The following is a 57,671-nucleotide window of genomic DNA, read 5'->3' as shown; positions in this document are numbered from 1 at the left end:
CATCGAAGTGCGTTTCGACGAGCCGGTCTCCGCCGTCACCCCCGGCCAGTCGGCGGTGTTCTATCAGGGCGAAATCTGCCTCGGCGGCGGCATTATCGAACAGCGCCTGGCATAATTCGTCTGTCGCAATAAATATCCTCCGGCATAGCCGGAGGTTTTTCATATGCGCCTATAAGGCTCTCTTGCCAGCTGCGCCCTAACAGGCGCATCGCGATCTGACATTTGCTTCTATCGGTTACTTCCGACCCGTAAACGGGCTACCTGGATAGGGGATCGACAACTGCTCACCCATCTTATCCTCTTCCAGTTGGTGCTTTATGTATTCTTGTATCTTGGCTGTATTTTTACCCACCGTATCAACGTAATACCCTCGACACCAAAACTCCCTGTTACGGTATTTGAACTTCAAATCCCCAAACTGCTCATAAAGCATCAGGCTGCTCTTGCCCTTCAGATACCCCATAAACCCCGATACACTCATCTTGGGGGGAATTTCCAGAAGCATATGGATGTGATCCACACAACATTCCGCCTCCAGAATATTCACGCTTTTCCATTCACAAAGCTTTCTTAAGATACTGCCAATTGCTCTGCGCTTTTCCCCGTAGAACACCTGTCTTCGGTACTTCGGCGCAAATACTATGTGATATTTACAGTTCCAGCGCGTGTGCGCTAAGCTCTTTTCGTCCCTCATAGGGACCCCCTTTTGATTTCTTGTTGAACGTTCGCAGTTGCCAGACCGCAAACTGTTTTAACAAATCAAAAGGGGTCTTTATAACTGGCTCAAAGCTGAAAGCTTTACGGAACCCCCAGCCTAGCTGGGGGTTTTTGCATACAAGAAAAACGCTGCGTTTACCGCAGCGTTTTTTTTTATTCAAAATTCCACCTGTGCCCCCAGTTCAATCACCCGATTCGGCGGGATTTCGAACAGATCCGGCGCCCTCAGCGCGTTGCGCTGCAACAGCTGAAATACCTTGCCACGCACGCGCAGATACCAGGGGCGCTTGCCCAATACCAGCGTATCGCGCGACATGAAGAACGAGGTCTCGTTCATGGTGAAGCTCATCCCCTCCAGCCCGCAGCGATAAAGGATGTCCGTCACGTTGGGCGTCTCGCGCCAGCCGTAGCTTGCCACCACCCGCCAAAAGCTCGCCGACAGCTGTTCAATCGCCACCCGCTGCACGTTGTGCACGTACGGCATGTCGGTGGTGACGATGGTCAGCAGCACCACACGCTCATGCAACACCTTGTTGTGCTTCAGGTTGTGCAACAATACCAGCGGCACCGCATGCGGTGTGCGCTCCATAAACACCGCGGTGCCCGGCACCCGCTTCGGCGGCGCTTTCTCCAGCGACTCGATCAGCGCGCTCAGCCCTTCCTGATTGTCGCGCAACCGGCGGATCAGGCGCGAACGCTCGGTCTTCCAGGTCAGCATGATCAGCAGAATCGTCAGCCCAAGCGCCACCGGCAGCCAACCGCCGGTCGCCAGCTTGATCAGGTTGGCACCGAACAGCGGTACGTCGATGCACAGCATGACCAGCAGCATCAGCCCGCCCAACGCGCGCGGCCAGCCCCAGTTTTTCACCGCCACAATGCTCAGCAAAATCGACGACAGCAGCATGGTGCCGGTCACCACGATGCCGTAAGCCGACGCCAGGTTGCTGGAGTGTTTGAAACTGATAATCACGATCAGCACCGCTGCGAACAGCAGCCAGTTCACCACCGGAATGTAAATCTGCCCGGATTCCTGATCGGAGGTATAGATGATACGCATCGGCGGCAGGTAGCCCAGCCGCACCGCCTGGCGCGTCAGCGAGAACACGCCGGAGATCACCGCCTGCGAGGCGATCACCGTCGCCAGCGTGGCAATCACCAGCAGCGGGAGCAGCGCCCAGGTCGGCGCCAGCAGGAAAAACGGGTTGTTGATCGCCGCCGGATTGGCCAGCAACAGCGCTCCCTGGCCGAAGTAGTTCAACACCAGCGCCGGCGCCACCAGCGTAAACCACGCCAGACGAATCGGCTTTTTACCGAAGTGGCCCATATCGGCGTACAGCGCTTCGGCACCGGTGACCGACAGCACCACCATGCCCAGCGCAAAGAATGACACCGCCTTGTATTCGAGGAAGAAATTCACCGCCCAGTAAGGGTTCAGCGCCCGCAGCACGCCGGGGTGATGCAGAATGCCGCCGATGCCCAGCAGCGCGAGTGTCAGGAACCAGATAACCATCGCCGGGGCGAACAATTTGCCGACGCTGCCGGTACCGCGCTTTTGGATCGCGAACAACGCGGTTAGCACCAGCAGCGACAGCGGCACGATAAAGCTGTCCAGCTCGGGGGCGATAATCTGCAGCCCCTCGATGGCCGAGAGCACCGAAATGGCCGGAGTGATCACCCCGTCGCCGTAAAAGAAGCTGCCGCCCACCAGCCCGATCAGCACCGCCGCCGGTACCCAGCGTGCATCCAGCTTGCGGATCGCCAGCGACATCAGTGTCAGAATGCCTCCCTCGCCGTCGTTGTCGGCACGCATCACAAAACAAATGTACTTAATTGACACCACCAGCGTCAGCAGCCAGAAAATCAGCGACAAAAAGCCGTAAATCGAGGCCGGCGTCAGGGTGATGCCCTCCTCCGCCGTCAGGCATTCGCGCAAGGTATACAGCGGGCTGGTACCGATATCGCCGTACACCACGCCGATGGCCGCCAGCGTTACCGCCGGCAGTGGCTGCTTGTTTTTTACGTGCATATAGAGGTCTTTATTTAAGGGTTCACGTTGGCAGTATAGATGCAGCCACCGCACTTTATTTGTCGCCGCAACAATAAGTTCGCACCGCCGCGCCGGCGATTTTCGCCGCCTATTTGCGCAGTTCTGCGCCGCACGGCGCATCCGCCTTGCCGCAGGCGTATTAGACGCTGGGTTTACCCTCGATTTTGTGGCATGATCCGCGGCATTCGTTGTCATCGTTGTTACAGCCACGCCCGATCGTTCCCGTTCGCGGCCGCCGCCGTTACCCTGGCGATACACACAACCTTATGCAGTAAGCCATGTACCGTTCACAGCGTTTACAGGAGTATTCGTGGCGAAGAATTATTATGACATCACGCTGGCCATGGCGGGCATCAGCCAGGCGGCGCGTTTGGTTCAGCAGCTGGCCCACGAAGGGCAATGCAATCGCGAAGCCTTTCAGACCTCGCTGAAAAGCCTGCTGCAGATGGACCCGCCCTCCACGCTGGCGGTGTTCGGCGGCGAGGAGCGCAATTTGATGGTCGGCCTCGAAACCCTGATGGGCGTGCTTAACGCCAACAACAAAGGGCCGGGCGCGGAACTGACCCGCTACACCATCAGCCTGATGGTGCTGGAGCGCAAGCTCAACGCCAACAAACAGGCGATGAACACGCTCGGTGAACGCCTCGGCCAACTCGAACGCCAGCTGGCGCACTTCGATCTTGAGTCAGACACCATCATCAGCGCGCTGGCCGGCATTTACGTCGACGTGGTCAGCCCGCTCGGGCCGCGTATCCAGGTAACCGGCTCGCCGGCTATCTTGCAGAACCCGCAGGTGCAGGCCAAGGTTCGCGCCACGCTGCTGGCCGGCATTCGCGCCGCCGTGCTGTGGCAACAGGTTGGCGGCAGCCGCCTGCAGTTAATGTTTTCCCGTAATCGTCTGTTCAAGCAGGCGCAAAATATCGTTGCTCATTGTTAATCGATCCCAGGAGTTGCTACCGATGGAATTATCCTCACTGACCGCCGTTTCCCCCGTTGATGGACGCTACGGTGATAAAGTCAGCGCACTGCGCCCCATTTTCAGCGAATACGGTCTGCTGAAATTCCGCGTACAGGTTGAAGTACGTTGGCTGCAAAAACTGGCCGCCTGCGCAGAAATCAAGGAAGTTCCCGCTTTTGACGCCGACGCAAACGCTTTCCTCGACAAAATCGTCGCTGAATTCAACGAAGAAGACGCTCAGCGTATCAAAACCATCGAGCGCACCACCAACCACGACGTGAAAGCGGTCGAGTATTTCCTGAAGGAAAAAGTGGCGGCGGTGCCTGCGCTGCACGCGGTGTCCGAGTTCATCCACTTCGCCTGCACCTCCGAAGACATCAACAACCTGTCGCACGCGCTGATGCTGCAAAGCGCTCGTCAGGACGTGGTGCTGCCTTACTGGCGTAAAATCATCGATGCGCTGAAAGGGCTGGCGCTGGAATACCGCGATATCCCGCTGCTGTCGCGCACCCATGGCCAGCCGGCGACCCCGTCGACCGTCGGCAAAGAGTTCGCCAACGTGGCTTACCGCATGGAGCGCCAATACCGCCAGCTGGAGCGCGTGGAGATCATGGGTAAAATCAACGGCGCTGTCGGCAACTACAACGCCCACATCGTCGCTTACCCGGAAGTGGACTGGCATCAGTTCAGCGAAGCGTTCGTGACCTCGCTCGGCATCACCTGGAACCCGTACACCACCCAGATCGAGCCGCATGACTACATCGCCGAGCTGTTCGACTGCGTAGCGCGTTTCAACACCATTCTGATCGACTTCGACCGCGACATCTGGGGCTACATCGCCCTGAACCACTTCAAGCAGAAGACCATCGCCGGCGAAATCGGTTCTTCCACCATGCCGCACAAGGTCAACCCGATCGACTTCGAAAACTCCGAAGGCAACCTGGGCCTGGCCAACGCCGTGCTGGGCCACCTGGCGGGCAAACTGCCGGTCTCCCGTTGGCAGCGCGACCTGACCGATTCCACCGTGCTGCGTAACCTGGGCGTGGGCCTGGGCTATGCGCTGATCGCCTACCAGGCCACCCTGAAAGGCATCAGCAAGCTGGAAGTGAACCAGGCACACCTGCTGGACGAACTGGATCACAACTGGGAAGTGCTGGCCGAGCCGATCCAGACCGTGATGCGCCGCTACGGCATCGAGAAGCCTTACGAGAAGTTGAAAGAGCTGACCCGCGGCAAGCGCGTGGACGCTGCCGGCATGCAGGCGTTCATCGATGGCCTGGCGCTGCCGGAAGAAGAGAAAACCCGTCTGAAGGCGATGACCCCTGCCAACTACATCGGCCGCGCCACTACCCTAGTCGACGAGCTGAAGTAAGCGCTTTAGCCCGATAAAAAGGCGGCCCGTGGGCCGCCTTTTTGCTTATTATTCGCCGCGCAACACCTGCAGCCGAGCTATCTGCCGCCCCTGCGCATCGAAGTTGTCCGCGCTCAGCCAGCGCGCCAGCGCCTGTCGTACCGTCGGCCACCGGTCGGCGGTGATGGCGAACCAGTCGGTATCCCGGCTGCGCCCCTTGACGATCACCGCATAGCGGAAGTTACCCTCGTAGCGAAAGCCAAAGCGCAGCGCAGCCTGGCGGGAGGGCGCGTTATGGCTGTCGCACTTCCACTCGCAGCGGCGGTAGCCCAGCGTGTCGAAGGCATAGCGCAGCAGCAGCGCGATAGCCTCGGTGGCGCTGGAGCGCTGTTTCATCAACGGCGACCAGCTGACGTGGCCGATCTCCAGCACGCCATTGGCCTCGTCGATGCGCATCAGCGCCACCGTGCCCACCGGCGCGTCGCTGGCGGCGTCGAACACCGTCAGATTAACCAGCGTCGGGTTGGCCTGCAGCGTTTCCAGATGCTGCAGCATCGCCGCCGGCGTATCGGGCCGCTCGATAGACAGATAGGTCCAGTCGCGGCCGTCCGGCGCCAGTTGAAACGCCTCGAACAGCGCGGCGTAATCCCGCTGCGGCTCGAGCGGCGCCAGCGAGCAGAAACGCCCGCCGAGCGTCGCGCCGCCCGGACGGCGAGCCGGCTGCCAATCCGGCATCGGTTCGCCAATCGGCTGACCATAACGATTCATTGCCATACACGCCTCCTGCGGTTAACGGGTATAAACGATAAACGAGCTTCTTCTGCCGATTTTGTCGTACAGCGAGCGCGCCGGCGCGTTGTACTCCTGGGTCATCCAGTAGACCCGATCGCTGCCGCGCGTCTCTGCCAATCGGTACGCCTGTTCGAACAGCTTTTCCGACACCTTATGGCCGCGCGCCTGCGGCGACACATAGAGATCTTCGATATAACAATAGCCGACTGCGCTCCAGGTGGACGGGTGGAACACCAGGTTCATCAGCCCCAGTAGCTGGCCGTCGGCATCCTCCGCCACCAGCCCGTACACCTGTTCATCCTGCCCCAACCGTTCGAAGGTGCGATCGGTCACCTGCGGCGCCACGTCGGCGCGGTAGAAGTCGAGATAGCCCTGCCAGAGCGCCAGCCATTGCGCTCTGTCGTCGCCATTGATTCTGCGGATAGTCACTTCACGATTTGATGGGTTCATAGCGCCTCACGGTGTAAGATATTATTTCCATTAGGGAAATAATCGGATAGCGGCAGAATACACCGCATGGCGGCAGTACAATACGGACCAATCTGAAACACAGAGCAGACCAATTTTAGCCATCGCTTTCCACCGGCAGCGCGTTGAACACCTGCGCCAGCGTGGCGATAAAGCGCACGATCTCATCCGGCGTATAGGCCGAGAAGCCGAGCACCAACGCCCCGCGCTGCGGTGTGCCGGTGTAGAAGTCCGCCAGGCCGTACAGCCGTATCCCCCTTTCGGCGGCCGCCGCCACCAGCCGCCGCTCCGTCGCCGCATCCGCCAACGGGCAAACCAGCTGCAGCCCGCCCTGCGGCAGCGCCGGACGCGTCCAGGCAGCAAGGTGACGATGCACCGCGTCGTACAGCACGTCCAGCCGCGCTTTGTACAGCGTGCGCATATTGCGCAGATGCTCAGCGTAGCCGCCCTCGTGCAGGAAGTGGAACAGCGTCATCTGCGCCAGCGCCGACGTGTAGCCGTCCTGAAACTGCCTGGCGGCGACCAATGGCCGCACCAACTGAGGCGGCGCGATCATGAAACCGATGCGCAGCCCCGGAAACAGCGTCTTGCTGAAGGTGCCGATGTACAGCGTACGCCCGCCGCTGTCCAGTCCCTGCAGCGCCGCCTTGGTTTGCCGGTCGTAGTTGAACTCGGCGTCGTAGTCGTCTTCGATGATCCAGGCCCGGCAGCGCTGCGCCCACTGCAACAGCGCCAGCCGCCGCTCGAGGCTCAGCGAATACCCCAGCGGGTAATGATGGGACGGCGTGATGTAAACGCCCCGCCCGCCGCCCGAAGCCTGCATCAACTGCCCGACGTCCAGCCCTTGTTCATCGATGCCGATCGGCCGCGCCTGCAGCCCCGCCGACTGCACCAGTTTTTTTGCCCCCTGGTAACCCGGCTCTTCGACGAATACCGCATCGCCGGGATCGAACAGCACCTGCGTACACAACGCCAACGCCTGCTGAGAGCTGGTGACCACGATCACCTGTTCCGCCGTCGCCTTGACGCCCCGCTCCCGCTGCAGATAGTGCGCGATCTCCGCGCGCAGCTCCGGCAGCCCTTGCGGATCGGCATACCCCAATAATCGCTCGCCGTGCCGCCGCAGCGCCTGCTTTTCCTGCTGCAGCCATTGCTCGATGGGGAACGCCCGCAGGTCCGCCAGCGAAGGCGTCAGCGAAGCCTGGCGGCAGGTGTGCGGCGTATGGCTGACCGCCAGCAGCGCCCGGCCGCGATCGCTCAGCTCGCGCTCCGCCAGCCGCGCCTCTTGCCCCGTCGCCGTCGTCAGCAGTTCACGGCCGAGCAGCGTGTCACTACGATAACGCACAAAGCTGCCGCGCCCCACCGTTCGGCTGATGAACCCCTCAGCCTCCAGCCGCGCGTAGGTCTGTTCCACCGTGTCGCGCGCCACCGTCAGCCGGGCCGCCAACGCACGGCTCGGCGGCAGCTTCGCCCGCCAGGGCAGTTCTCCGGCGGCAATCAGTTGCAACAGAGCCTGATGCAGCGCCGAGCGCCGGGTCAGGCCTTGTTGCCGCTGCTGCGCGAAGGCGGCCAGGATTGCCGCGTCATCCGCGTAGGGTGGGTGATCACTCATGGGCAGTCTGTTTCTCCGAGCTTAAGGCGATTGCACACTACTCTACCCCATTTCCCCTCTTGGCGGCGGCAGTTGCGCTGCCCGGCGAAATCCCCTTAAATAAGCCATCGCAATGCGGCTACAGGATTTCCGTCGGCTATGAGCAAGGAGACCAACCAGCGTCTGCTGGACAAACTGCAGCAGGATCTGGCCAGCGCGGGCGCGATGCCGCTGTATTTGCGCTTCAACGCCTCGGTGCGCCAGGCTATCGATCAAGGATTGCTGAATGCGGGGGATTTTTTGCCCAGCGAGCGCCTGTTCACCGAACGGCTCGGCATCTCGCGCATCACGGTACGCAAAGCGTTGGCCTGCCTCGAGCAGGACGGCCTCATCGGCCGTTCACGCGGTTACGGCACCTTTATCCAACTGCAACGGCCCGAACCGAAGCTGTTCTATTCTTTGGCAGACGTCAAAGGATTCTCGAGCGAGGTGTTACAGCAGGGGCGCCGGCCAGATACGCAATGGATCAGCCGCGAGCGGGTACCCGCCAGCGCTGAACTGGCTGAAAAGCTGCAGCTGGCGGCCGGAACGCCGATCTACACACTCAAACGCATTCACTTGATCGATCGGCGGCCGATGTCGGTGGCGGTGTCCTACGTGGTGGTGGCGGCGATTGCCAACGTCGACGAGATCGGCATCTCGCTGTACGACTACTTCCGGCGCAATAACGTCGAAATGGGATCGCTGCGCAGCCAGGTCAGCGCGGCGATGGCCGACGACGACATCCGCCGGGCGCTGCAATTATCAGAACCGATGCCGCTGCTGATCGTGCGTCAAACGCTGTTCGACCACAGCAAGAAGCCGATCGAATACAGCGAAAGCTTCTGCCGCAGCGACATGTACGAGTTTACCAGCGAAAGCTGATCCGTTATGCCTCGCCCTGCCGGCGGCGGCGAAAGCGCACGAACGCCTGAACGTAAGCCTCGATATCCAGCGGATTCATCCGTTTTAACTCCGCCAGCAACCCGGCTTCGATCGCTTCTGCGCCATGCAGCGCGCCGCAAATCGCAGTGGCCATCGCGCCGATGGTGTCGGTATCGCCGCCCAGGTTGGCGCACAGCACGGCGCACCGGGTAGGGTCGGTTTGCGCCAGCTGCACCATCGCCAGCGCCGCCGGCACCGACTCGATGGTGCTGACCCCGGCGCCGATCAGTTGATACACCCGCTCGGAGGCCTGCTCGGGATCGCTGGCTTCATCCACCACCTGAAACGCCAGCGCGATACGCGCCGCCAACGAGGGGCTGAACGTCGTCTCCTGACGGCGCTGGGCATACTCCGCCACGCCCGGCAGCGCCAGGCGAATCGAGGCCCAGTCCGCGCCCTCCACCGCCCGCGCAACCGCCCAAGCGATCGCGACGGCCCCGGCGACGGCGATGTCAGATTTGTGCGTCGGGCTGGAGGCCAGCCACACCTGCTGACAGAACTCCTCCAGCGGCGCAGACGGCAGCACGCAGCCTAAAGGCGAAATGCGCATCGCCGCACCGTTGGTGATGCCGTTGTTTTCCAACTCGGCGATTGGCGTTCCCGCTTTCTGCTCGCTCAGCGCCAGTTTGGAACTGGGGCCGAGAATGTTCTTGTTGAAGGCGTCAAAACTGTCCACCCAGCGGATCACGTTGCGGGCGATCAACTCTGGCACCACCTCGCCTTTCGCTTCCCGCAGCGCATCGGCCAGCGCTAACGCCATCGCGGTATCGTCGGTATATTGCCCGGCCTTGAAGTAGCAGGCGGCCGAGTTCTCCGCCGGCCCATCAAGGAAACCGTCTATCCAACCGAAATGGCGCTTAACCCGCTCGCGCGGCCACAGCTCGGAAGGCATGCCGAGCGCGTCGCCCAGCATCTGTCCGTAAAGTGCGCCCGCTATGCGTTCTGCCTGGGTTAACTGCTTCATCCGTCGCTCCTGAGAAAATATGCCGATACCTCGATAATACCTTATTAGTACCTTTAAAGCTTATCAAGCGCCCCGGTTCACATTTTGCTTTCGCGACAATGCCTGGCGCGTTTAAGTTGCGTTTAACGTTGCCCCGTCGCTGTTTATCCGACGTTTATCAGAACTTGTCGATAATGTCGGCGAACAAATTGATAACGCTTATTTTAATACATTGCTTCGGTTCTCTTGCGAGCCGGGCGGGTTATACCTACCATAGCCTCAGCACTTTTTGTCAAAATGGTTCAGGTGGCCGCGTTATCCCCTGACACGCCGCAGAGCGTGTTCCCTTTTATCGCGTGGGTGACAGGACGTTCACCCGCACAGTCACAGGAGTTCGCCATGCGAGTACTGGTTGTTGAAGATAATGGTTTGCTGCGCCACCACCTTTCCGTTCAGATGCGCGAGATGGGCCATCAGGTCGACGCGGCCGAAGACGCCAAGGAAGCCGATTATTTCCTGCAGGAACACGCGCCGGATATTGCCATCGTCGATCTCGGCCTGCCGGGCGAAGACGGCCTGAGCCTGATCCGCCGTTGGCGCGCGCACCAGACCAAACTGCCGATCCTGGTGCTGACCGCCCGCGAAAGCTGGCAGGACAAAGTGGCGGTGCTGGAAGCCGGCGCCGACGACTATGTCACCAAGCCGTTCCACCTGGAAGAAGTGATCGCCCGCATGCAGGCGCTGATGCGCCGCAACAGCGGCCTGGCTTCGCAGGTGATCGTGCTGCCCCCGTTCCAGATCGATCTGTCGCGCCGCGAACTGAGCGTCAACGATCGGCAGATCAAGCTGACCGCTTTTGAATACACCATCATCGAGACCCTGATCCGCAACGCCGGCAAGGTGGTGAGCAAGGATTCGTTGATGCTGCAGCTCTACCCGGACGCCGAGCTGCGCGAAAGCCATACCATCGACGTGCTGATGGGACGTTTGCGTAAAAAGGTGCAGGCGGAATACCCGCATGAAGTGATCACCACGGTACGTGGCCAGGGTTATCGTTTTGACGCGAAGTGAACATGATGTTCAACAAGAATAAAAAACCGTTTTCGCTGCGCGCCCGCTTCCTGATGGCGACCGCCGGGGTGATCCTGGCGCTGTCGCTCTCTTACGGTTTGGTGGCGGTCGTCGGCTACATCGTCAGCTTCGACAAGACCGCCTTCCGCCTGCTGCGCGGCGAGAGCAACCTGTTCTTCAGCCTGGCGCAGTGGAAAGACAACAAGCTCACCATCGCCATCCCCCCCGATATCGATCTCAACTTCCCGACGCTGGTCTTTATCTACGACGATAAGGGCAACCTGCTCTGGAGCCAGCGCAAAGTGCCGGAGCTGGAGAAGCTGATCAACAAGGAATGGCTGGAAGAGTCCGGCTTCTACGAAATTGACACCGATACCCGCATCAGTAGCGAAGTGCTGGGGGATAACCCCAAAGCGCAGGATCAGCTGAAGAATTATGACGATACCGATCAGAACGCGCTGACGCACTCGGTGGCGGTCAACACCTATGCCGCCACGGCGCGGCTGCCGGCGTTGACCATCGTGGTGGTCGACAGCATTCCGCAGGAGCTGCAGCGCTCAGACGTGGTGTGGGAGTGGTTCAGCTACGTGCTGCTGGCCAACCTGCTGCTGGTGGTGCCACTGCTGTGGCTGGCGGCCTACTGGAGCCTACGGCCGATCAAGGCGCTGGTCAATCAGGTGGGCGAACTGGAGAACGGCGAGCGCGATCAGCTGGATGAGAATCCGCCCAGCGAGCTGCGCGGGCTGGTGCGCAATCTGAACATTCTGGTGCGCAACGAGCGCCAGCGCTACACCAAATATCGCACCACCCTGTCGGATCTGACCCACAGCCTGAAAACGCCGCTGGCGGTGCTGCAAAGCACCCTGCGCTCGCTGCGCAGCGGCAAGCAGACCACCATCGAAGAAGCCGAGCCGATCATGCTGGATCAGATCGGGCGCATCTCTCAGCAAATCGGTTACTACCTGCACCGGGCCAGCATCAACTCCGGCCAGACGGTGCTGACGCGCGAGATCCACTCGGTGCCGGCGCTGCTCGACAGCCTGGTGGTGGCGCTGAACAAGGTTTACCAGCGCAAAGGGGTGGTGATCACGCTGGATATCTCGCCGGAAGTGACCTTTATGGGCGAGAAGAACGACTTTATGGAAGTGATGGGCAACGTGTTGGAAAACGCCTGCAAATACTGCCTGGAGTTCGTGGAAATCACCTCGCTGCACTCAGAGAAAAATCTCACCATCGTCATCGACGACGACGGCCCGGGCATCCCGGAAAGCAAGCGCCAGCTGATCTTCCAGCGCGGCCAGCGGGTGGATACCCTGCGCCCCGGCCAGGGCCTTGGCCTGTCGGTGGCGGCGGAGATCATCGAACAATACGACGGCGAAATCGTCATCAGCGACAGTCCGCTCGGCGGCGCGCGCATGCAGGTCACCTTCGCCCGCCAGCACGACACCCACCACAACGAGTAAATTATGCCGCTGCGGCCCCGATCCACGGGGCCAAACTTCCGTTATAATCGCACTCAGGCTCACTCCTCTATCCTGGAATAGAACATGGATTATCAATTAGATCTGGACTGGAACGATTTTTTGCAACGCTATTGGCAAAAGCGTCCGGTGATTCTGAAGCGCGGCTTCAAAAACTTTATCGATCCGATCTCCCCGGATGAGCTGGCCGGGCTGGCGATGGAAAACGAAGTGGACAGCCGCCTGGTCAGCCACCAGGACGGCCGTTGGCAGGTTGCGCACGGCCCCTTCGAGAGCTTCGATCACCTGAGCGAAAACAACTGGTCGCTGCTGGTGCAGGCGGTGGACCACTGGCATGAGCCTTCCGCCGCGCTGATGCGCCCGTTCCGCCAGCTGCCGGACTGGCGGATGGATGACCTGATGATCTCCTTCTCGGTGCCGGGTGGCGGCGTCGGCCCGCACCTCGATCAGTACGACGTGTTCATCATTCAGGGCACTGGCCGCCGCCGCTGGCGCGTCGGGGAAAAAACGCCGCTGAAACAGCACTGCCCGCACCCGGATCTGCTGCAGGTCGAACCGTTCGACGCCATCATCGACGAAGAGATGGAGCCGGGCGACATTCTCTACATTCCGCCGGGCTTCCCGCATGAAGGCTACGCGCTGGAAAACGCGCTCAATTACTCGGTGGGCTTCCGCGCGCCGAACGGCCGCGAGCTAGTGAGCGGCTTCGCCGATTACGTGCTGGCACGCGAGCTGGGCAGCAAACGCTACGGCGATCCGGACGTTAAACTGCGCGAACACCCGGCGGAGATCCTGCCGCAGGAAGTGGACGCCTTACGGCAGATGATGCTGGATCTGGTGCAACAGCCGGAACACTTCCAGCACTGGTTCGGCGAGTTTATCTCCCAATCGCGCCACGAGCTGGATCTGGCGCCGCCGGAGCCACCGTATCAGGCCGGGGAAATCTACGAACTGCTGCAACAGGGTGAAGCGCTGCAGCGCCTGGGCGGGTTGCGCGTGCTGCGGGTCGGCGATCGCTGCTTCGTCAACGGCGAACTGATCGACACCGACCAGCTGCAGGCCGCAGATGCCCTGTGCCAGCACTTCAGCGTCGACGCCGCCCTGCTCGGCGACGCGGTGGACGACCCGTCATTCCTGGCGCTGCTGACCGCGCTGGTCAACAGCGGCTATTGGTACTTTAACGACTGATTGCGAGTACGCGAACAAGCCACCCTATCGGGTGGCTTTTTTTATGCCTGCCGCGCCTGCGCGCGAAAGCCGGCCAGCGCTTCATTCGCCATGCCCGCCTGCTCCGCCGCCGCGCAAATCTGCCGCCAGGTATTGGCGTCTATCGGTATGCCCTGCTCCAGCCGCGTCGCGCGGTTGGCCTCTTCCCATTCTCCCGGCACCGCGATCGGCTGTTCGCCGCTCGGCGGCGACGCCTTCACCCAGCCGATAAACGCTTCGGCCTCGGCCTGCATTTGCGGGGCGTCGAAGGCCTGAGGATCGAGGATCAGGGTCGTCATGCAGTTGAAGATGGCGTCGCTGTCGGCTTTCAGCGTAGCGTCGTGGGTGGTGCGGCCGCCGGAGAGCGCGCCGCCGAGGATCTCGCACATCGCCGCCAGCGCATAGCCTTTGTGCAAGCCGAACGGCAACAGTGACCCGAACGGCGCTTCGTGCATCACCTTCGGTTCGGTGGTGGGTTGCCCGTGTTCGTCGATCAGATAGCCCGGCGCCACCGACAAGCCTTTGTTATAGGCCACCCGAGTCTTGCCGAAGGCGATGCCGCTGGTGGCGAAATCCAACAGCAGCGGCGTGCGGCCCGGCCGCGGGAAAATGGCGCAGAACGGGTTGGTGCCGAAGCGGCGATCGCTGCCGCCGAACGGCGCCACCATCGGATCGCCCACCACGTTGACGAAGTGAATCGAGATAAAACCGGCGCGGGCACACTGTTCCGCCCAATGGCCGATGCGGCCGATATGGTGCGCATTGTGCAGCGCCACCGCCGCCAGGCCCAGCTTGCCGGCGCGTTCAATGCCCAGCGCCATCGCTTCGCTGGCCACCACCTGACCGAAGCCGCGCGCGCCGTCGAGCGTCAGCACCGCGCCAGCGTCGCGCACCACTTCGGCGTGCTGATTGAGCTGTAATTGCCCCTGCGCCAACGACGCCATGTAGCTGGGGATCATGCCGACGCCGTGCGAATCGTGCCCGGCCAGATTGGCCTGCACCAGATGATCGGCCACCAGCTCGGCTTCGCGCGCCGTACTGCCGGCCTGGCGCCAAATCGCCTGAACGAACTGCGCCAAATGCGGGCTGGCGATACGGTATTCGGTGCTCATCATGCGGTCCTTATGCGTGGGGAATGTACCTCCACACTATGAGCAACGCCTTGTTGCGGCAAGCGATTATGCCGATCGCAAGCGTCCCGTTTACCGCGCCCGCTCGGCGGCCAGCGCCGCGATGCGCATGATCACCGCCACCGCTTGCTCCATACCTTCCAGCGTCACGAACTCGTGCTTGCCGTGGTAGTTGTAGCCACCGGTGAACAGGTTCGGGCACGGCAGGCCGCGAAACGACAGCTGCGCGCCGTCGGTGCCGCCGCGGATCGGTTTCATCACCGGTTCGATGTCGCAGTCGCGCATCGCCTGCTGCGCCAGCGCAATCACGTGCGGGTGCTCCGCCACCTGTTCGCGCATGTTGTAATAGCTGTCTTCGATGCTCACTTCGATATAGCAATCGCGGGGCAGGCCTTTGCCGACCTCGCGAGCGATGTCCACCATCTTGCGCTTACGCGCCTCAAACCCCTCACGCTCGAAGTCGCGCAAGATATAGTGCATTTCGGCGCGCTCCACGCTGCCCTTGATGCTGCTGAGGTGATAAAAGCCCTGGTAGCCTTCGGTGGTCTCCGGCGCTTCGTCCGCCGGCAGTGCCTGATGAATGCGGGTCGCCAGCGACAGCGCGTTGACCATCACGCCCTTGGCGCTGCCGGGGTGCACGCTGTTACCGAGGATTTTGATCGTCACCGAGGCGGCGTTGAAGTTCTCGCACTCCAACTCGCCGACGCCGCCGCCGTCCACGGTGTAAGCCCATTCGGCATTGAAGGCCGCCACGTCGAACAGCTGCGCCCCTTTGCCCACCTCCTCGTCCGGGGTGAAGGCCACACGGATGTCGCCGTGCGGGATTTTGCGCGCGCGCAGGCGCACCATGGCGGTGAGGATCTCGGCGATGCCGGCCTTGTCGTCGGCGCCCAGCAGCGTTTTGCCATCGGTGGTGATCAGCGTCTGCCCCAGCATCTGGTGCAGGATCGGGAACATCACCGGCGACAGCACTTCATCACCGATGCCGAGCGCAATGTCGCCGCCGCGATAGTTCTCGACGATCTGCGGATTGACGTGTTTGCCGCTGAAATCCGGCGAAGTATCCAGATGGGCGATAAAACCGACCGCCGGCACCGGCCAGGCGACGTTACCCGGCCAGGTGCCCATCACGCAGCCGTGTTCGCTGAGCGACACCCGCTCGAAGCCGAGCGCGATCATTTCCTGCTGCAACGCACGCGCCAGCTTCAACTGCCCGTCGGTGCTCGGCACATGCTTTACGTTCGCTTTGGACTGGGTGTCGAAAGAGACGTAGTTGAAAAAGCGGTCAAGTAATTTGTCCATGGTAGCGGCCCCTCAGAATATCGCGTTTCATTATGCGGAACCGATCAGGATCAAATATTGCGTCAGGTCATTTTTAACCAGAATTCGCCAATATCATTAATCTTTGTGATGATTTCTGAGAGGAATAATGCTGTCATCACAGGGTCATTTGTCGCTATCATGATGAAAAACGCGGCATCTGGGCCGGATCGGCTTTCAATTCCGGCATTCAGCGTCTATCATGCGCGCTCGAAAAATTTCCATTGGCGTAACTGGTTTGAGCTTCATTTGATCAGCGGGCATCCCGCAAGCTCCGGCAGTCTTTTCCAGTTGCGGTTCTATCTGCATTAGCCCACGGGATAGAGTAATACGATAAATGACTGAGACATCCTCTCCGACTCCCCTTGTTGAACTGCATGCCCTGAGCAAAGCGTTCGATGGCAAAACCATCATTGCCGATCTGGATCTGACGATTAATCACGGCGAATTCCTCACCATTCTTGGCCCCTCCGGCTGTGGCAAAACCACGGTGCTGCGCCTGATCGCCGGTCTGGAAGACGCCGATCGGGGCCGCATCGCGCTCGACGGCCAGGACATCACCGCCATTCCGGCCGAACATCGCCACGTCAACACCGTGTTTCAGAGCTATGCCCTGTTTCCGCACATGTCGGTGTTCGACAACGTCGCCTTCGGCCTGCGCATGCAAAAGGTGCCGGCGGCCGAACTGACGCCGCGCGTCGAAGAGGCGCTGCGCATGGTGCAGCTGGATACGTTCGCCAAGCGGCGGCCGGGCCAGCTCTCCGGCGGCCAACAGCAGCGCGTGGCCATCGCCCGCGCGGTGGTCAACAAGCCGAAGGTACTGCTGCTGGACGAATCGCTGTCGGCGCTGGACTACAAGCTGCGCAAGCAGATGCAGAACGAGCTGAAGGCGCTGCAGCGCAAGCTGGGCATCACCTTCGTGTTCGTCACCCACGATCAGGAAGAAGCGCTGACCATGTCGGACCGCATCGTGGTGATGCGCGAAGGCCGCATCGAGCAGGACGGCACGCCGCGTGAGATCTACGAAGAGCCGAAGAATCTGTTCGTCGCCAGCTTCATCGGCGAGATTAACATCTTCGACGCGGTGGTTTTGGAGCGCCTCGATCCACAGCGGGTGCGCGCCAACGTCGAAGGCCGCGAGTGCGACATCTATGCCGATCTGCCGGTGGAGCCGGGCCAAAAGCTGAAGGTGCTGCTGCGCCCGGAAGATCTGCGGGTGGAAGAAGTGAACGACAGCGCGCAGCACGACGGGCTGATCGGTTACGTGCGTGAGCGCAACTACAAAGGCATGACGCTGGAGTCGGTGGTCGAGCTGGAGAACGGTAAAACGGTGATGGTCAGCGAGTTCTTCAACGAAGACGATCCGGACGTCGATCACTCGCTCAACCAGAAGATGGCGGTGACCTGGGTCGAAAGCTGGGAGGTGGTGCTGGCCGATGAAGAAATCGCGTAAAGTCTTCCAGAATGTGGTGATCGTCGGCGTCGTCGCCTGGCTGCTGTTGTTCGTGTTCATGCCGAACCTGATGATCATCGGCACCAGCTTCCTGACCCGCGACGACGCCAATCTGGTGCAGATGGTGTTCACGCTGGATAACTACCGGCGCTTGTTCGACCCGTTGTACGCCCAGGTGCTGCTGCACTCGCTGAACATGGCGCTGATCGCCACCCTGTGCTGCCTGGTGATCGGCTATCCGTTCGCCTTTATCCTGGCGCGCTTGCCGCAGAAGGTGCGGCCGCTGCTGCTGTTTCTGCTGATCGTGCCCTTCTGGACCAACTCGCTGATCCGCATCTACGGCCTGAAGCTGTTTCTCAGCACCCGCGGCTATCTCAACGACGCGCTGCTGTGGATCGGCGTCATCGACAAGCCGCTGCGCATCATGTACACCTCGGAAGCGGTGATCCTCGGCCTGGTGTATATTCTGCTGCCGTTTATGGTGATGCCGCTCTACTCCAGCATCGAAAAGCTCGATAAATCCTGCCTGGAGGCGGCGCGCGATCTCGGCGCCAGCAAGCTGCAGACCTTTATCCGCATCATCGTGCCGCTGACCATGCCGGGCATTATCGCCGGCTGCCTGCTGGTGGTGCTGCCGGCGATGGGGCTGTTCTTCGTCGCCGATCTGATGGGCGGCGCCAAGAATCTATTGATCGGCAACGTGATTAAAAGCCAGTTCCTCAATATCCGCGACTGGCCGTTCGGCGCGGCCACCAGCATCTGCCTGACGCTGGTGATGGGGCTGTTGCTGCTGGTCTATTACCGGGCCGCCCGCCTGCTGAACAAGAAGGAGGATCTGGCATGATCGGACGTCTGCTACGCGGCGGCTTTATGACGCTGGTATACGCCTATCTGTATATCCCGATCGTCATCCTGATCGTCAACTCCTTCAACGCTTCGCGCTTTGGCATCAACTGGCAAGGATTCACCACCAAGTGGTACGCCACGCTGCTGAATAACGACAGCCTGCTGCAGGCCGCGGGGCACTCGCTGACCATGGCGGTGCTCTCCGCTACCTTCGCCACCCTGATCGGCTCGCTGACCGCGGTGGCGCTGTACCGCTACCGCTTCCGCGGCAAGCCGTTCGTCGGCGGCATGCTGTTCGTGGTGATGATGTCGCCGGACATCGTAATGGCCATCTCGCTGCTGGTGCTGTTCATGCTGCTGGGCATTTCGCTCGGCTTCTGGTCGCTGCTGTTCTCGCACATCACCTTCTGCCTGCCGTTCGTGGTAGTGACCGTCTACGCGCGCCTGAAAGGCTTCGACGTGAAGATGCTGGAAGCCGCGCGCGATCTCGGCGCAAGCGAGTTCACCATCCTGCGCAAAATCATCCTGCCGCTGGCGATGCCGGCGGTGGCGGCCGGTTGGCTGCTGAGCTTTACCCTGTCGATGGACGACGTGGTCGTCTCCTCCTTTGTCACCGGGCCGAGCTACGAGATTTTGCCGCTGAAGATTTACTCGATGGTGAAAGTCGGCGTCTCGCCGGAGGTCAACGCGCTGGCCACCATTTTGCTGCTGCTGTCGCTGACGCTGGTGATCGCCAGCCAGTGGGTGATGCGCGATCGCTCGCCCAAGGCAGAATAATCCTTCCCGCCGGGCGCTGCCGCGCCCGGTTGTGATCCCCTTCACAACCGGCACCGGTTGTCACTCAGTGAGCATCGGTGCCTATTTCCGCCCCGCCGATTGCAGCGGCGAAAACTTCCCCCTATAACTGAATCCAGGCAAGGTGCCTTATTTTTCTCGCTTTCAGGGAGTTTATTCAGCAACGTCGTCATCCATTAAAATATAAAAAGGAACTGCCATGAAAGGTATTATCGATAATATCTTAAACAAGCTGCAGCTTTTCTCCAAAGCCATGATGGGGCCGATATTTTTCCTGCCGGTAATCGGTCTGATTCTGGCGCTCAGTTCTATTCTTACCAATGCCACATTAATCAATGAACATTCCGCCGTCTTCTCTATCGGTAAAATGATCGGCGATACCTTCTGGCCGTTATTCGGCAATCTCGGGCTGATTTTCTGTATCGGTATTACCTACGGCCTGGCCAAAGACAAGAAAAGCGAAGCGGCGCTGGTCGCGGTGATGTGCTTTATCATGTTCCTCGGCGCCAATTCGTCTTATCTGCAATTCAGCGGCCACGTCGCGGCCAAGATCAACGGTGAGTATTACGGCACCGGGCAAACGGAACTGCTGGGATTTACCGTGGTAGATATGGGCATTTTCCTCGGTCTTATCCTCGGCGTCACGATTGCCTGGGTGCATAACCGCCTGTGCAACGTCGAACTCAACGGCGTGTTCTCGGTCTACGGCGGCGCCAAGCTGGTGCTGATTGCCATGACGCCGATCATCATGCTGTACGCCGTCGCCTTCAGCTACCTGTGGCCGGCTATCTCACAGGGCCTGATCGCGCTTACCGGCTTTATGAAAAGCGCCGGCTCGCTCGGGGTATTCGTCTACGGCTTCTTCGAGAAATTTCTGATCCCCACCGGGCTGCACCACTTTATCTGGTCGCCGTTCCAGCTCACCAGTATCGGCGGTTCGATCGTACAAGACGGCCAGACCGTCTCCGGCTCGCAGGCGATTTTCCTGGCCTACATGCGCGACCCAAGCATCTCGCCGCTGATGAACGAGGCGCTGCGTTTCTCGCAGCAAGGGATGGTGACCATCTTCGGCCTGTCGGGCGCGGCATTGGCTTTCTATCACACCGCCAAACCGGAAAAGAAAATGCTGGCCAAGGCGATTCTGATCCCGGCCATCACCACGTCGATCCTGGTCGGCATCACCGAGCCGATAGAGTTCACCTTCCTGTTTATCTCTCCGCTGTTGTGGGTGATCCACGCCGTGTTGACCGCGCTCTCGCAGGTAGCCTGCAACCTGTTCCAAGTGCGCCCCTGGGGCGCCAGCGGGCTGGTCGAGTTCCTGGCCTACAACCTGCCGCTGCCGGTCTCCCTCACCCGCTGGCCGCTGTATGTGGTCATCGGGCTGGTGCAGTTTGCGGTGTATTACCTGGTGTTCAAAACGCTGGTGCTGAAGCTCAATCTGAAGACGCCGGGCCGTGAAGATGATCAGGACGTCAAACTCTATTCCAAACAGGATTACCGGAACCGCAAAAATACCCCGGACGAGCCAAGCGGCATCATTATTCGCGCGTTGGGTGGCAAGGAAAACATTATTTCCGTCGATAACTGCTTTACCCGGCTGCGGGTGGAATTAAAGGATATGGCGCGGGTGGATGAGGCCGCGTTGAAAAGCACCGGCGCCAAAGGCGTGGTGAAGAATCGCCGTGAAGTGCAGGTGATTTACGGCGTCACGGTCGGCAAGGTCAAAAATCAGGTAGAGAAATATTTAGCGGCACTCTAACGCTTTATTAATGGGAGATATCGAATGAAATTAACCGTTCTCGGCGGCGGCGGCGTGCGTTCCCCGTTCCTCGCCAAATCCATCGCCTATAACGCCCATCGCATCGGCATTACCGAAGTGGTGTTTATGGATACCGATGAACGCCATCTGGCGATCTACGGCGCCCTCGCGCAGGGCGTATTCCAGCGCATTCGCGGCGACATTGCTTTCAGCCTCAGCAGCGATCCGCGCCAGGCGCTGCAAGACGCCGATTACATCATCACCACCCTGCGCATCGGCGGCGAGGAAGGCCGCATCCATGACGAGCGCATCGCGCTCAATCACCAGTTACTCGGGCAAGAAACCACCGGCGCCGGCGGCTTCGCCATGGCGATGCGTTCAATTCCGGCGATCCTCGACTATTGCCGCCTGATCGAGCAGGTTTCCTCGCCGGACGCGGTCCTGTTCAACTTCACCAATCCTTCCGGCATGGTGACCGAGGCGATCATCAAATCCGGCTTCCAGCGCCGGGTCTACGGCATCTGCGACGCCCCCAGCGAGTTTATCCGCGAACTGGCCGAGCTGCTGGACTGCCGCGAAGACCAACTGAGCGTCGACTGCTTCGGCCTCAACCATCTTTCCTGGTTCCGCAATGCGCGCGTCAACGGCGAGCCGGTCACGGAACAGTTGCTGGCGGATCCGCGCCTGTATCGCGATACCTGCATGAAATACTTCTCGCCGGAGCTGGTGGCGCTGTCGGACAATTTGATGCTCAACGAGTATCTCTACTATTACTACTACCGTGAGCAGGCGATCGCCGCCATCGTCGCGGGCGGCGAGACCCGCGGCGAACAAATCGCGGCGATCAACCGCCAAATGCTGTCAGAGTTAGGCGAGCTGGACATCCCCCACCAGTTGGAACACGCCTTCTCTGTCTACTTCAGCCATTATCTGCAGCGCGAAAACTCCTACATGCAGCGCGAGTCCAACCAGGGCAAGGTGAAAAAACGTGAGATGCTGACGCTGCAACAGTTTATCGAGCAGCCGGACAGCGGCGGCTATGCCGGGGTGGCGATCGACATTCTGGAGGCGGTCAACAGCGGCCGGCAAAAACGCGTGGTGGTATCGATGCAAAACCGCGACTCGCTCGATTTTCTGCACCCGGAAGACGTGATCGAAATCAGCTGCGAATTGAGCAGCGCCGGCATTCAGCCGGTAAAAATGCGCGATATTCCCGACACCCAGAAAAACCTGATTTCGCAGGTGAAAGAGTACGAACGGCTGGCGGTGGCGGCGATCCTGACCGGCAACCGCCAACTGGCCATCAAGGCGCTGATGGTGCACCCGCTGGTCAACTCCTACTCGCTGGCGAAAACGCTGGTGGAGGAGTACCTGCTGGCCCACCGTCAGTATGCCAGGCACTGGCGCTAAACGGTGCGATGCGGCCGTCAGCGGCCGCGTCGTTCAAACCAGGCGGTGATCACATTCTCGAATCCCAACAGACAGTGGCCGAAAAATGGGTTGGGATAGTAGATATCGTGATCGTATTTTTGCCGATCCTCAAACAGAAAGGTCATATCGGCCTGCTGCGCCAGCGGGCTGTCGCCGTCACCGCAGAAGGCCGCCAGCAGAATGTGATTACGCTTCACCGCCTCGCTCCAGCTCAGCGCCGAGCCGCTGTTGCCCGACTTTGAAATCACGATCACCATGTCGAAGCGAAAGCGCGTCTCGCGGTCAAGAATGTCGAAATCCGGCCACAGCGACAGGTAACTGTCTACGCCCAGCGTCATAAACTTGTTGTACATATACTGCGCCACCAGCTGTGAAAAACCGCTGCCGTGGATCAGGATCTTGCCGCTGTCGAGCAGATCGAGAAACTGCGCCTGCTGGGCCGGCGGTGCCGCCGACGTAGGGCGTTCCACCTGGTAGGCCGGCGCCATCGTCAGGTTGAACTTGATGAAATAGACCAGTTCGAGATAGCCGCGAAAGCCCAGCTTTTTAGCCAGCCGCACCAGCGTCGAGGGGGAACTGTAGCAGCGTGCGGACACCGCGCGGATGCCGTCGTCGATGCAGGCGTCCGGGTTGTCGAGAATGCAGTGCAAAATCGTCAGATCCGTCTTGCTGAGCTCCGCCTGGCTGAAGACCTGTTTGAAATTCATCGCCGCCCTCGTTTATTCGCCAAAATTATTGTTTCGCACGCGCTTCACCGCCTGTCCAGCGCGAGACACACAAATTGTGATGCGCTTTAAGCCGCCGAACCCCTTGATTTGCCAACGGGATAACCGCCTTTACCCACCCCGCCCCGGCCCCTATAATGGCCCCTTTCTGGGGTATGGCGCGGCCGAAAACGGCAGCCCATACGGGTTCGGCTCACTACTGCTGAAGGATACGCTGCATGAAAAAGTGGTCACATCTGCTCGCAGCCGGGATGATGGCGCTGAGTTTCTGCTCTGCAAACGCCTCTGACGGCAAGACACTGTACTTCTATAACTGGACTGAATACGTCCCGCCGGGGCTGCTGGAGCAGTTCACCAAGGAAACCGGCATCAAGGTGATCTATTCCACCTATGAATCCAACGAAAGCATGTACGCCAAGCTGAAAACCTACAAAGACGGCGCGTACGATCTGGTGGTGCCTTCCACTTACTTCATCGCCAAGATGAGCAAAGAAGGCATGCTGCAAAAAATCGACAAGAGCAAGCTCAGCCACTTCAAGGATCTCGATCCCACCCTGCTGAACAAGCCGTTCGATCCCAACAACGACTATTCCATTCCTTACATCTGGGGCGCTACTGCCATCGGCGTTAACAGCGACGCGCAAGATCCCTCTACCGTTACCGCCTGGGCCGATCTGTGGCAACCGCAGTACAAGGGCCGCCTGCTGTTGACTGACGACGCACGCGAAGTGTTCCAAATGGCGCTGCTCAAGCTGGGCTATTCCGGTAACACCACCGATCCGAAGGAGATCGAAGCTGCCTACCACGAACTGCAAAAATTGATGCCAAACGTGCTGGCCTTCAACTCCGACAACCCGGGCAACCCGTTTATGGAAGGGGAAGTCAACGTCGGCATGGTGTGGAACGGTTCGGCCTTTGTGGCGCGCCAGGCCGGCACGCCGCTGGAGATCGTCTGGCCGAAGGAAGGCGGGATCTTCTGGATGGACAGCCTGGCCATTCCGGCCAACGCGCGCAACGTCGAAGGGGCGCTGAAGCTGATCGACTTCCTGCTGCGGCCGGAAATCGCGGTGCAGGTGGCGGAGACCATCGGTTACCCGACGCCGAACCTGGCGGCGAAGAAGCTGCTGTCGCCGGAGATCGCCAACGACCCGTCACTCTATCCGGATAAGGCGGTGATTGAGCACGGCGAGTGGCAAAACGACGTCGGCGACGCCAGCACGCTGTACGAAAGCTACTTCCAAAAGTTGAAAGCCGGGCGCTAATACGCCCCGCCATCCCATCAGGGCGCGCAGTGCGCCCTGATGCCTTTCTCAGGGCCTGTCGGCCCGCGCCACCTTGCCCACCAGAAACTTGTGCACAAAACGCGGCACCACTTCACTGGCCAGACCGTAGTGTTTCTCGTCAAACTGGCTTTCCACCTGACTCGGCTCCAGGTTCAGCTCCATCGCATAGGCGCCGCCCAGCCGCGCCTCATGCACGAACCCGGCCGCCGGATAGACGTGGCCGGAAGTGCCGATGGCGACGAAGAAATCGGCCTTGCTCAGCGCCTGGTAGATGTCGTCCATGCCCAGCGGCATCTCGCCGAACCACACCACGTGCGGCCGCAGCGGCGCCGGGAACTGGCAGCAATGGCAACGATCGTCGACGCTGAGATCGCCGGGCCATTCGAACACCTGCCCCGACTGGGTGCAGCGCACCTTCAGCAATTCGCCGTGCATATGCAACACCCGCTTGCTGCCGGCGCGCTCATGCAGGTTATCGATGTTTTGCGTGACCAGCAGGAAGTTGTCTCCCAGCCACTCTTCCAGATCCGCCAGCGCGCGGTGCGCGGCGTTCGGGACGATCTCCTCCGTCTGCAGCTGACGGCGGCGTTCGTTGTAAAACGCCTGCACCAGCGCCGGATCGCGCTGGAAACCTTCCGGCGTGGCGACGTCCTCCACCCGGTGCTCTTCCCACAGCCCATCCGCGGCGCGGAAGGTGCGAATGCCCGACTCGGCCGAAATGCCGGCCCCGGTCAACACCACCACAAACGGCTTTTTCAGCTCTGCCGCCGCCATGGTGTCACGGTGAAAAATACGTGAACGAAAGCGCTGATGCAGCACATGCTTACTCTTGCGAAACTGACACAGCCGATGGCGAGTGTGCATTAACTCTCTCCTTACTTTTCCCTGTTTACCCTTCTTACTGGACGTTGCGGCGTTGTTGGCTGCATATATTCACGCCTGGCCGCAACGCCCATTACGTTGGGCGAGCCAAATTGAGAAACGCTGCGCCGCGCACGCCGCCGGCGTCGCCATAGCGCGCTTTCTCGATGCGCGGTAGCCGGGCCACCCGCAGCAGGTGAGTCGGCAGCCGCTGCGGCAACGCCTGATAAATGGCGTCGAAGTTCGACAACCCGCCGCCGATCACCACCAAATGCGGATCCAGCACCGTCAGCAGGTTGCCCAGGCAGATCGCCAGCACGTCCATAAAGCGGTCGACGTGGGCCACCGCCTGCGGCTCACCCGCCTGATAATGCGCAATGATCTCGGTGGCAGGCAAGCGCCGGCCATAGAAATGGGCGTACATCCATTCGAAACCGCGGCCCGATATGTAATTTTCGATGCAACCCTGATGGCCGCACCCGCAGGCAACGCGAGGCACATCACGCCCCAGCACCTCGAGCGCGTCCACCGGCAGGCGCAAATGGCCGAATTCGCCGGCGATATAGTTGCGCCCAGGCACCGTCTTGCCGTCGACGATCAGGCCGCCGCCTACGCCGGTGCCGAGGATGATGCCCAGCACCGTCGGGTAGCGGCGGAACTCGTCGTCCCAGGCTTCCGACAGCGCAAAGCAGTTGGCGTCGTTATCGACCCGCACCTCGCGCCCGATCAGCGCCGCCAGATCGCGCGGCAGCGGACGCCCCATCGCCGCCGGCACGTTGGCGGTAAACAGCGTGCCGTCATCGTCGTTGGGCAGGCCCGGAATACCGATGCCGACGCTGCCGCGCCGGCCGCAAAACGCATCCGCCTCCAGGGTCAGATCGCACAGCGTGGCCAGCAGTTGCCGATAATCGTCGCGCGGCGTCGGCACCCGCTTTTGCCAAATGCGCCGCAGGTTGTCGTCGAACACCCCCAGCTCAATCTTGGTGCCGCCCATATCGAAACCGTAGTACATAACCCATCCCCAGGCTAAAAAAACGGGGCGGCATCGCTGCCTCCCCGTGGGTTTTATTGTCCGCTCAGCACCCGCGCCGGATCGATGCGGCTGGCGCGCCTCGCCGGATACCAACTGGCCAGCAGGCTCAGCACGATGGCGGTCGCCAGCACGATCAGCACATCCAGCCAGTGCAGCTCGGAAGGCAGGAAGTCGATGAAGTAGATATCGCCCGACAGGAAGGAATGGCCGACCAGTTTCTCGATGCCCCGGATGATGTTGGTCAGCTGCAGCGAGGCGATCACCCCGATCACCACGCCGCTCAGGCTGCCCAGCAGCCCGGCCAGCAGCCCGTACCAGATGAAGATGGCGCGGATAAAACCGTCTTTGGCGCCCAGGGTGCGCAGCACCGCGATATCGGCGCTTTTGTCTTTCACCGCCATCACCAGCGTGGAGACAATATTGAAGCAGGCTACGCCGATCACCAGCACCATCGCCAGGTACATGATGGCGCGGATCATCTGGATGTCGCGATACATATAGCCGTACTTGCCGATCCAGCTTTTGATGTAGATATAAGAATTGGTCACTTCGCCGGCGTCGCGCACCAATTTGTTGGCGGCGAACACGTCGTTCATCTTGAGCGCGATACCCGTGACGCTGTCACCCATGTCGAGATACTGCTGCGCATCGGCCAGCGGCACCAGCGCCAGGCTGTGATCGAGCTGGCCGCTGAGCTGCAAAATGCCGGTCACATGCAGGCGAATGCGCTTCGGCTGCAGCAGCTTCATTTCCGGGTCGCTGTTGGGGATCATCACCGTGACATAGGCGCCCTGCTTGACGCCCAGCGCGTCGGCCACGCCCTTGCCGAGGATCACCTGCTGCTCGCCGGGCTTGAAGTTGGCCCAGGCGTCGCCCTGCACATACTGCGGCAGCGCGCTCAGCCGGCTCTCCTGCTGCGGATCAACGCCTTTGACTTCCACCGCGCGCAGCTGCGCGCCGTTTTCCATCAGGCCGGTAAAGTTGATGTACGGTGCGGCGGCCACAATGCCCGGCACCTTTTCCACCCGTTGCAGAATCGACGGCCAGCCGCTGAACGGCTGATTGACCGGTTCGAGTTCGCCATGCGGCACCACCGCCAGAATGCGGTTCTTCAGCTCGCGCTCAAAGCCGTTCATCGCGCTCAGGCCGACGATCAGCACCGCCACCCCCAACGCAATGCCGATGGTGGAGATAACCGAGATCAGCGACACCATGCCGCCGCGTTTACGGCCGCGGCTGAAACGCAGGGCCGTCAGGAAGGACAGTGAGGCTCCCGCCATTACTCGGCCCCCATCAGGGTCAGCTGCGCCTGCAGGTGGCCGTCGGCCATTTCCAGCTGGCGGCTCAGACGCTTGGCCAGTTGCAGATCGTGCGTCACCACCAGGAACGCGGTGCCCTGACGCACATTCAGCTCGCCCAGCAGATCGAAGATGCTGTCCGCGGTGCGTTTATCCAGGTTACCGGTCGGTTCGTCCGCCAGCACCAGCGCCGGGTTGTTGACCAGCGCGCGGGCGATCGCTACGCGCTGACGCTCGCCGCCGGAAAGCTCGGACGGACGGTGTTTGCTGCGCTTTTCCAGCCCGACCGCCGCCAGCATCTCCCGCGCTTTCTCCTGCGCCTGCGCCGGTTTGGCGCCGCCGATCAGCAGCGGCATGGCGGCGTTTTCCAGCGCGGTGAAGTCCGGCAACAGGTGGTGGAACTGATAGATGAAGCCCAACTGGCGGTTGCGCAGCTCAGCCTTGGCCGCCGAAGACATGGCGTTCAGCGATTCGCCCTTGAAAATCACCTCGCCGGAGGTCGGTGAGTCCAACCCGCCCAGCAGGTGCAACAGGGTGCTCTTGCCGGAACCCGAGCTGCCGACGATCGCCATCATTTCGCCCTGCTGCATAGCAAAGCTGACGTTGCGCAGCACGTCGGTGTGCAGGTTGCCTTCCTGATAGGTCTTGCACAGGTTGTCACACTGCAACAAAAGATGGTTACTCATAACGTAAAGCCTCAGCGGGTTGTACGGCGGCAGCGCGCCATGAAGGATAAAGCGTGGACAATAGGGAAACCGCCATCGCCACCACGGCGATGATCGTCACCTGCAGCGGATCGACCGCCACCGGCAGCGAAGCGCCGTCGATCAAGGCGCCGAGGATCGGCATCAGGTTATTCAGGTTGGTGGCCAGCAGCACGCCGAGCAGCGTGCCGAGCAGCGAACCGATGATGCCGGCGCTGGCGCCCTGCACCATGAATACCGACATGATCTGGCGGCGGGTCAGCCCCTGGGTCTGCAGAATGGCAACCTCGCCCTGCTTCTCCATCACCAGCAGGCCGAGCGACGTAATGATGTTAAACGCCGCCACCGCCACGATAAGGCTGAGCAGCAGCCCCATCATGTTCTTCTCCATGCGCACCGCCTGGAACAGCTCGCCCTTGCGATCGCGCCAGTCTTTCCAGACGGTGCCCGCCGGCAGCGCCTGTTGGCTGAGGGTATCGACCGTCAGCGGCTGTTGCAGGAACAGGCGCCAGCCGGTGATGTTGCCGGCCGGGTAACGCATCAGGCGCGAGGCATCCTGTTGGTTGACCAACAGCTGATAGCCGTCCACCTCGCTATTGGCATGGAAGGTGCCGATGAGGGTGAACAGGCGCTGGCTGGGGATGCGGCCCATCGGTGTGAACTGGCTGGCGCTCGGCACCATCACGCGCAGCGAATCGCCGCGCTTGACGCCCAGTTGCCCCGCCAGCTGTTCGCCGATGATGATGTTGTATTGGCCCGGCTGCAGCTGTTGCTGCTTGACGTTGACCAGATAGGGGGTTAGCGGATCGGCCTCGTCGGGATTGACGCCAAGCATCACCCCAACCGCCACGCTGCGGGCGCTTTGCAGCACCACGTCACCGGTGGTCAGCGGCGCAACGCGCGTGACGCCCTGCAGCTTCTGCACCTCGGAGGCCGGCAGCTGCTGCGGGTTGACCGATCCCTGTGGACTGGTGACCAACGCCTGCGGCATCAGGCCGAGGATGTTGTTCTCCAGATCCTTTTCGAAACCGTTCATCACCGACAGCACGGTGACCAACGCCATCACCCCCAGCGTAATGCCGATGGTGGAAAGCCAGGAAACAAACCGCCCGAAGCGGTCTGAGGCTCGCCCGCGCATGTAGCGCAGGCCAATGAATAACGCGACAGGTTGATACATGAAATCCGTTTGATAGCCGTGGCTTAAGCAAAGTGATCATGGATAATAAAGGCTCTCCCTCGTTTAGGGAACACCCGACGGCCTTTTATTGCGTGGCGGCTAAGAGGGAGACGGCGGCAGCTTCGCGCGTTATTTATCCTCAGCCGCAAAAAACAGACGGCATTAACCGGTTAAATAACCGGCAGAAAATTGATGAGCAGCGCTTTTTGCTGTGTCAGTTTGCCGGCCGCTGGGCTACTATAAACAGCATAAAGGCGCTGGGTTATCCGTGCCGGGACGCCATCCAACACATTGATTAAAGATACCTGAATGAGCACTTCCGATAGCCGTAACCGTTCTTCATCCCCTCGTTATTCTCTGCCCGATCGCGCGGGCGATCTGCGCCAACTGGGGCAACTGACCGGCGCGGCCTGTGCCGTGGAATGCGCCGAGATCGTAGAACGCCACCCTGGCCCGGTGATGCTGATCGCGCCGGATATGCAAAACGCCCTGCGGCTGCGCGACGAGATCCAGCAGTTCACTGACCAGATGGTGACCACGCTGTCCGACTGGGAAACCCTGCCGTACGACAGCTTCTCGCCGCACCAGGAAATCATCTCAGATCGTTTGTCGAGCCTGTATCACCTACCGACTATGGCGCGCGGCGTGATCATTCTGCCGGTCAACACCCTGATGCAGCGCGTCTGCCCGCACGAATTCCTGCACGGCCACGCGCTGGTGATGAAGAAAGGCCAGCGCCTGTCGCGCGACAAGCTGCGCGCGCAGTTGGAACAGGCCGGCTACCGCAGCGTCGATCAGGTGATGGAGCACGGCGAATTCGCCACCCGCGGCGCGCTGCTCGATCTTTACCCGATGGGCAGCGATGAGCCTTACCGCATCGACTTTTTCGATGACGAAATCGACAGTCTGCGCATCTTCGACGTCGATACCCAGCGCACGCTGAGCGAAGTTGAGGCCATCAATCTGTTACCGGCCCACGAGTTCCCCACCGACAAGAACGCCATCGAGCTGTTCCGCAGCCAGTGGCGCGAGCAGTTTGAGGTGCGCCGCGACGCCGAGCATATCTATCAGCAGGTCAGCAAAAGCGCCTGGCCGGCCGGCATCGAATACTGGCAGCCGCTGTTCTTCAGCCAACCGCTGCCGTCGCTGTTCAGCTACCTGCCGGCCAACACGCTGATCGTCAACACCGGCGATCTGGAGGGCGCCGCCGAGCGCTTCTGGCAGGACGTCAACCAGCGTTACGAAAGCCGCCGCGTCGATCCGATGCGGCCGCTGTTGGCGCCGGATACGCTGTGGCTGCGCGTTGACGCGCTGTTCGGCGAGCTGAAGGCCTGGCCGCGCATCGCGCTGAAAACCGATGAGCTGCCGGCCAAGGCCGGCAATACCAATCTGGACTACCATGCCCTGCCCGATCTGGCGGTGCAGGCGCAGCATAAATCCCCGCTGGATAATCTGCGGCGCTTTATCGAAGGCTTCGACGGCAGCGTGATTTTCTCCGTCGAGAGCGAGGGGCGGCGTGAAACGCTGCAGGATCTGCTCGGCCGCATCAAGCTGGCGCCGGCGCTGATTCAGCGCCTCGATCAGGCGGAAACGGCGGGCCGTTACATGATGGTCGGCGCCGCCGAACACGGCTTCCTCGACGGCCTGCGCCAGCGGGCGCTGATCTGCGAAAGCGATCTGCTCGGCGAGCGCGTCAGCCGCCGCCGGCAGGATAACCGACGCACCATCAATACCGATACTCTGATCCGCAACCTGGCGGAGCTGCATCCCGGCCAGCCGGTGGTGCATCTGGAGCACGGCGTCGGCCGCTACGTCGGCCTGACCACGCTGGAGGCCGGCGGCATCAAGGCCGAGTACCTGATCCTCTCCTACGCCGGTGAGGACAAGCTGTACGTGCCGGTTTCTTCGCTGCATCTGATCAGCCGTTATGCCGGCGGCGCGGACGAAAACGCCCCGCTGCACAAACTGGGCGGCGACGCCTGGACGCGCGCGCGGCAGAAAGCGGCCGAGCGCGTGCGCGACGTGGCGGCGGAGCTGCTGGATATCTACGCCCAGCGTGCCGCCAAGGCCGGTTTCGCCTTCAAACACAACCGCGAACAGTACCAGCTGTTCTGCCAGAGCTTCCCGTTCGAAACCACGCCGGATCAGGAACAGGCGATCAATGCGGTGCTGAGCGATATGTGCCAACCGCTGGCGATGGACCGCCTGGTATGCGGCGACGTCGGCTTCGGCAAAACCGAAGTGGCGATGCGCGCCGCCTTCCTGGCGGTGGAAAACGGCAAGCAGGTGGCGGTGCTGGTGCCGACCACCCTGCTGGCGCAGCAGCACTTCGACAACTTCCGCGATCGCTTCGCCACCTGGCCGATCCGCATCGAGATGATGTCGCGCTTCCGCAGCGCCAAAGAGCAGCAGCAGGTGCTGGACGACGCGGCCGAAGGCAAGGTGGACATCATCATCGGCACCCACAAGCTGTTGCAGAGCGATCTGCGCTGGAAAGACCTGGGGCTGCTGATCGTCGATGAAGAGCACCGCTTTGGCGTGCGCCACAAGGAGCGCATCAAAGCGATGCGCGCCGACGTCGATATCCTGACGCTGACCGCCACACCGATCCCGCGTACGCTGAACATGGCGATGAGCGGCATGCGCGATCTGTCGATCATCGCCACCCCACCGGCGCGCCGGCTGGCGGTGAAGACCTTCGTGCGCGAATACGACAGCCTGGTGGTGCGCGAGGCGATCCTGCGCGAAGTGCTGCGCGGCGGCCAGGTTTACTACCTCTACAACGACGTGGAAAACATCGAGAAAGCGGCGCAGCGCCTGGCGGAACTGGTGCCGGAAGCGCGCATCGCCATCGGCCACGGCCAGATGCGCGAACGCGATCTGGAACGGGTGATGAACGATTTCCATCACCAGCGCTTCAACGTGCTGGTGTGCACTACCATCATCGAAACCGGCATCGATATCCCCAGCGCCAACACCATCATCATTGAGCGCGCCGATCGCTTCGGCCTGGCGCAGCTGCACCAGCTGCGCGGCCGCGTCGGGCGTTCGCACCATCAGGCTTACGCCTATCTGTTGACGCCAAACCCGAAAGCCATGGGCACCGACGCCCATAAACGGCTCGAAGCCATCGCGTCGCTGGAAGATCTCGGCGCCGGTTTCGCCCTGGCGACCCACGATCTGGAGATCCGCGGCGCCGGTGAGCTGCTGGGCGAAGACCAGAGCGGCCAGATGACCACCGTCGGTTTCTCGCTCTACATGGAGCTGCTGGAAAGCGCCGTCGACGCGTTGAAAAACGGCCGCGAACCGTCACTGGAAGATCTCACCAGCAGCCAGACCGAAGTGGAGCTGCGCATGCCGGCGCTGTTGCCGGAAGACTTCATTCCCGACGTCAATACCCGCCTGTCACTGTATAAGCGCATCGCCAGCGCGAAGAACGACGGCGAGCTGGATGAGCTGAAGGTCGAGCTGATCGACCGCTTCGGCCAGCTGCCGGATGCGGCGCGCAACCTGTTGCAGTGCGCGGCGCTGCGCCTGCATGCGCAGAAGCTGGGGATCAAACGCATCGAGAGCAACGAGCGCGGCGGCTTTATCGAGTTCGGCGACAACAACCGCGTCGACCCGGGTTATCTGATCGGCCTGTTGCAGGGCAATCCGCAGGTTTACCGCCTGGACGGCCCGAGCAAGCTGAAGTTCACGCTCGATCTGGCCGATCGCCAGAAACGCCTGACGTTCACCGAAGAGCTGCTGGACGCCTTCCGCGAACACACGCTGGCGGCCTAAGGCAACGCCCCCGTCGCTCCGACGGGGGCGGCTTATCCGCGCGGAAAACCGGCGCCCAGCGGCGCCAGCTGCATCACGCGGCTGGTCACCACCCGGTTTTTGCCGCTACGCTTCGCCTCGTACAACGCTTCGTCGGTCATGGCGATCGCCTTGTCCAACGTCATGCCGGGCAGATACAGCGACACGCCGATGGACATCGTGATGTGCGCTTCGTCGTGTGCATTCAGCAAGAACGTCGAGCTTTCCACCGCGCTGCGAATGCGCTCCGCCACCCCGCCGATGACCTGCGGATCGTAGCTGGCGGTGATCACCATAAACTCCTCGCCACCGTAGCGCCCGACGAAGTCCTCGTTACGCACGCTGTTTTGCAGCAGCCGGCCGACGCTGGCCAGCAGCACGTCACCGGCCGGATGACCGTAGGTATCGTTGATGCTTTTAAAGTTATCCAAATCGAGGATCATCAACCCGCACGGGCGGCGCTCGGCACGCTGCAGCATCAGCTGATAATCGACGCTGGCGCGGTTGTTGATGTGGGTCACACTGTCGGTCGTGGCACGCGCACGCATCGCGAAATAGGCGTAGATGTGGCGCTCTTTGAAATTCAGCGCATGATAGCAAATCGCCAGACAGAGCGCGGAAACCGCCTGGTACAGCAACACATCCGGCCACAGCCCGCTCATGTCCACCAGCAGCCACACCACCGCGATGCGATACAGCGCGATAATGCCGATCGTCAGGTAAAACGTCCGGTGGGATTTTTTCAGCCACACCTGCGACAGCAGCAGCGGCGCGATGATCGAGGCGATGAACAGGTTATCGACGGTGAAACCGCCGGTCAGCGCCATGGCGAACAGAAAACTCACCAGTCCGCTGACGCCGCCGCCGAAGAACGTCACCAGTATCATCGGGATCATCGCAAAGCTGTAATGTACCTTATCGGTCAACACCAGCCGATCCTGACTCAAATACAGCACCGCCACCCCGGCCAGCAGGCCGAACACGACGCGCTTCCACAGTGCGGAACGGTAGGAAAACGGGGCATTCTTGCTGAGAACGAAATAGCTTACCGACAGCGTGGCATAGGTGATGCAAGCGTCGCTGTAAAGGGTGGAAATGGACGCAATGTAAGTCATAAATAGTCAGCGCGCTCCTCGGGATCGCCAGGGGTAATGTAAAGACGTTGAATAACGCATCCCTGTCGTCTCCGCTTCGGCGGCGGCCATTTTACACAGTCTATTAATAGAGTAGCAGTTCTATCTTATCGCCAAGCCGTCTATCTCACGATGCTCGCTTCAGGCTACTCTGTCCTTTGTATATCGGGGGAGAAACGCATGAATATCGACGATGAACTGCAGGCGCTCAGCGAACAGGAAGCGACGCTGGCCTTTACCCATTTTGACGCCACCACCGCCTGGGAGCTGGGCGCGGCGCTGAAAACCGCCGCCGAGCGACGCGGCCTGAGCATCGCCATCGAAATCCAACTGGCCGGGCAGACGCTGTTTTATTACGCCATGCCGGGCGCCACGCCGGACATCGCCGACTGGGTGCGGCGCAAGCGCAATCTGGTGAACCATTTTCACAAAAGTTCTTACGCCATCGGCCTGCGTCTGCAGCAGCGGCAAACGTCGCTAGAGGAGCGTTACGGGCTGAGCGTGCGCGACTATTCGGTGCACGGCGGCGCCTTCCCGCTCACCCTGACCGGCCTCGGCTGCGTCGGCAGCATCAGCATTTCCGGCGCGCCGCAGAAGGAAGATCACCAGCTGTTGGTAAGCACTTTAGCCCACTTTCTCGGCTTATCCCTACCCGCTCTGCACTAACCGCCAAAACCTTGATTATTCCTTTCTTTTTCAGCCGCAGAATCTGCGGCTTACTTACCTCTTAACGGCATTTAGCGCCGGATAAAACGACGACTCTCTGATTTCCTGTGCCAAATTGACGCAGGTCTGGTAATCCGCTGAACAAAAGGCGTATGGTATCTGTCACGTGACAAGACGGACCTCATCGGGCCCGCCATTCCTTTCACTTTTGAAGATTTGGTACGCACCGTAGATGAAAACGCATGAAATAAACAAAATTCGCCCCTTCAGCGCGCTGATAGATGCCTGCTGGCGGGAACCTTATAGCCTGGCGCGGTTGCTGAAAGACGCCATCGCCGGGGTGACGGTCGGTATTATCGCCATTCCGCTGGCGATGGCGCTGGCGATCGCCAGCGGCGTGCCGCCGCAGTACGGCCTGTATACCGCCGCCATCGCCGGCATCGTCATCGCCGTCAGCGGCGGTTCGCGCTACAGCGTCTCCGGCCCCACCGCCGCCTTCGTGGTGATCCTCTATCCGGTCTCGCAGCAGTTTGGCCTGGCCGGCTTGCTGGTCGCCACGCTGATCTCCGGGGTATTTCTGCTGCTGATGGGGCTGGCGCGCTTTGGCCGGCTGATCGAATACATTCCGCTGCCGGTGACGCTGGGCTTTACCTCCGGCATTGCCATCACCATCGCCACCATGCAGATCAAGGACTTTTTCGGCCTGCAGCTGGCGCACACGCCGGAAAATTACGTTGGCAAGCTGTACGCCCTGCTGCAGGCGCTGCCAACGCTGGATCTCGGCGATACCCTGATCGGCGCCGTGACGCTGCTGATCCTGATCTTCTGGCCCAAGCTCGGCCTGCGGGTGCCCGGCCACCTGCCGGCGCTGCTGGCGGGCACCGCGCTGATGGGGCTGCTGACGCTGTTTGACCACCCGGTGGCGACCATCGGTTCCCGCTTCAGCTACCTGCTGGCCGATGGCAGCAGCGGCCAGGGCATTCCGCCGATCCTGCCGCAGCTGCTGCTGCCCTGGGATCTGCCGGGCGGCGGCGGGCAGCCGTTCACCCTGAGCTGGCAAACCGTTTCCGCCCTGTTGCCGGCGGCATTTTCGATGGCAATGCTCGGCGCGATCGAGTCGCTGCTGTGCGCAGTGGTGCTCGACGGCATGACCGGTAAGAAACATAACTCGAACAGCGAATTGATCGGCCAAGGCGCGGGCAACATCATCGCGCCGTTCTTCGGCGGCATCACCGCGACCGCCGCAATTGCCCGTTCAGCGGCCAACGTGCGCGCCGGTGCCACCTCACCGGTATCCGCCATCATCCACGCGCTGCTGGTGCTGTTGGCGCTGCTGGTGCTGGCGCCGTGGCTCTCTTATCTGCCGCTGGCGGCGATGGCGGCGCTGCTGTTGATGGTCGCCTGGAACATGAGTGAGGCCCACAAGGTGGTTTACCTGCTGCGCCGGGCGCCGAAGGACGACATTCTGGTACTGCTGCTGTGCATGTCGCTGACGGTGCTGTTCGACATGGTGATCGCCATTACCGTGGGCATCGTGTTGGCGTCGCTGCTGTTTATGCGCCGCATCGCCCGCATGACGCGGCTAAGCGAACTGAGCGCCGATGACGGCCGCCTGGTGCTGCGAGTGAATGGCCCGCTGTTCTTCGCCGCCGCCGAGCGCATCTTTACCGAACTGCTGACGCGCAGCGAAAGTTATCGCACGATCGTGCTGCAATGGGATGCGGTGCCGGTACTCGACGCCGGCGGTCTGAGCGCCCTGCGACGCTTTATCGACGTGTTGCCGGCGGACAAGAAACTGGTGATCACCGACGTGCCGTTCCAGCCGCTGAAAACCCTGGCGCGTGCGCGGGTGCAGCCGATCGAGGGCCGCTTGCAGTTCTATCCGACCCTGCCGGAAGCGCTGGCGGCCACCGGCGCCTAAACGTAAAAAAGCCCGACGAGTCGGGCTTTTTTTATGGCGACGAGCGCTTAGTTGCTGGTATCCAGCTCCGGGAAGCTCTTCACCAGGTCGTCGATGGCTTTCATCTGCGCCAGGAACGGCTCCAGCTTGTCCAACGGCAGCGCGGAAGGACCGTCGCACTTGGCGTTTTTCGGATCCGGGTGCGCTTCGAGGAACAGGCCGGCCAGGCCAACTGCCATACCGGCGCGCGCCAACTCGGCCACCTGAGCGCGGCGGCCGCCGGACGCGGCGCCGAACGGGTCGCGAGTCTGCAGCGCGTGAGTCACGTCGAAGATCACCGGATGGCCGCCGGTCACGTTCTTCATCACGTTGATGCCCAGCATGTCGACCACCAGGTTGTCATAGCCAAAGTTGCTGCCGCGATCGCACAGGATCACCTGGTCGTTGCCGCCTTCTTTGAACTTGTCGACGATGTTGCCCATCTGCCCCGGGCTGACGAACTGCGGTTTCTTGACGTTGATTACCGCGCCGGTTTTCGCCATCGCTTCCACCAGATCGGTCTGACGCGCCAGGAAGGCCGGCAGTTGGATCACGTCAACCACTTCGGAAACCGGCTGCGCCTGCGCCACTTCATGCACGTCGGTGATGATTTTCACGCCGAAGGTTTTCTTCAGCTCTTCGAAGATCTTCATCCCTTCTTCCAGGCCCGGACCGCGGTACGAGTGGATGGAAGAACGGTTGGCTTTGTCGAAAGAGGCTTTAAATACGTAAGGAATGCCCAGTTTTTGCGTCACGGTGACGTAGTGCTCGCAGATGCTCATCGCCAGATCGCGCGATTCCAGCACGTTCATACCGCCAAACAGCACAAACGGCAGGTCGTTTGCTACGTCGATATCGCCAATGCTAACCACTTTCTGTTTCATGCTTTCGCCTTTGTTAAGGTTGTAACCGTCCCCTTGCAAACTGCACGGAGTCATTGAATTAATGCAGCGTCACCTGTTTCGGCTCAATCGAGTGGATCTGTACTTTGATCACTTCGCTGACCGGGTCTTCAGGACACTGCTCGACAAAATAGTTGAGATCGGAAATCGCGATGTGGTTGCACTCCAGCTGGGCATAAATCAGCCCGCGGTCGCGGATCTCGTAAGGATCTTCCGGATCGAAGCACAGCACCGTTTCGCTGGTGCGCAGCGCCATTTCCAACTGCTTTTCTTCCATCAGGGCGGCCTTCAGCGTATCCAACATCTTGCGCACCACCATGATGTTCTCCGACTCGTCGAGGTCGTCGTCTTCCAGTTCGGCGCCCAGCCCCAGGTTGCCCTTGATCCACACTTCCAGCTGGTGCTCGCTCAGGGTTTCGCCGTTCAGCGGGTTGATCAGCCACAGCTCTTCGTCCAGCCAATCGGCGCGCAGGATCAGCTGAGTGGGGAAAATCACCGGCAACAGAGGCAGATCCAGCGCGTTGGCGATGTGCAGGAAAATGGTGCCTAGCGAGACCGGCGTGCCCTGCCGCCCTTCCAGCACCTTGTCCAGCCAGATGGCGTCCGACAGGCGGTAAACGCCGCTGGCGCCGCCGAATCCCCAGGTTTTGTAGAACAGTTCGATGAGCGCATCCAGTTGCTGCTCCTGAGTGATATCGACCGGCACCGCCGCACGCGCTTCATCCACCAGCTGTTGCAGCTTGCGCTCCACGTCGGCAGCGGGAAAATCGCGCCGCACCGACTGCGACACCAGGATCACCCCTTCGCTCAGCGGCGAGGTGTTAAATTCAAAATCAGCAATGCTACTCATAGGTATCCCATCAGAAACGGTATTTTCGTCGTGGCAAGTTTAATTATCAGATACAGACAGCCCAACGCCAGCACGAACGCCACGGTTCGCAGCCGCTGACTTTTGGTCTTCTTGCCCAATGCGACGTAGCCAAGCAGGATATAGATAATAACGCCAAACAGCTTCTCGGTCAGCCATGAGTCCATACCCAGCAGCGGATAAAACCCGAACGTCACCACCAGCGCGATGCCGCTGACGAACAGCAGCGTGTCGTTCAGGTGCGGCGCTACCTTGACCCAGCGGCGCCCCATGATCGGCGAGCGGCGCCACTGCCAAAAGAAACGCAGCACAAACAAGGTAATACTGATGGCGACCGTCAGCAAATGGAAATGTTTCAACGCAGTGTATGCAGTCATGATGCTCCCTTAAATGGCCCGGGCGTCGTTATTATGAGTGGCGCTTATCCCGGCCATTGGCCGAGCGTCACGCGGTCGTTGTCGCCGTAATCACGGTGGGTGGCGACAGCGGAAAATCCGGCGGCCTGCAGCAGCGCGCGCACGCTCTCGCCCTGCTGCCAACCATGTTCCAACAGCAGCCAGCCCTGCGGCTGCAAATAATGCGGCGCCTGGCGCACGATGGCGGCCAGATCCGCCAGCCCGTGCTCGGCGGCAACCAGCGCGCTACCGGGTTCAAAGCGCACGTCGCCCTGCGACAAATGCGGATCGGCGGCGTCGATATAGGGCGGATTGCTGGCGATCAGCGCGAAGCGTTGCCCCACCACCGGCGCAAACCAGCTGCCCTGTAGAAATCGGACGTTGTCGATCTTCAGCTTGTACGCATTGTGCTGCGCCAGCGCAACCGCCTCCGGCTGCACATCGATGCCGATAGCCGAACAATCCGGGCGCTCACTGGCCAGCGCCAGCGCGATGGCGCCGGTGCCGGTGCCGAGATCGAGGAAATGGCAGGGTTGCGGCGGCAGGCGCGCCAGCGCCAGTTCCACCAGGCATTCGGTATCCGGGCGTGGGATCAGCGTCGCCGGCGAGACCGACAGCGGCAGCGACCAAAACTCGCGCTCGCCCACCAGATAGGCCACCGGCTCACCGCGTTCGCGGCGCGCCAGCAGCGTCTCCAGCTGCTGTTGCTGCGGCGGCGTCAGCAGGGTTTCCCCGAACGCCATCAGGAAGGTTCTGGCCTTGCCGGTCACGAAACCCAACAGGATTTCCGCGTCGCGCCGGGCGCTGTCGCTGTGGGTCAAACGCGCGGCGGCGGCTTTCAGCCAGTATTGATAGTCCATCACTCTTGCTCGGCGGACAGCGCAGCCAGCTGATCGGCCTGATACTCCTGCACGATCGGCTGGATCAGCATGTCCAGTTTGCCTTCCATCACTTCGTCCAGACGGTAGAGCGTCAGGTTGATGCGGTGGTCGGTTACCCGCCCCTGCGGGAAGTTGTAGGTGCGGTTGCGGTCGGAACGATCGCCGCTGCCCAGCAGGTTGCGGCGAGTGGACGCCTCGGCCTGCTGGCGCTTGGCCATCTCGGCGGCGCGAATGCGCGCGCCCAGCACCGACATCGCCTTGGCTTTGTTTTTGTGCTGCGAACGTTCGTCCTGGCACTCCACCACGATGCCGGTCGGCAGGTGGGTGATGCGGATCGCCGAGTCGGTGGTGTTAACGTGCTGGCCGCCGGCGCCGGAGGAGCGGAAGGTGTCGATTTTCAGATCGCCCGGGTTGATGTCCGGCAGCTCGGCTTCCGGCACTTCCGGCATCACCGCCACGGTACAGGCGGAGGTGTGGATGCGCCCCTGGGATTCGGTTTCCGGCACGCGCTGCACGCGGTGCCCGCCGGATTCAAACTTCAGCTGACCGTACACGCCATCGCCGGAAACTTTGGCAATCACTTCTTTGAAACCGCCGTGTTCGCCTTCGTTGGCGCTCATCACCTCGACACGCCAGCGGCGGCTTTCCGCATAGCGGCTGTACATGCGGAACAGATCGCCGGCAAAGATCGCCGCCTCATCGCCGCCGGTGCCGGCGCGCACTTCGAGGAAGCAGCTGCGCTCATCGTCCGGATCTTTCGGCAGCAGCAACACCTGCAGCTGCTGCTCCAGCGCTTCGCTGGTCGCCCGCGCCTGTTTCAGCTCTTCCTGCGCCATCTCGCGCATTTCCGGATCGTCCAGCATCATTTCCGCCGTCTCCAGATCCTCCTGCACCTGACGCCATTCCAGGAAGCAGCGGCTGACGTCGGTCAGCTGCGCGTATTCTCGCGACAGCGCGCGGAACCGGTCTTGCTCGGCGATGACGCCGGCATCGCCGAGCAGCGCCTGCACTTCTTCATGGCGCTCTTGTAACGCTTCCAGTTTGGCAACAATAGAAGGCTTCATGCGTGGTAATAAACCCTGTTAATAGAGAAAACTAATGCTGATCCAGCCCGAGGCTGTCGCGTAATAACTGCAACCGCTCCACGTCGCCGTCGCCGGCGGCCTGCTGGAGGGATTTGGTAGGGGCATGAATAAGACGGTTGGTCAGTTTATGGGCCAGCTCGTGAATAACCTGCTCCACGTTGGCGCCCTGCGCGATGGCGGCCAGCGCTTTGGCCTCCATTTCCGCGCGAATTTGGTCAGCCTGCGAACGGTAGTCGCGGATGGTTTCCACCGCGCCCTGCGAACGCAGCCAGGCCATGAAGTTGATGCTTTCCTGCTGCACGATCGACTCCGCCTGCACCGCCGCCGCTTTGCGCTGCGCCAGGTTGCTTTGAATGATGGCGTGCAGATCGTCCACGCTGTACAGATAAGCGTTGGCCAGTTTGCCGACTTCCGGCTCGATATCGCGCGGTACGGCGATATCCACCAGCAGCATCGGCTGGTTGCGGCGCGCCTTCAGCGCGCGCTCCACCATCCCCTTACCGATGATCGGCAGCGGGCTGGCGGTGGAGCTGATGATGATGTCGGCGTCCGCCAGGCGTTCGTCGATCTCCGGCAGGGTGATCACTTCCGCGCCCACCTCGTCCGCCAGCAGCTGCGCGCGCTCGCGGGTGCGGTTGGCGATGATCATGTGCCGCACTTTGTGTTCGCGCAGGTGGCGCGCCACCAGCTCGATGGTTTCACCGGCGCCCACCAGCAAGACGTTGAGATCGGCCAGCGATTCGAAGATCTGCCGCGCCAGGGTGCAGGCAGCAAACGCTACGGAGACCGCGCTGGCGCCGATTTCGGTTTCGGTGCGCACGCGCTTGGCGACGGAGAAGGATTTCTGGAACAGACGCTCCAGCTCGCCGGACAGCGACTGGCCGCGTTGCGACTCGGCGAAGGCCTTTTTCACCTGGCCGAGGATCTGCGGTTCGCCCAATACCAGTGAGTCCAACCCGCTGGCCACCCGCATCAGATGGCTGACCGCGTCGTTTCCCTGATGCCAGTACAGACTTTTCTTCACCTCTTCCGGGCGCAGGTTGTGGTACGCGCACAGCCAGGCGACCAGCTGCTCGTGCATGTGTTCCTGTTGCTCTACGCTGAGGTACAGCTCGGTGCGGTTGCAGGTGGACAACACGACGCCGCCCTGCACCAACGGTTGTTGGAGCAAGCTGGTTAGCGCCTCATCGATGGACTCTGGCGAGAAGGTCACCCTTTCACGCAGAGAAACCGGAGCGGTTTTGTGATTTATACCTAACGCCAGCAGGGTCATTGCTTCGAGTAATACTTATCTTGGTACGGGTTCTCGTTGAACGGCATTCTACTTGATGCGCGGGATCAATAAAAGTAACAACCGCATCTTCCGTTCAATCGCTGTCATAGATGACATCAATTAATGAATAAGCAATAAATACAGCGGGATAAATAGTCATAGGCTAGGTTGATTGCTTAAATTTTAGCGCAGTTTGCGATAACGCGCACGCTATTCGGCGTACGCAACGGCGGCGTTTGCGCAACTCCGGCACCGCTTATCGGGCGCGCCTCCCCGCCTTTAGGCGATTGTGTTACGCTTAATGGCGACCCCGACGCGCGTACCGGGTTGGCATTGCGCCGGCAAAAGCGGAAAGATTCAACGCGATGCAGCAAAAAATTGACGCGCCGCCGCCGCCCCGTTAGCGTGAGCGCTGAATCCGGGTTTCGTCGCGCATGCCCGCAAGGACAAAAGGACAAGAGAAAGTTATGCCAATACGCAAAGTTAGTTTGCTCCGTCTGATCCCGCTGGCCAGCCTGGTGCTGGCCGCCTGTACCACCACCAAGCCGACCGGCCCGGCCACCAGCCCGACTTCACCGCAGTGGCGCGCCCATGAGCAGGCGGTGCAACAGCTCAGCACCTATCAGACCCGCGGCTCCTTCGCCTACTTGTCTGATCAGAAAAAAGTCTACGCCCGCTTCTTCTGGCAGCAGTTCTCGCCGGAGCGCTACCGCCTGCTGCTGACCAACCCACTGGGCAGCACGGAAATGGATCTCAATGTGCAGAAAAACGTGGTGCAGCTGACCGACAACCAGGGCAAACGCTACGTCAGCGACAACCCGGAAGAGATGATCCGCAAGCTGACCGGCATGGCGATCCCGCTGAACAACCTGCGTCAGTGGATGGTCGGCCTGCCGGGCGAAGCCAGCGATTTTGCGCTGGATGACCAATATCGCCTGAGCAAGCTGACCTACCAGCAAGGCGGCCAGACCTGGAAAGTGGATTACCAGGGCTACAGCAACGAGGTGCAGCCGACGCTGCCGAACCGCCTGGAGCTGCAGCAGGGCGACCAGCGCATCAAGCTGAAGATGGATAACTGGACGCTCAAATGATCCGCCAGTGGCCCTCCCCCGCGAAACTCAACCTGTTTTTGTACATCACCGGCCGTCGTGAAGACGGCTATCACCTGCTGCAGACGCTGTTCCAGTTTCTGGACTACGGCGATACCCTGACCATCGACCCTCGCCAGGACGACCGCATTCATCTGCTGACGCCGGTCGACGGCGTTCCAGACGAGCAGAACCTGATCGTGCGCGCCGCCCGCCTGCTGCAGCGCTATTGCGATGAACGCGGCCTGCAAACCGCGCCGCGCGGCGCCGACATCAGCATCGACAAGCGCCTGCCGATGGGCGGCGGTTTGGGCGGCGGTTCCTCCAACGCCGCCACCGTGCTGGTGGCGCTGAACGAACTGTGGCGCTGCGGTCTTGGCGACGACCAACTGGCAGCGCTGGGGCTCAGCCTCGGCGCCGACGTGCCGGTGTTCGTGCGCGGCCACGCCGCCTTCGCCGAAGGCATCGGCGAGCGCCTGCAGCCGGCCGAGCCGCAGGAAAAATGGTATCTGGTGGCGCATCCTGGCGTCGGCATCCCGACGCCGGTTATCTTCGGCGACCCCGAATTAAAAAGAAACACCCCGGTTCGCTCCTTAAGTGAGCTGTTGCAGGCGCCGTACGCAAATGATTGCGAACCGATCGCAAGAAAACGTTTTCGCGAGGTTGAACAGCTTCTTTCATGGCTGTTAGAATACGCCCCGTCACGCCTGACTGGCACAGGTGCTTGTGTGTTTGCTGAATTCGACACAGAAATCGCCGCCCGTCAGGTGTTAAATCAAGCCCCGGAGTGGTTGTGTGGTTTTGTAGCGCGCGGCGTTAACGTCTCCCCACTACATCGCATTCGTTCCGGGCGGTTTGAGTCGTAGCTCAACGTTTCGCTGCGCAGGGTCATGCACACCTGGCCCTGTTATCCCTGCGCTGCCTGCGGTCTCAATTTTAGTTTTACATACCCGTATGTATATTGCGCCGGCGTCGCCAACTGCCCCTTGGCGATGTCGTATGACAATATCTTCTCTGGACGCAAGCCTGAGGTTCTTCTCGTGCCTGATATGAAGCTTTTTGCTGGTAACGCCACCCCGGAACTAGCACAACGTATTGCCAACCGTTTGTACACCAGCCTTGGTGACGCCGCTGTAGGTCGTTTTAGCGACGGCGAAGTGAGCGTGCAAATCAACGAAAATGTACGCGGCGGTGATATTTTCATCATCCAGTCCACCTGTGCCCCGACCAACGACAACCTGATGGAACTGGTTGTGATGGTCGACGCCCTGCGTCGCGCCTCCGCAGGTCGTATTACCGCCGTTATCCCTTACTTCGGCTATGCCCGCCAGGATCGCCGCGTGCGTTCCGCGCGTGTACCCATCACCGCCAAGGTGGTTGCCGATTTCCTCTCCAGCGTAGGGGTTGACCGCGTTCTGACGGTGGATCTGCATGCTGAGCAGATTCAAGGCTTCTTCGACGTACCGGTAGACAACGTGTTCGGCAGCCCGATCCTGCTGGAAGACATGCTGCAGCAGAACCTGGAAAACCCGATCGTGGTTTCCCCGGACATCGGCGGCGTAGTGCGTGCTCGCGCCATCGCCAAACTGCTGAACGACACCGACATGGCCATCATCGACAAACGCCGCCCGCGCGCGAACGTTTCTCAGGTGATGCACATCATCGGTGACGTGGCAGGCCGCGACTGCGTGCTGGTCGACGACATGATCGACACCGGCGGTACCTTGTGTAAAGCGGCTGAAGCGTTGAAAGAACGCGGTGCCAAGCGCGTATTCGCCTACGCGACGCACCCGATCTTCTCCGGCAACGCCGTGGACAACATCAAGAACTCGGTGATTGATGAAGTGATCGTCTGCGATACCATTCCGCTGTCGCCGGAAATCAAGGCACTGAAAAACGTTCGCACTCTGACCCTGTCCGGCATGCTGGCTGAAGCCATCCGCCGCATCAGCAACGAAGAGTCGATCTCTGCGATGTTCGAGCATTGATTCGTCGTCTTTCCGGTGCGGCGCCCACCGTGCCGGAAAGATAGCGAGCCCGACAGCAGAAAAAGAAAAACCCGTTGGTGCGTGAGCAACAACGGGTTTTCTACTCGTAGTCCAACATGACCTCAGACCTTAATGCACGGCAGATATTCCCTTGCCCTGCTCTTGCTTCCCTTCTGATTTTTTAATCAATGCGACGAACGATGTTGGTCGTTACGGCACCGTTTATCAAAGTGTTTTACCCACCAGTAGCGATCCGCCACCTGCTCGCGGCCGCCTATACGCGCGCCCACCAGCCATAACAGCGCGCCGACGAAGATACTCATGATGGCGCCGTGGGCGAAAAATTGCGGTAAATTGAACTGGGAAACTTCAGCAATAATGGAGTATCCAACGCCGCCGATCATCACGACCAGCCCCAGCCCCATAAAAAAGTTGCCCATTCTGTCCGCGCTTCTACGTTTCATATGCCACCTCCATGATTGCCATGTGCCAACCGGGATAACGCTGCAACTTGTTAACCCACTTTGATAAGTTAAGTATAGTCCTTGTTATGGCAAGGGGATTGCGGAGGCGATCACAAATGGTAAAGAATTATTGACACTTCTTAACACGCCACTGAAAATTAGCAGACAAATTGAATGATTCAGCTAATGAATCATTCGTCTTTCTTACCAACGCCGAAGGCAGAGATCGGATTTTGTCATTCACCGCCCCGACAGGTAGACTAAGGCCCTTTCCATTACCCTGATCATAGTGAATCTCCCAGTGAGCAGTATTAAATTGATAGTCGGCCTGGCCAACCCGGGCGCGGAATACGCCCAGACACGCCACAACGCCGGCGCCTGGTACGTCGATCTGCTGGCACAGCGCCACAATCAGCAGTTGAAAGAAGAGAGCAAGTTCTTCGGCTACACCGCCCGTTTGAATCTGGCGGGCAACGACGTGCGCCTGCTGGTGCCGACCACCTTCATGAACCTGAGCGGCAAAGCGGTGCTGGCGATGGCCAATTTCTACCGCATCGAACCCAACGAGATCCTGGTGGCGCACGACGAGCTGGATCTGCCGCCCGGCGTGGCAAAAATCAAGCTCGGCGGCGGCAACGGCGGCCACAACGGCCTGAAAGACATCCAAAACAAGTTCGGCAATAACCCGAACTTCTACCGCCTGCGCATCGGCATCGGCCATCCGGGCGACAAGAACAAGGTGGTGGGCTTCGTGCTCGGCAAGCCGCCGGCCAGCGAGCAGAAGATGATTGACGAAGCGATCGACGAGTCGCTGCGCTGCACCGAGATGCTGATGAAGGACGGGCTGGAAAAAACCGTTCAGCGCCTGCACAGCTTCAAGGCACAGGCCTGAACCTTACCGCAGCGGGCGCCCTGCCCGCTGCCGGCTTTTAGCCGCGCGGGTTGAAGGTCTCCTCGCCCACGCGGCGATCATCGGCGGCGAACCCCTCTTCCGCCACGTAATACTGCGGATCGTCCAGTTCATGGCTGCAAAACGGCCCGGCGCGCTTGAGCAGGCGCACGCAGTCACCGCTCAGGTGGCGCAGACGAATGCTTTTCCCCGCCGCCAGATAACGCGCCGTCAGCTTATCGATCGCTTCTACGCCGCTGGAATCCATCACCCGGGTGCCGGCAAAGTCCAGCACCACGTTCTGCGGATCGCCTTGCGGCTCGAACAGCTCGGCAAAAGCCGCGGCCGAGCCGAAGAACAGCGGACCATCGAGCCGATACACCGCCACGTCGCCCGTCACCTGCCGCTGGCGCACGCGGATGCGTGCCTGCTGCCAGGCGAACACCAGCGCCGAGATAATCACCCCGCTGATCACCGCCACCGCCAGATCGGTAAAGATGGTGATCAACGTGACGGCGATCATCACCAGCGCGTCTGCCTTCGGCATACGACGCAAACGGCGCAGCGAACTCCACTCGAAAGTGTTGTAACACACCACCAGCATCACCCCTGCCAGCGCCGCCACTGGCAGCAGGCCGATATAGCGCGACAGGCTAACCACAAATAAAATCAGCAGGATAGCGCCCACCGTGCCGGAGATGCGCCCGCGCCCGCCCGAGGTGAAGTTGATGATCGACTGGCCGATCATCGCACAACCGGCGAAGCAGCCGAACAGGCCGCACACCGCGTTACCGGCGCCCTGCGCGATACTCTCGCGGTTGCCGTTCCCCTTCTTGCCACCCATTTCATCCAGCACCGTCATGGTCAGCAGCGATTCAATCAAACCGACCAGGGCAATCACTACCGCATAGGGTAGCACCACCCGCACCATCTCCAGGGTAAACGGCACCGTCGGCAGGCTGAAGTGCGGCAGCGCGCCGGAAATGTCCGCCAGATCGCCCACCCGCAGCGTATGCAGATTGAGGCCGATCGCCAACGCCGAGACCACCAGCAGCGCCGCCAGCGAAGACGGAATGGCTTTGGTCAGGCGCGGGAACAGCACCACCACCGCAATCGCCAGCGCCACCAGGCCGTACATCAGCGGGCCCTGCCCGGCGATCATCTTCAACTGCGCCAGCATGATGACGATCGCCAGACCGTTGACGAAGCCGTGGATCGCCGGCAGCGGCACCAGACGAATGAACTTGCCCAGCCGAAAGGCGCCGATCAGGATTTGAATCCCCCCGGCAAACAGCGTGGCCCACAGTACGTAACCCATGCCGTACTGCGCCGCCAGGCTCATCAGCACCACCACAATGGAACCTGCGGCGCCGGAAACCATGCCCGGCTTGCCGCCGAACAGCGCCGTGACCAGGCCGATAATAAACGCGGTATGCAAACCGACGATCGGCGAAAGACCGGCGACCAGCGAAAAGCCGACCGCCTCGGGGATCATCGAAACCGCCACCACAAAGCCCGCCAGGACTTCATTTTTAACGTCCGCGATCCTGACGTTACTCAGGTTAAACATGCATTATTCACTTATGACAGATGACATCATCTCCCCGCGTAGCGGGTATGGGGTACCGCAAGGGGCGGCAGACTGCTGGCGGGCACAGCTCAGGGTGGCGTAGGCAAGAAATACATCCGGCGCGTTTCCTGTCGGTTAATCGGAACGGCCAGTATGGGTAAATGTGATCCAAATCTCAATCAAAAACCGGTCGCCCGCGCTGCACTCGCCCCAGCCAAGCAAGTCTGATCGAGATAAACGCCCATTACGTGTATAATGGCGGCATTATTTTGCCCTTTATGCAGTTGGTTAAATCTAACCGACTGATAGTTAAGATATTTAAGGTGATTACAACATGGGATTCAAATGCGGTATCGTCGGCCTGCCTAACGTAGGCAAATCCACCCTGTTCAACGCGTTGACCAAAGCGGGCATTGAAGCAGCCAACTTCCCGTTCTGCACCATTGAACCGAACACCGGTGTGGTGCCGATGCCCGATCCGCGTCTGGATAAGCTGGCCGAGATCGTCAAGCCGCAGCGCATTCTGCCGACCACCATGGAATTCGTCGACATCGCCGGCCTGGTGAAAGGCGCGTCCAAGGGTGAAGGCCTGGGCAACCAGTTCCTGACCAACATCCGCGAAACCGAAGCCATCGGCCACGTGGTGCGCTGCTTCGAGAACGACAACATCATCCACGTCAACAACAAGGTCGATCCGGCCGAAGACATCGACGTGATCAACACCGAGCTGGCGCTGTCTGACCTGGACACCTGCGAGCGCGCCATCCACCGCGTGCAGAAGAAAGCCAAAGGCGGCGACAAAGACGCCAAAGCCGAGCTGGCGGCGCTGGAGAAATGTCTGCCGCACCTGGAAAACGCCGGCATGCTGCGCGCACTGGATCTGACCGATGAAGACAAGGCTGCGATCAAATACCTGAGCTTCCTGACGCTGAAGCCGACCATGTACATCGCCAACGTCAACGAAGACGGCTTCGAGAACAACCCGTACCTGGACACCGTGCGTAAAATAGCCGACGCCGAAGGCTCCGTGGTGGTTGCCGTGTGCGCCGCCGTGGAATCCGACATCGCCGAGCTGGAAGACGAAGAGCGCGACGAGTTCATGGCCGAACTGGGCCTGGAAGAGCCGGGTCTGAACCGCGTGATCCGCGCCGGTTATGAACTGCTGAACCTGCAAACCTACTTCACCGCCGGCGTGAAAGAAGTGCGCGCCTGGACCATCCCGGTAGGCGCCACTGCCCCGCAGGCGGCCGGCAAGATCCACACCGACTTCGAGAAAGGCTTTATCCGCGCCCAAACCATCTCCTATGACGACTTCATCACCTACAAGGGTGAGCAAGGCGCCAAAGAAGCCGGCAAAATGCGCTCCGAAGGTAAAGACTACATCGTCAAAGACGGCGACGTAATGAACTTCTTGTTCAACGTCTAGGCCTCTCTCCGCAGCGCTTTTCTCCGCTGCCGGAAACGGAAAAATCCACGCTTCGGCGTGGATTTTTTTGTCTCCAGGACCTGCGTTTTGGCAACCTGGACGCCGTCACACCCTCCCGGTTCTTTCCCACTGAACGATCTTCACCGTACGTTTTATTACGCCCTTCATGACGGCATTATCCGCATCGCTGCGCGAAAAAAGCTCTCGTGTTGATCCCTTGTCCTACAGGAAAAGGCTTGTCATATTCCATTGCACCTTTATAATGAGTGTTTACTCACTTATTAAAGGAACCTCAAAGTGGCCCGTCCTCGCAGTGAAGAAAAGCAGCAGGCGCTATTGCGTGCCGCCACCGACATTTTTGCCGAACAAGGATTAGCGGCGCCCACATCGGCTATCGCCAGGAAAGCTGGCGTCTCGGAGGGCACGCTGTTCCGCTACTTTGAAAATAAGGACGTACTGCTGAGCGCAGTCTGCGACTACCTGCTTGATGAAATGGAGTGCCTGCTGACGCAAAGCTTACAGGGCGTTTTGCCGGGTAAAGATCAAATGCAGGTCGCCTGGAATGCCTACATTGATTGGGCGCTCGCCAATCCCGCCGCGTATGCGACAGGGAACAAATTGATGGTTTCCGGCAAGTTATCCAGTGCACAGATGGAGAGAAGCGTACGGTTCGGTGATATTTCCCAACTGGGTATTCCATTGGTCCAGGGGCTGGATTTACCGCTGTCGAGCGAGTTTCAGGGCATGATCTGCACGGTAATGGCCAATGGCGTTATCGATATGGCCGTTCAAAAACCACACCTGCTGGATATTTACAAACGCGCAGGTTATGAAGCCATGGTGCGAGCCATTGAGCTTCCTGACGTTCATACAGCCATCTAGCTTCTTTTTTTTAATCATATAATGAGTGCGTACTTACGCATTAAAAAGACACAACAATCATGCCACCCGTTTCAAAACTAAAAATGCTGCGAACACGGGCCTATCCAAGGCTCCGCCGACTCATATTCGTTTCTCTGTTTCTCAGCGTGTCTTTGATTCTCTGCGGGTGCGCAACCGCACCTGCATCAGACCGTTTGTCAGGAACCCAGCATGTTCCAACAACATGGCGGGCCTCCCTGCCTGGCTCGGCGCACGTGCCTGTGTGGAATGCATGGCCCCCCGCCCGAAATGAATCCGGCGCCCGGCGCTTACGCGCTCCGGCCGGCAAGCCCAGTCACGCGGAGAATGAGCACGGAGCACAAACGTCGGTTGCGCGCGCCAATTTGGAGTGCGTTCAAGCGTTATGGAATGACGCCCGCAAACTGGTTGCGACGGAAGCTGCGGCCCTCTATTACGCATCACGCACCTGCCGGCGACAACACGCATTCTCTCCCCAAAGCGCGCCATTGCCTGGATCCCTCGCACAGGCGAAACAAACGCCCCCTCATCGGGCGCCCCACCCCGATCAGGGGGACTTCAACGGGCGTGGCGAGAGCGGTGCCGATGGAAACGGGATCAACCGCCACATCACCAGGAATTCCGTTTCCTTGATGTTGGATTTAACGAGCGCGGATACCGATCCCGGTGAAAGTGTGGCGGGTTGGCAGGCTGAACCGCATGAGCATCATAACCGCGTGCGCTCGACTGTGCGGAGGTGGATACGGCGTTTGTTCACTTCGTCAGAACGAGCGATGGCTCAGCGCCAGGCTGAACCGCTGCAGAACAGCGTCGCAGTCGTTTGAAATTCAATACAAAGCAATACATTGCCACGCCGTTGGCGACAGGTTCGACAAATCATTTACCTTATGGGTTCTCCCGATGACACAACTGACAGTTCAAAACACGCGTCCCCGCTTTTGGTCTTTACGGACCCTTCGTACAACCGTGCTGGCGATGCCGATTGCCGCCGCCTTATCGGCCTGCGATACGCCGGCGGACAAGGTTGCCCCACCGTCAGATAAACCGACGCTGACAGTGGCCCTGACAACGCCGGCAATACAGTCCGTTTCCCGCACCGTCACGGCCAATGGTTCAATTGCGGCCTGGCAAGAGGCGATCATCAGCCCCGAAGCCAATGGGCTGCGCGTGCAAAAACTGTTGGTGCAGGAGGGGGATATGGTACGCCAGGGCCAACCTCTGGCGGAATTTACACGCGATTCCGTGATGAATGACTGGCTGCTGGCGAAAGCCGATCTCAACGAAGCGAAAGCAGTCGCGTTGAATGCGCAAGCGGATGGAAAACGAGCGCGGTTGTTGCGCGGCGTCGGCAGCCTGAGCGAACAGGACATCCAAAAGTTGTTAACCCAGGAAAAAACGGCGCAGGCGCGTCTGGAATCGGCGAAAGCGCGTATGGCGGCTCAGCAGTTGCGGCTGGACCAGACGATATTACGCGCTCCCGACGACGGCATCATCTCCGCGCGACCGGCCACGATCGGGTCAGTTCCTATGCAAAGCACCGAAATGTTTCGCCTGATCCGCCAGGGAAAATTTGAATGGCGAGCAGAATTGTCGGCGCAGCAGCTGGAACAAATCCAACCGGGGCAAAAAGCGCAGATCGCTTCACCTGGCGGTAACACCTGGGAAGGCGTCGTACGCCTGGCCGCCCCCACCGTCAATTCAACCTCGCGCCGTGGGATTGCCTATGTGGACATCCTTCCATCGACAGCGAAGAACGCCTCGCCGATTCGGCCCGGCACGTATGCCAGCGGTCTGATTACGGTCGGCGATCGGCAAGGGCTGACCGTGCCGCAATCCGCCGTCGTGGCGCGCGACGGTTTTCACCTGGTGTTCACCGTAGATGACGAGATGCGTGCACATCCGCTTAAAGTCGCGGTAGGCCGTCTGGTGAATGACCAGCAGGAGATCCTGTCCGGTCTTCAAGGCGCGGAACGCATCGTCGCCAGCGGCGGCGTATTCCTCAATGAGGGGGATAAAGTCCAATTGGCCAACACCACCGATGCTTCCCATTCATCGGAACCGCGCTAAGAGGCCCATCATGAATATCTCTACCTGGTCCATTCGCAACCCCATTCCGTCTATCTTGCTCTTTGTCATCTTGAGCGTTGCCGGCTTTTATTCTTTCAAATTGATGAAGATCCAGAGCTTCCCGGACATGGATGTGCCTACGGTGACCGTGTCCGCTTCTCTTCCGGGCGCTGCGCCGCCCCAGCTCGAAACGGAGGTGGCGCGCAAGCTGGAGGACACCGTCTCTTCGGTGCAGGGATTGAAGAACTTGCGTACCACGATCCAGGACGGGCTGGTCGATATCTCAGCGGAGTTTCGTCTGGAAAAACCCGTTCAGGAAGCGGTGGATGAAGTCCGGTCAGCCGTGCAAAGCATTCGCACCGAGTTGCCGACGGATTTACGTGATCCTATCGTTCGCAAGCTCAACATCACGGGCAAACCTATCCTGGCCTTTTCCATCAGCGCCAGCCAGATGGATGAGAATGAGCTGTCCTGGTTCGTGGACAATACCCTGTCGCGGCGTCTGAGAGGCGTCGCCGGCGTAGGGTCGGTCACCCGTGTGGGCGGCGTGAACCGCGAGATCCAAGTCGAACTCGATCCGGTCAAACTGGAGGCGATTGGCGCCACCGCTGCCGAGGTTTCCCGCCAGTTGCGCGATGTACAGATGGACGCGACGGGCGGGCGAGTCGATCTGGGGCGGGGAAAACAGCCGCTGCGTTTGGTCGCCCGCGTCAAGAACGTGGATGAACTAGCCGCGGTGGAACTGTCGATGCCCGGCGGACAACGTTTTCGCCTGGACGACGTGGCGACGCTGAAAGACACCATTGCGGAACGCAGTTCACTTGCGCTCCTCAACGGCAAGAAGGTGGTGGGCTTTGAGATCACGCGCGCCAAAGGCGCCGGTGAAGTCGAGGTCGGCGACAAGGTGGAGAAAGTTCTGGCGCAGTTGCGCACGGAGCGGCCTGATTTGCACATCACGCAGGTCTTCGACTTTGTCCGGCCTGTGCAGGAGGAGTTCGACGCCTCCATGCACATGATCTATGAAGGCGCCATTCTCGCCATCCTGGTGGTCTTCATGTTTCTGCGCGATATCCGGGCGACGCTGATCTCGGCGGCGGCGTTGCCCCTGTCGATTTTACCGGCCTTCATCGGTATGGACATGATGGGCTTTTCGCTCAGTATCGTCACGCTGCTGGCGCTGTCGCTGGTGATTGGCCTATTGGTGGATGATGCCATCGTCGAAGTGGAGAACATTGAGCGCCACATCGGCATGGGTAAACCGCCGTTCCAGGCCGCGATGGATGCCGCCTCGGAAATCGGCCTGGCCGTCGTCGCCACGACATTTGCCTTGATCGCCGTTTTCCTGCCGACGGCCTTCATGTCCGGCGTTGCCGGAAGATTCTTCACGCAGTTTGGATGGACGGCGGCGCTGGCGGTGTTTGCCTCGCTGGTTGTGGCGCGCTTGCTGACGCCAATGATGGCCGCCTACCTGATGAAGCCGCATACGCGCCCTCAGCGCGATCCTTTCTGGATGGCGCTCTACCTGCGCGCCTGCCGGTGGACGCTGCGGCACCGCGGGCTCACCCTGGCGGTGGCCGGCGGGTTCTTTATTGGCTCTCTGATGCTTATTCCTCTGCTGCCCCAGGGCTTTTTCCCTGCAGATGACAACTCCCAGACGCAGGTGACGTTGGAACTGCCGCCAGGGAGCACGCTGGAACAAACCCAGGCCATGGCAGAACTCGCTCGGCATCGCCTGGCGCCCATCCCACATATCCGTAACATCTATACCACCATCGGTGGCGGTGCAACGGGCGGCGATGTCATGGCTTCCGATGGGAAAACCGATGTTCGCATGGCAACGCTGACGGTGTTGTTGGATGCGCGTCAAGCGCGCCCGAAGAAGCAGGTCATCGAAGGCGAGATACGCACGGCAATGGCAGCACTTCCGGGGGTGCGCAGCAAAGTGGGGTTTGGCGGCTCAGGTGAAAAATACCAGTTGGTGTTGGCCGGCGATGATCCCCAGCTGCTGGCTAAGGCGGCCGATGCCGTATTAAGCGATCTGCGGCAGCTCCCCGGCCTCGGTAACATTACCTCCAGTGCCGGGCTGGCGCGCAGCGAAATCCTCCTGCAACCCAATTTCGCCAAAGCGGCCGATCTTGGGGTATCGGGCGTCGCTATTGCCGATACTTTGCGTATTGCGACCGTAGGCGACTACGATCAGTTCCTGTCAAAATTCAACGTGGAGCAGCGCCAGATCCCGATCGTCGTCAAGCTGTCAAAAGACATCCGTGAGGATATGGGATTACTTGAACGTTTGACCGTACCCGGTGCCAGAGGCCCGGTGCTGCTCAATCAGATCGTCAACATTGAGCAAGGCAGTGGACCGGCGCAGATCAGTCGCATCAATCGCACGCGCAGCGTGACCCTTGACGTAGAACTGTCGGGCACCCAACTCGGGGATCTGGCCGCTCAGGTGGCGAAGCTGCCGTCAATCCAGAATCTGCCGGTCGGCGTGCACCAGGTTGTGCAGGGTGATGACGAAATGATGAAGGAACTGTTTGCCGGTTTCGGCACGGCTATGGTCGCCGGGATCCTGGCCATCTATATCGTGCTGGTTCTGCTGTTCAAAGACTTCTTCCAACCGATCACCATCCTGGCCGCGCTCCCACTGTCATTGGGCGGCGCATTCGTTGGGTTACTGTTGGCGGGGCAGTCTTTCTCGATGTCATCCCTGATCGGGTTAATCATGTTGATGGGGATTGCGACCAAAAACTCGATACTGCTGGTCGATTATGCGATCGAGTCACGTCGCGGCCACATCGGTCCGAATGGCGAAGTGCTCAATAAACCCATGAGCCGAACGGAAGCGCTGATTGATGCCTGCCACAAACGTTCCCGCCCCGTCATCATGACCACGTTAGCGATGGGGGCAGGCATGTTGCCTGTGGCTCTGGGTTTCGGCAGTGCCGACCCCAGCTTCCGCAGCCCGATGGCGGTGGCCGTCATCGGAGGATTGATTACATCCACCGTGCTGAGCCTGCTGGTTATCCCTGTCGTTTATACCCTGATTGACGATCTTGAAAACTGGCTGCGCAAGTTGCCTAGCCTGCTGGCACGCAGCAAGAATCTGAGTGGTAGGAAAAAAGCCGGGTTTTCCATGCTTTTCGTGGTTCTGCTGTATTGGCTTGCCTTCCCTGTCATTCCGTTCCTCGACATCCCCTACAAGATTGTCGTTGTCTCTACGCTTGTCGTGGTCGGTGAAACCTTGTTTGTCATTGCCATCGCCCTGCTGGGCAAAGAGTATTGGGGACAGATCAAACACTGGATGCGGCAGAAGGTCTTTAAGCGAAAAGGCTAAGCGCTGATAACGGTTCGCGGTGGCGAAAAGCGTTTTGCCGCCGCCGCTCCCCCATCAACTTCCCTTCCACGCCGAAGGCCGATTCTCGCTGCGCCACTTCTCGCCTGCCGCCGTCCCCGGCGCCGGCGGTTTTAATCCGTCAATCGTCCACAGCGAGAACGGCGTTTCGTCCACGTGCAGTTCCCAGCGCAACCCGCGGGCGGCGATGTAGGGGTGCAGGATGCGGGTGCAGGCCGCCAGGAATTGCTGCTGCTCTGCGTCGTTGTCCATGGCGCGCGCGATATGATCGATGGTCACCCGTACGAAATCATCGGCCGGTTCGCCGCCGAGATAGGCCGAACCTGGCGGCAGCGCATGGAAGAAGACGTTGACGTAAAAGCGCGGCAAAAAGTCCTGGTACAGGGCGGTGACCTTCTGCGCAATCGCGCGTTTAACGGCGGCGCTGAAGGCCGGCTCCGGGTGGTAAATCTGCCACAGTGGCATCGCGTTGTCTCCTAGGGTTTCCGGCCGGCGTTCAGGCCATCAGCCGCTGTTAATGATAAACTCCAATAATAAGAGTAATAACTCCAATTATTGAAGTTATCAAGCCGAGGCGATAACATTCTCGGCAATCAGGCGGCAAGCGGAGGTAAAGCAACGTGAAAGCAAAAGGGTTTGAAGGCATGACGTGCTCGGTGGCGCACGTGCTGTCGGCATTGGGCGATCGCTGGGGCGCTATTCTCATGCGCGATCTGCTGCTGGGGCTCTCGCGCTATGACGATCTGCGCCACTCGACCGGCATCACCAACAATACGCTGGCCGACCGGCTCAAGGCCCTGGAAAGCCACGGCCTTATCGAAAAGCGGCAATACCAAACGCGCCCCGCTCGTTATGAGTATCTGCCGACGGAGAAAGGAAAAGATCTCGGGCTGCTGGTGATGGCGATGATTCAGATTGGCGACAAATGGAATCTGTCCGAGCTGGCCGGGCCGCCGCTGCGCGTGGTTGACCGCGTAACCGGCCACCCTGCCACCCTGCGCGCGGTGGATGTCGTGACCGGCGAATCGCTGCCGGCGCAAAACCTGGCGCTGGCGGCCGGGCCGGGCGCCGACGAAATGACGCAATGGCGGCTGGCCGTCGGCCAAGCCCGTTCGTTGTGATCTACAGCAGCGCAATCATTTTCAGCAATTCCACCCGATTGCGGATGCCGAACTTCTTGCCGGCATTGTTGAGGTGCGAATAAACGGTTTTCGGGTGCAGGTTAAGCCGCCGAGCGGTCAGGCGGATATCTTCGGTGCGGGCGGTTTCACACAGCACCGCCGCTTCGCCAGGCGTGATCGCCGCCGCCCGCTGGCGGTTCACCACGTGCCGTTCGCTCGTCTCCTGGCGGGCCAGCGTTGCGCAGGTCTCTCGCACCACCTGTAGCGCTTCCCGTTTGTGCAAAATCGCATCCGGCTGCGCCGCCGCGATAAATGCCAGGATCAGCGGCGAAGTCTTATCGACGAAGAACAATATCCGGACATTTTTATATTCAGCGCGGCAAAGGTGAATAAACGTCAAATAGGCTTCGAACCGATAAATTTCATGGGGAAAATC

At 60.3% G+C, this 57,671-nt stretch carries 52 protein-coding genes (2 of these 52 cut by a window edge); 27 read left to right on the top strand and 25 right to left on the bottom strand.

Translation table 11 applies throughout. The annotated features are described in order from the left end of the window. Positions 1-115, top strand: partial view of a tRNA 2-thiouridine(34) synthase MnmA gene (gene mnmA / locus ACSJLU_RS10100; protein WP_049204195.1) — the 3' portion only. The gene continues 986 nt to the left of window position 1, outside the view; 115 of the gene's 1,101 nt are visible here — the last part of the coding sequence; the start codon falls outside the window, past its left edge; the stop codon is at positions 113-115. Positions 116-235: 120 nt separating this feature from the next. Here the strand turns inward: mnmA and tnpA are convergent, their stop codons facing one another. Together tnpA and kup are read right to left on the bottom strand one after the other, a co-directional pair. Next, positions 236-694: an IS200/IS605-like element IS1541B family transposase gene (gene tnpA / locus ACSJLU_RS10095; protein ID WP_141997679.1), complete on the bottom strand. Its 459-nt coding sequence runs from the start codon at positions 692-694 to the stop codon at positions 236-238. A 180-nt stretch (positions 695-874) separates the two neighbouring features. Further along, the gene (gene kup / locus ACSJLU_RS10090; RefSeq protein ID WP_025302524.1) at positions 875-2,743 is read right to left on the bottom strand and encodes a low affinity potassium transporter Kup; all 1,869 of its coding nucleotides are present in this window, start codon (positions 2,741-2,743) and stop codon (positions 875-877) included. Between the two features lie 331 nt (positions 2,744-3,074). Here kup and hflD point away from each other — a divergent pair, with 331 nt between their 5' ends. Beyond that, the gene (hflD, locus tag ACSJLU_RS10085; protein WP_025302523.1) at positions 3,075-3,701 is read left to right on the top strand and encodes a high frequency lysogenization protein HflD; all 627 of its coding nucleotides are present in this window, start codon (positions 3,075-3,077) and stop codon (positions 3,699-3,701) included. 22 nt (positions 3,702-3,723) lie between these two features. Then, positions 3,724-5,094, top strand: coding sequence for an adenylosuccinate lyase (purB, locus tag ACSJLU_RS10080; protein ID WP_033652066.1), 1,371 nt, complete (start codon positions 3,724-3,726; stop codon positions 5,092-5,094). A 48-nt stretch (positions 5,095-5,142) separates the two neighbouring features. Here purB and ACSJLU_RS10075 read toward each other — a convergent pair whose 3' ends face one another. From ACSJLU_RS10075 to ACSJLU_RS10065, 3 genes are all read right to left on the bottom strand, one after another. Continuing rightward, positions 5,143-5,847 (bottom strand): GNAT family N-acetyltransferase, encoded by a 705-nt coding sequence (locus tag ACSJLU_RS10075; protein ID WP_025302521.1) that lies wholly within the window; start codon positions 5,845-5,847, stop codon positions 5,143-5,145. A gap of 15 nt (positions 5,848-5,862) precedes the next feature. After that, the gene (locus ACSJLU_RS10070; RefSeq protein WP_342093797.1) at positions 5,863-6,315 is read right to left on the bottom strand and encodes a GNAT family N-acetyltransferase; all 453 of its coding nucleotides are present in this window, start codon (positions 6,313-6,315) and stop codon (positions 5,863-5,865) included. 115 nt (positions 6,316-6,430) lie between these two features. Then, the gene (locus tag ACSJLU_RS10065) at positions 6,431-7,945 is read right to left on the bottom strand and encodes a PLP-dependent aminotransferase family protein (protein ID WP_281041533.1); all 1,515 of its coding nucleotides are present in this window, start codon (positions 7,943-7,945) and stop codon (positions 6,431-6,433) included. Positions 7,946-8,083: 138 nt separating this feature from the next. On the opposite strand from ACSJLU_RS10065, the gene ACSJLU_RS10060 reads away from it, so the two are divergent. Next, a complete protein-coding gene (locus ACSJLU_RS10060) occupies positions 8,084-8,848 on the top strand; it encodes a GntR family transcriptional regulator (RefSeq protein ID WP_025302515.1) in 765 nt (254 codons plus the stop codon). 4 nt (positions 8,849-8,852) lie between these two features. Here the strand turns inward: ACSJLU_RS10060 and ACSJLU_RS10055 are convergent, their stop codons facing one another. After that, positions 8,853-9,872: an ADP-ribosylglycohydrolase family protein gene (locus ACSJLU_RS10055; RefSeq protein WP_334670859.1), complete on the bottom strand. Its 1,020-nt coding sequence runs from the start codon at positions 9,870-9,872 to the stop codon at positions 8,853-8,855. Between the two features lie 378 nt (positions 9,873-10,250). On the opposite strand from ACSJLU_RS10055, the gene phoP reads away from it, so the two are divergent. The 3 genes from phoP (at position 10,251) to ACSJLU_RS10040 (ending at position 13,591) form a co-directional block, all read left to right on the top strand. After that, entirely contained in the window at positions 10,251-10,922 is a 672-nt protein-coding gene (gene phoP / locus ACSJLU_RS10050; protein ID WP_025302513.1) for a two-component system response regulator PhoP, read from the top strand. A gap of 5 nt (positions 10,923-10,927) precedes the next feature. Beyond that, entirely contained in the window at positions 10,928-12,385 is a 1,458-nt protein-coding gene (gene phoQ / locus ACSJLU_RS10045) for a two-component system sensor histidine kinase PhoQ (protein ID WP_025160271.1), read from the top strand. An 84-nt stretch (positions 12,386-12,469) separates the two neighbouring features. Further along, positions 12,470-13,591: a ribosomal protein uL16 3-hydroxylase gene (locus ACSJLU_RS10040; protein WP_004941161.1), complete on the top strand. Its 1,122-nt coding sequence runs from the start codon at positions 12,470-12,472 to the stop codon at positions 13,589-13,591. Positions 13,592-13,632: 41 nt separating this feature from the next. Here the strand turns inward: ACSJLU_RS10040 and ACSJLU_RS10035 are convergent, their stop codons facing one another. Together ACSJLU_RS10035 and pepT are read right to left on the bottom strand one after the other, a co-directional pair. Beyond that, positions 13,633-14,721, bottom strand: a complete 1,089-nt coding sequence (locus tag ACSJLU_RS10035; protein WP_043141499.1) for a malate/lactate/ureidoglycolate dehydrogenase — start codon at positions 14,719-14,721, stop codon at positions 13,633-13,635. 90 nt (positions 14,722-14,811) lie between these two features. Beyond that, the gene (gene pepT, locus ACSJLU_RS10030; RefSeq protein WP_004941154.1) at positions 14,812-16,041 is read right to left on the bottom strand and encodes a peptidase T; all 1,230 of its coding nucleotides are present in this window, start codon (positions 16,039-16,041) and stop codon (positions 14,812-14,814) included. Between the two features lie 57 nt (positions 16,042-16,098). Here pepT and ACSJLU_RS10025 point away from each other — a divergent pair, with 57 nt between their 5' ends. The 6 genes from ACSJLU_RS10025 (at position 16,099) to ACSJLU_RS10000 (ending at position 22,322) form a co-directional block, all read left to right on the top strand. After that, entirely contained in the window at positions 16,099-16,371 is a 273-nt protein-coding gene (locus ACSJLU_RS10025) for a hypothetical protein (RefSeq protein ID WP_141997848.1), read from the top strand. A 25-nt stretch (positions 16,372-16,396) separates the two neighbouring features. Beyond that, the gene (gene potA, locus ACSJLU_RS10020; protein WP_025302511.1) at positions 16,397-17,512 is read left to right on the top strand and encodes a spermidine/putrescine ABC transporter ATP-binding protein PotA; all 1,116 of its coding nucleotides are present in this window, start codon (positions 16,397-16,399) and stop codon (positions 17,510-17,512) included. After that, the gene (gene potB, locus ACSJLU_RS10015) at positions 17,496-18,356 is read left to right on the top strand and encodes a spermidine/putrescine ABC transporter permease PotB (RefSeq protein WP_025302510.1); all 861 of its coding nucleotides are present in this window, start codon (positions 17,496-17,498) and stop codon (positions 18,354-18,356) included. The genes potA and potB overlap by 17 nt, the downstream gene beginning before the upstream one ends. Then, positions 18,353-19,135 (top strand): spermidine/putrescine ABC transporter permease PotC, encoded by a 783-nt coding sequence (potC, locus tag ACSJLU_RS10010; protein ID WP_025302509.1) that lies wholly within the window; start codon positions 18,353-18,355, stop codon positions 19,133-19,135. The genes potB and potC overlap by 4 nt, the downstream gene beginning before the upstream one ends. 217 nt (positions 19,136-19,352) lie before the next feature. Then, complete coding sequence (locus ACSJLU_RS10005; protein ID WP_025302508.1) at positions 19,353-20,912, top strand: PTS transporter subunit EIIC; 1,560 nt, start codon at positions 19,353-19,355, stop codon at positions 20,910-20,912. A gap of 24 nt (positions 20,913-20,936) precedes the next feature. After that, positions 20,937-22,322 carry a family 4 glycosyl hydrolase gene (locus tag ACSJLU_RS10000; protein ID WP_049204190.1) on the top strand — a complete coding sequence of 462 codons (1,386 nt, stop codon included), beginning with the start codon at positions 20,937-20,939 and terminating at the stop codon, positions 22,320-22,322. A 17-nt stretch (positions 22,323-22,339) separates the two neighbouring features. Here the strand turns inward: ACSJLU_RS10000 and ACSJLU_RS09995 are convergent, their stop codons facing one another. Then, a complete protein-coding gene (locus ACSJLU_RS09995) occupies positions 22,340-23,050 on the bottom strand; it encodes a MurR/RpiR family transcriptional regulator (RefSeq protein ID WP_025302506.1) in 711 nt (236 codons plus the stop codon). 236 nt (positions 23,051-23,286) lie between these two features. Between ACSJLU_RS09995 and potD the strand changes: the two genes are divergently transcribed. Beyond that, positions 23,287-24,330 (top strand): spermidine/putrescine ABC transporter substrate-binding protein PotD, encoded by a 1,044-nt coding sequence (gene potD / locus ACSJLU_RS09990; protein ID WP_025302505.1) that lies wholly within the window; start codon positions 23,287-23,289, stop codon positions 24,328-24,330. A 48-nt stretch (positions 24,331-24,378) separates the two neighbouring features. Here the strand turns inward: potD and cobB are convergent, their stop codons facing one another. The 5 genes from cobB to lolC all read right to left on the bottom strand — a co-directional run bounded on the left by cobB (position 24,379) and on the right by lolC (position 29,424). Next, complete coding sequence (gene cobB, locus ACSJLU_RS09985; protein ID WP_016928086.1) at positions 24,379-25,215, bottom strand: Sir2 family NAD+-dependent deacetylase; 837 nt, start codon at positions 25,213-25,215, stop codon at positions 24,379-24,381. A gap of 91 nt (positions 25,216-25,306) precedes the next feature. Beyond that, entirely contained in the window at positions 25,307-26,224 is a 918-nt protein-coding gene (nagK, locus tag ACSJLU_RS09980; protein WP_148123347.1) for an N-acetylglucosamine kinase, read from the bottom strand. 53 nt (positions 26,225-26,277) lie between these two features. After that, positions 26,278-27,525 (bottom strand): lipoprotein-releasing ABC transporter permease subunit LolE, encoded by a 1,248-nt coding sequence (lolE, locus tag ACSJLU_RS09975; RefSeq protein ID WP_025302503.1) that lies wholly within the window; start codon positions 27,523-27,525, stop codon positions 26,278-26,280. Further along, positions 27,525-28,229: a lipoprotein-releasing ABC transporter ATP-binding protein LolD gene (gene lolD / locus ACSJLU_RS09970; RefSeq protein WP_004941120.1), complete on the bottom strand. Its 705-nt coding sequence runs from the start codon at positions 28,227-28,229 to the stop codon at positions 27,525-27,527. Before lolD ends, lolE begins: the two co-directional genes overlap by 1 nt. Then, positions 28,222-29,424, bottom strand: coding sequence for a lipoprotein-releasing ABC transporter permease subunit LolC (gene lolC, locus ACSJLU_RS09965; RefSeq protein WP_004941116.1), 1,203 nt, complete (start codon positions 29,422-29,424; stop codon positions 28,222-28,224). Before lolC ends, lolD begins: the two co-directional genes overlap by 8 nt. 38 nt (positions 29,425-29,462) lie before the next feature. On the opposite strand from lolC, the gene ACSJLU_RS09960 reads away from it, so the two are divergent. Next, positions 29,463-29,723, top strand: a complete 261-nt coding sequence (locus ACSJLU_RS09960) for a hypothetical protein (RefSeq protein WP_016928090.1) — start codon at positions 29,463-29,465, stop codon at positions 29,721-29,723. Positions 29,724-29,733: 10 nt separating this feature from the next. Further along, positions 29,734-33,207 (top strand): transcription-repair coupling factor, encoded by a 3,474-nt coding sequence (gene mfd, locus ACSJLU_RS09955; protein WP_197834667.1) that lies wholly within the window; start codon positions 29,734-29,736, stop codon positions 33,205-33,207. A 32-nt stretch (positions 33,208-33,239) separates the two neighbouring features. Here mfd and ACSJLU_RS09950 read toward each other — a convergent pair whose 3' ends face one another. Next, positions 33,240-34,340 carry a GGDEF domain-containing protein gene (locus ACSJLU_RS09950; protein WP_043141520.1) on the bottom strand — a complete coding sequence of 367 codons (1,101 nt, stop codon included), beginning with the start codon at positions 34,338-34,340 and terminating at the stop codon, positions 33,240-33,242. Positions 34,341-34,538: 198 nt separating this feature from the next. On the opposite strand from ACSJLU_RS09950, the gene ACSJLU_RS09945 reads away from it, so the two are divergent. Both ACSJLU_RS09945 and dauA read left to right on the top strand, forming a co-directional pair. Continuing rightward, positions 34,539-35,024: a heme-degrading domain-containing protein gene (locus ACSJLU_RS09945; protein WP_025302499.1), complete on the top strand. Its 486-nt coding sequence runs from the start codon at positions 34,539-34,541 to the stop codon at positions 35,022-35,024. A 232-nt stretch (positions 35,025-35,256) separates the two neighbouring features. Continuing rightward, positions 35,257-36,945, top strand: a complete 1,689-nt coding sequence (dauA, locus tag ACSJLU_RS09940; protein WP_043141525.1) for a C4-dicarboxylic acid transporter DauA — start codon at positions 35,257-35,259, stop codon at positions 36,943-36,945. 47 nt (positions 36,946-36,992) lie between these two features. On the opposite strand, the gene kdsA is transcribed toward dauA, so the two are convergent. The 6 genes from kdsA to hemA are packed head-to-tail and all read right to left on the bottom strand — an operon-like array spanning position 36,993 to position 42,367. Continuing rightward, complete coding sequence (gene kdsA, locus ACSJLU_RS09935; RefSeq protein WP_141997833.1) at positions 36,993-37,847, bottom strand: 3-deoxy-8-phosphooctulonate synthase; 855 nt, start codon at positions 37,845-37,847, stop codon at positions 36,993-36,995. 58 nt (positions 37,848-37,905) lie between these two features. Next, complete coding sequence (sirB1, locus tag ACSJLU_RS09930) at positions 37,906-38,715, bottom strand: invasion regulator SirB1 (protein ID WP_016928096.1); 810 nt, start codon at positions 38,713-38,715, stop codon at positions 37,906-37,908. Beyond that, entirely contained in the window at positions 38,712-39,113 is a 402-nt protein-coding gene (locus ACSJLU_RS09925) for a SirB2 family protein (protein WP_170310367.1), read from the bottom strand. Before ACSJLU_RS09925 ends, sirB1 begins: the two co-directional genes overlap by 4 nt. A 41-nt stretch (positions 39,114-39,154) precedes the next feature. Further along, complete coding sequence (prmC, locus tag ACSJLU_RS09920) at positions 39,155-39,988, bottom strand: peptide chain release factor N(5)-glutamine methyltransferase (RefSeq protein ID WP_342096577.1); 834 nt, start codon at positions 39,986-39,988, stop codon at positions 39,155-39,157. Beyond that, positions 39,988-41,073 carry a peptide chain release factor 1 gene (prfA, locus tag ACSJLU_RS09915; protein WP_016928099.1) on the bottom strand — a complete coding sequence of 362 codons (1,086 nt, stop codon included), beginning with the start codon at positions 41,071-41,073 and terminating at the stop codon, positions 39,988-39,990. Before prfA ends, prmC begins: the two co-directional genes overlap by 1 nt. A gap of 31 nt (positions 41,074-41,104) precedes the next feature. Next, entirely contained in the window at positions 41,105-42,367 is a 1,263-nt protein-coding gene (gene hemA, locus ACSJLU_RS09910) for a glutamyl-tRNA reductase (protein WP_025302494.1), read from the bottom strand. Between the two features lie 467 nt (positions 42,368-42,834). Between hemA and lolB the strand changes: the two genes are divergently transcribed. The 3 genes from lolB (at position 42,835) to prs (ending at position 45,443) form a co-directional block, all read left to right on the top strand. Continuing rightward, entirely contained in the window at positions 42,835-43,458 is a 624-nt protein-coding gene (gene lolB, locus ACSJLU_RS09905; protein WP_049207163.1) for a lipoprotein insertase outer membrane protein LolB, read from the top strand. Further along, positions 43,455-44,321, top strand: a complete 867-nt coding sequence (gene ispE, locus ACSJLU_RS09900; protein WP_049207164.1) for a 4-(cytidine 5'-diphospho)-2-C-methyl-D-erythritol kinase — start codon at positions 43,455-43,457, stop codon at positions 44,319-44,321. The genes lolB and ispE overlap by 4 nt, the downstream gene beginning before the upstream one ends. Before the next feature lie 174 nt (positions 44,322-44,495). Continuing rightward, entirely contained in the window at positions 44,496-45,443 is a 948-nt protein-coding gene (gene prs / locus ACSJLU_RS09895; protein WP_004941061.1) for a ribose-phosphate diphosphokinase, read from the top strand. 185 nt (positions 45,444-45,628) lie between these two features. On the opposite strand, the gene ychH is transcribed toward prs, so the two are convergent. Then, a complete protein-coding gene (gene ychH / locus ACSJLU_RS09890; protein ID WP_025302491.1) occupies positions 45,629-45,907 on the bottom strand; it encodes a stress-induced protein YchH in 279 nt (92 codons plus the stop codon). A 301-nt stretch (positions 45,908-46,208) separates the two neighbouring features. On the opposite strand from ychH, the gene pth reads away from it, so the two are divergent. Next, a complete protein-coding gene (pth, locus tag ACSJLU_RS09885; protein WP_004941053.1) occupies positions 46,209-46,799 on the top strand; it encodes an aminoacyl-tRNA hydrolase in 591 nt (196 codons plus the stop codon). Positions 46,800-46,836: 37 nt separating this feature from the next. Here the strand turns inward: pth and ACSJLU_RS09880 are convergent, their stop codons facing one another. Continuing rightward, a complete protein-coding gene (locus tag ACSJLU_RS09880; RefSeq protein WP_060432898.1) occupies positions 46,837-48,366 on the bottom strand; it encodes a SulP family inorganic anion transporter in 1,530 nt (509 codons plus the stop codon). Between the two features lie 334 nt (positions 48,367-48,700). Between ACSJLU_RS09880 and ychF the strand changes: the two genes are divergently transcribed. From ychF to ACSJLU_RS09860, 4 genes are all read left to right on the top strand, one after another. Next, the gene (ychF, locus tag ACSJLU_RS09875) at positions 48,701-49,792 is read left to right on the top strand and encodes a redox-regulated ATPase YchF (protein ID WP_025302489.1); all 1,092 of its coding nucleotides are present in this window, start codon (positions 48,701-48,703) and stop codon (positions 49,790-49,792) included. 297 nt (positions 49,793-50,089) lie between these two features. Further along, positions 50,090-50,674: a TetR/AcrR family transcriptional regulator gene (locus ACSJLU_RS09870; protein WP_049204148.1), complete on the top strand. Its 585-nt coding sequence runs from the start codon at positions 50,090-50,092 to the stop codon at positions 50,672-50,674. Positions 50,675-51,592: 918 nt separating this feature from the next. Further along, positions 51,593-52,759 (top strand): efflux RND transporter periplasmic adaptor subunit, encoded by a 1,167-nt coding sequence (locus ACSJLU_RS09865; RefSeq protein ID WP_380825337.1) that lies wholly within the window; start codon positions 51,593-51,595, stop codon positions 52,757-52,759. 10 nt (positions 52,760-52,769) lie between these two features. Further along, the gene (locus ACSJLU_RS09860; protein ID WP_439041078.1) at positions 52,770-56,096 is read left to right on the top strand and encodes an efflux RND transporter permease subunit; all 3,327 of its coding nucleotides are present in this window, start codon (positions 52,770-52,772) and stop codon (positions 56,094-56,096) included. 54 nt (positions 56,097-56,150) lie between these two features. Here ACSJLU_RS09860 and ACSJLU_RS09855 read toward each other — a convergent pair whose 3' ends face one another. Continuing rightward, the gene (locus tag ACSJLU_RS09855; RefSeq protein ID WP_380825340.1) at positions 56,151-56,579 is read right to left on the bottom strand and encodes a tautomerase family protein; all 429 of its coding nucleotides are present in this window, start codon (positions 56,577-56,579) and stop codon (positions 56,151-56,153) included. A gap of 155 nt (positions 56,580-56,734) precedes the next feature. Between ACSJLU_RS09855 and ACSJLU_RS09850 the strand changes: the two genes are divergently transcribed. Then, positions 56,735-57,235, top strand: coding sequence for a winged helix-turn-helix transcriptional regulator (locus ACSJLU_RS09850; RefSeq protein ID WP_049204151.1), 501 nt, complete (start codon positions 56,735-56,737; stop codon positions 57,233-57,235). A 1-nt stretch (position 57,236) separates the two neighbouring features. Here the strand turns inward: ACSJLU_RS09850 and ACSJLU_RS09845 are convergent, their stop codons facing one another. Next, positions 57,237-57,671, bottom strand: the 3' portion of a protein-coding gene (locus ACSJLU_RS09845; RefSeq protein WP_227255572.1) for a helix-turn-helix domain-containing protein. 246 nt of this gene lie beyond the right edge of the window; the window shows 435 of its 681 coding nt (coding positions 247-681); its start codon lies off the right edge, out of view; the stop codon is at positions 57,237-57,239.

It is taken from the genome of Serratia bockelmannii (genome assembly GCF_051803255.1).
Taxonomy (GTDB): Bacteria; Pseudomonadota; Gammaproteobacteria; order Enterobacterales; family Enterobacteriaceae; genus Serratia; species Serratia bockelmannii.
Note: the sequence above shows the minus strand (reverse complement) of the source record. Positions and strands in the feature narration are given on the sequence as shown.

Coding starts and splice junctions, on each gene's coding strand:
- pepT (WP_004941154.1), bottom strand. CDS start 16,041: ATGGACAAATTACTTGACCGCTTTTTCAACTACGTCTCTTTCGACACC.
- ACSJLU_RS09950 (WP_043141520.1), bottom strand. CDS start 34,340: ATGACTTACATTGCGTCCATTTCCACCCTTTACAGCGACGCTTGCATC.
- hemA (WP_025302494.1), bottom strand. CDS start 42,367: ATGACCCTGCTGGCGTTAGGTATAAATCACAAAACCGCTCCGGTTTCT.
- phoP (WP_025302513.1), top strand. CDS start 10,251: ATGCGAGTACTGGTTGTTGAAGATAATGGTTTGCTGCGCCACCACCTT.
- ACSJLU_RS09865 (WP_380825337.1), top strand. CDS start 51,593: ATGACACAACTGACAGTTCAAAACACGCGTCCCCGCTTTTGGTCTTTA.
- ACSJLU_RS10035 (WP_043141499.1), bottom strand. CDS start 14,721: ATGAGCACCGAATACCGTATCGCCAGCCCGCATTTGGCGCAGTTCGTT.
- potA (WP_025302511.1), top strand. CDS start 16,397: ATGACTGAGACATCCTCTCCGACTCCCCTTGTTGAACTGCATGCCCTG.
- phoQ (WP_025160271.1), top strand. CDS start 10,928: ATGTTCAACAAGAATAAAAAACCGTTTTCGCTGCGCGCCCGCTTCCTG.
- ACSJLU_RS09995 (WP_025302506.1), bottom strand. CDS start 23,050: ATGAATTTCAAACAGGTCTTCAGCCAGGCGGAGCTCAGCAAGACGGAT.
- ychF (WP_025302489.1), top strand. CDS start 48,701: ATGGGATTCAAATGCGGTATCGTCGGCCTGCCTAACGTAGGCAAATCC.
- ACSJLU_RS10055 (WP_334670859.1), bottom strand. CDS start 9,872: ATGAAGCAGTTAACCCAGGCAGAACGCATAGCGGGCGCACTTTACGGA.
- ACSJLU_RS10005 (WP_025302508.1), top strand. CDS start 19,353: ATGAAAGGTATTATCGATAATATCTTAAACAAGCTGCAGCTTTTCTCC.
- prfA (WP_016928099.1), bottom strand. CDS start 41,073: ATGAAGCCTTCTATTGTTGCCAAACTGGAAGCGTTACAAGAGCGCCAT.
- ispE (WP_049207164.1), top strand. CDS start 43,455: ATGATCCGCCAGTGGCCCTCCCCCGCGAAACTCAACCTGTTTTTGTAC.
- ACSJLU_RS09960 (WP_016928090.1), top strand. CDS start 29,463: ATGGATAATAAAGGCTCTCCCTCGTTTAGGGAACACCCGACGGCCTTT.
- ACSJLU_RS09880 (WP_060432898.1), bottom strand. CDS start 48,366: ATGTTTAACCTGAGTAACGTCAGGATCGCGGACGTTAAAAATGAAGTC.
- ACSJLU_RS10000 (WP_049204190.1), top strand. CDS start 20,937: ATGAAATTAACCGTTCTCGGCGGCGGCGGCGTGCGTTCCCCGTTCCTC.
- ACSJLU_RS09855 (WP_380825340.1), bottom strand. CDS start 56,579: ATGCCACTGTGGCAGATTTACCACCCGGAGCCGGCCTTCAGCGCCGCC.
- nagK (WP_148123347.1), bottom strand. CDS start 26,224: ATGTACTACGGTTTCGATATGGGCGGCACCAAGATTGAGCTGGGGGTG.
- kup (WP_025302524.1), bottom strand. CDS start 2,743: ATGCACGTAAAAAACAAGCAGCCACTGCCGGCGGTAACGCTGGCGGCC.
- potB (WP_025302510.1), top strand. CDS start 17,496: ATGAAGAAATCGCGTAAAGTCTTCCAGAATGTGGTGATCGTCGGCGTC.
- ACSJLU_RS10075 (WP_025302521.1), bottom strand. CDS start 5,847: ATGGCAATGAATCGTTATGGTCAGCCGATTGGCGAACCGATGCCGGAT.
- ACSJLU_RS09860 (WP_439041078.1), top strand. CDS start 52,770: ATGAATATCTCTACCTGGTCCATTCGCAACCCCATTCCGTCTATCTTG.
- ACSJLU_RS09945 (WP_025302499.1), top strand. CDS start 34,539: ATGAATATCGACGATGAACTGCAGGCGCTCAGCGAACAGGAAGCGACG.
- potD (WP_025302505.1), top strand. CDS start 23,287: ATGAAAAAGTGGTCACATCTGCTCGCAGCCGGGATGATGGCGCTGAGT.
- lolE (WP_025302503.1), bottom strand. CDS start 27,525: ATGGCGGGAGCCTCACTGTCCTTCCTGACGGCCCTGCGTTTCAGCCGC.
- dauA (WP_043141525.1), top strand. CDS start 35,257: ATGAAAACGCATGAAATAAACAAAATTCGCCCCTTCAGCGCGCTGATA.
- ACSJLU_RS10040 (WP_004941161.1), top strand. CDS start 12,470: ATGGATTATCAATTAGATCTGGACTGGAACGATTTTTTGCAACGCTAT.
- sirB1 (WP_016928096.1), bottom strand. CDS start 38,715: ATGAGTAGCATTGCTGATTTTGAATTTAACACCTCGCCGCTGAGCGAA.
- lolC (WP_004941116.1), bottom strand. CDS start 29,424: ATGTATCAACCTGTCGCGTTATTCATTGGCCTGCGCTACATGCGCGGG.
- mfd (WP_197834667.1), top strand. CDS start 29,734: ATGAGCACTTCCGATAGCCGTAACCGTTCTTCATCCCCTCGTTATTCT.
- ychH (WP_025302491.1), bottom strand. CDS start 45,907: ATGAAACGTAGAAGCGCGGACAGAATGGGCAACTTTTTTATGGGGCTG.
- ACSJLU_RS10060 (WP_025302515.1), top strand. CDS start 8,084: ATGAGCAAGGAGACCAACCAGCGTCTGCTGGACAAACTGCAGCAGGAT.
- kdsA (WP_141997833.1), bottom strand. CDS start 37,847: ATGAAACAGAAAGTGGTTAGCATTGGCGATATCGACGTAGCAAACGAC.
- purB (WP_033652066.1), top strand. CDS start 3,724: ATGGAATTATCCTCACTGACCGCCGTTTCCCCCGTTGATGGACGCTAC.
- lolB (WP_049207163.1), top strand. CDS start 42,835: ATGCCAATACGCAAAGTTAGTTTGCTCCGTCTGATCCCGCTGGCCAGC.
- ACSJLU_RS10065 (WP_281041533.1), bottom strand. CDS start 7,945: ATGAGTGATCACCCACCCTACGCGGATGACGCGGCAATCCTGGCCGCC.
- tnpA (WP_141997679.1), bottom strand. CDS start 694: ATGAGGGACGAAAAGAGCTTAGCGCACACGCGCTGGAACTGTAAATAT.
- prmC (WP_342096577.1), bottom strand. CDS start 39,988: ATGGACTATCAATACTGGCTGAAAGCCGCCGCCGCGCGTTTGACCCAC.
- lolD (WP_004941120.1), bottom strand. CDS start 28,229: ATGAGTAACCATCTTTTGTTGCAGTGTGACAACCTGTGCAAGACCTAT.
- ACSJLU_RS10070 (WP_342093797.1), bottom strand. CDS start 6,315: ATGAACCCATCAAATCGTGAAGTGACTATCCGCAGAATCAATGGCGAC.
- cobB (WP_016928086.1), bottom strand. CDS start 25,215: ATGCACACTCGCCATCGGCTGTGTCAGTTTCGCAAGAGTAAGCATGTG.
- potC (WP_025302509.1), top strand. CDS start 18,353: ATGATCGGACGTCTGCTACGCGGCGGCTTTATGACGCTGGTATACGCC.